Raw genomic sequence first — 57671 nt, forward strand, 5'->3', positions numbered from 1 at the left:
CGGATGAGTTTGATATGGTGCGCTGTAACCCTGGTATTTATTACCGCAAGCGTAGATAAGATATTAAATTTAATGGTTTTTTAAAATGGGCTGATATAAATATCGGCCCATTTTTTTATTTTCTCCTCTCAAATTACTTAAATTGGCACACCCTTTGCCATCTTATTGTCATCACAATCAGCACAGGTCGATAATGCGACCGGCAAGGAGTGGCGATGGCATTGAGTTTTGATAAGGCATTAGGGATCCACCAATTCACCCTTGGTATCAGAGCCAAACGGGCGGAAGTGATCTCCAGCAATATTGCCAATGCTGACACTCCCCAATACCGCGCCCGCGATGTGGATTTTTCCCGGGCACTGGACAATGCCAGACATCAGCAACAGGGCATGAAAATGCACCGCACCGATGGGCAGCACTTTGATACCCGCATGCTGGCGGCTGAGCAGGTGAAATTTCGTATTCCCCACCAGCCAGATACTGGCGATGCAAATACGGTGGATATTCAGCAAGAGCAGGCCGCATTTATGGAAAATGCGCTGGAATATCAGATGTCGCTGGGGTTTCTGGACGGTAAATTCGCCGGGTTGAAAAAAGCATTAAAAGGAAATTAAGCCATGAGTCTGTTTAATATTTTCAATGTGTCTGGCAGCGGTATGTCTGCCCAGTCGGTCCGGCTCAATACCACCGCCAGTAATATTGCCAACGCTGGTGCGGTTTCCAGTAGTACCAATGACACTTACCGCGCCCGTTACCCCGTATTTGAAACGGAGCTGGCCCGCGCCGGGCTGCAGCAAAGTGCAAGTCAAGGCGTTAAGGTGAAAGGCATTGTGGCCAGTGATTCGCCGCTGACAAAGGAATATTCCCCCCAGCATCCGTTAGCGGATGAGCAAGGGTTTATTTATAAGCCTAATGTCAATGTGATGGAGCAGATGGCAGATATGATTTCAGCATCACGCTCATATCAGATGAATGTGCAGGTGACTGAAGCGGCAAAATCTATGCTGCAGCAGACCCTGAGGATCGGCAAATAATGGCCCTGTGCGGGAGGTAACCTTTGAGCCTCATTAATCCATTAACTGGTGCCGGCGCTTTGCTAAGTCGTTCAGCCAGTCAAGCGATATCTGAATCATCGTCCGGCTCGCCTTATCTTGATAGCTTGCGTGGCAGTCCCGAGGTTGCGACAGGCGCTGATCAAAATAAAGAGCTATCGCAAGAAGATTTTTTTGCTCTGCTTAGTCAGCAGCTGTCGATGCAGGATCCGTTTAAGCCGGTGGGAAATGACCAGATGATTGCCCAGATGGCATCGTTTTCCACTGTGGATGGCATTGCATCGCTCAATGATGAAATTGTTAACCTCAATAGTGTGATGACCTCAAGTCAGGCGCTACAGGCATCGGGGTTAGTGGGACAAAAAGTGTTGATCCCCTCCGGCAGTGCCAATTTGGCAGCAGAAGAGCCTTCAGTGCGAGCCGTCGTCACCACCCCTGTGCCCGCTGAGGCTATCCGGGTGCGGGTTGAGGATGAAAATGGCCAGTTGATCACGACTTTTGATGTTAATGGGCAAGCTGGCGGCAATATTGATTTCAGTTGGGATGGATTAAATAGCCGGGGGGAAGCGATGCCGCCGGGCAATTATAGTTTTAGGGCCTCGGCCCGGGTTGATGGCGAAGTACAGGAGTTACCTGTGTCCACTTATGCCCATGTCACCAGTGTGTCATTGGGGACGGCCACCAGCGGCGCGGTATTAAATCTGCGCGGTATCGGTGGGGTCAAGCTGGCTGATGTTCTGGCCGTGGCAGAGAGTTAACAGTCCCGCTTGCACCGGGAAGGGAATCGAGAGGTGAGTTATGTCGTTTAATATTGCACTCAGTGGTATTGCAGCAGCCCAGAAGGATTTGAATACCACGGCCAATAATATCGCCAATGTGAATACCGCCGGGTTTAAGGAGTCCCGGGCAGAGTTTTCTGATGTTTACGCCAATTCCATTTTTTCTAACAGCCGCACCGCTGTCGGTGGCGGGGTTACCACTAACCGGGTCGCGCAGCAGTTTCATCAGGGCAGTTTGCAATTTACCAATAATGCTTTGGATCTCGCCATTAGCGGTGGCGCATTTTTTGTCACCTCATCCGGGGTGGGCTCACAGGATTATACCTACACCCGTGCCGGTGCATTTAAAGTGGACTCTGACAGCTTGTTGGTGGACTCTTCCGGTAACTATCTACAGACTTTTCCCGTTGATCGGGATGGTAATTCCACGTCGGTTAGTTTAACGACCACAGCACCGGTTGAAGTACCGGGAACGGCAGGCAGCCCGGTGAAAACATCGGATGTGGGCATTCGCATGAATGTTAATGCGGGTGATGGCAGTAAGGTGCTGGCGGATTTTGATCCCAATAATTCTGAAACCTTTAATAACTCCACCTCAGTGACCTTTTATGATTCGTTGGGGGAACCCCATATTCTGACCACCTATTTTGTTCGTCCTCAAGATGCAGCTTATACCGGAGAAAGTAACTGGGTCGCATTTTATGCCATAGACGGGAAACAGGTGGATTTGGCCGGGCCTGCCGGCACTTATCAAACCGATACTGATGCCGATGGCACGCCGGATACCCCGGCAACCGCGACTAATGCTGGCGGTTGGACAGGCGCCGTGCTGAAATTTAATGATACCGGCGTTTATGTTGGCTCTGATCCGATAGCCATAACCACTGAGCAGTTGGGGGTGGCTGGTGCCAATGTGCTGAATCTCGGCGCAGATGGTACCCAAGAACTGACCATTAATTTTGAAAATCCCACGCAGTATTCAGCCCCATTTGAAGTGACGGTGTTATCACAAAATGGCACGACAGTGGGGCGATTGACTAATGTGGAGGTGGCACCAGATGGCTTGATTGTGGCGTCATACAGTAATGGCACTACGGCACCCTTGGCTCGGGTGGCACTGGCGATGTTTGCTAATGAACAGGGCTTGGTACAAAACGGTAATACTTCTTGGCAACCTAGCTTGGAATCGGGCCCTGCTTTAGCTGGGGAAGCGGGAACAGGCACTTTTGGTGATATCCGTTCCTCTGCATTGGAACTCTCTAACGTTGATCTCACCACTGAATTGGTGGATTTGATTTCTGCACAGCGTAATTTCCAGGCCAACTCTCGGGCGCTGGAAGTGAACAATACTTTGCAACAGACCATATTACAGATCCGTTAAGCCGGTATGGCAAAGGGCTGCAGCCAACTGGCAGCCTTTTGCCGCAGTATTCACTCTCACTTCCTCCTTTTCCCTTCCTACATACTGCTCTGACGCCTTATTGGCGCTATTTCGTGGCACAAAGCTTGCTTTTTAACCACAGGAATAAAGTTTGACGGAGTAGCTGATGGACAAGTTTCTCTATATCGCCATGTCTGGTGCTAAGCAAAATATGCATTCGCTGGCGGTGCGGGCCAATAATCTGGCCAATGCCAATACCGATGGTTTTAAAGCTGATTTAGCCCAAGCGCGCAGTATGCAGGCCTTCGGCGAAGGATTGCCTACCCGGGTCTTTGCCATGACGGAGCAACCAGGAGCCGATTTTACTCCCGGGGCGCTGAAAACCACTGGCCGGGATTTAGATATCGCCATTGATGGTAACGGGTGGCTGGCAGTGGAGGCCGCTGATGGGCAAGAGGCGTATACCCGCTCTGGCAGTTTACATCTGGATGCGGCCGGGGTGCTGCGTAATGACAGAGGCAATGCTGTTATCGGCGAGGGGGGCCCGGTGGTCCTGCCATTACCGATTCAGAAAATTGAGATTGGTCAAGATGGCACTATCTCTATCCGCCCACAAGGGGCACCTGCGGAGGTGATTGAAGTGGTCGGTCAGCTGAAACTGGTTGATCCGGGAAATGCTGAACTGATGCGGGGAGAAGATGGCCTGTTTCGGCAACTTTCCGGTCAAGATGCTGAATTTAGCGAGACGGTACGCTTGGTATCTGGGGCAGTGGAAGGCAGTAATGTTAACCCCGTGCATGAAATGGTGGCCATGATTGATTTGCAACGCCAGTTTGAAATGCAGGTCAAGATGATCAAAACCGCGGAAGAAAATGACCGCGCATCAGCATCCTTGATGCGTATCAGTTAGGAGGACAGCTCATGCATCCTGCATTATGGATAAGTAAAACCGGCCTTGATGCTCAGCAGACGGATATTTCCGTTATTTCGAATAATGTCGCTAATGCCAGTACTGTGGGGTACAAGAAAACCCGCGCGGTATTTGAAGATTTGCTGTATCAAACCGTCAATCAGGCTGGTGGCATCAGTGCTGCCAATACCAAGTTACCCAATGGTCTAAATATTGGCGCGGGGACCAAAGTGGTGGCCACCCAGAAGATGTTTACTCAAGGCAATATGGTAACCACGGATAATGCGCTGGATTTGATGATTGAAGGGAGTGGCTTTTTTGAGTTGCAGCTGCCCGATGGCAGTGCGGCTTATACCCGCAATGGTCAGTTTACGTTAGATGATACCGGCCAGATGGTGACACCGGGGGCCGGTTATGTGTTACAGCCGCCGGTGAATATTCCGGCCGATGCTGTATCCATTACCGTGTCGGCAGAAGGACAGGTGTCGGTAAAAACGGCCGGTGCGGCGGAAAATCAGGTTGTGGGTCAGTTGAGTATTGCCGACTTTATCAATCCCTCTGGTTTGGAGCCCATGGGCCAGAACCTGTATCTGGAGACGGGGGCCAGCGGTGCACCTATCCAGGGCACAGCATCATTAGATGGGTTGGGGGCTATCCGACAAGGCGCGCTGGAAACCTCTAATGTCAATGTGACTGAAGAGCTGGTTAATTTGATTGAAAGTCAGCGCATCTATGAAATGAATTCCAAAGTCATCTCAGCTGTGGATCAGATGCTGGCTTATGTGAATCAGAACCTATAAGGCGGTCATTATGGTTTCCATGTTGGTGTTTTGGCGGCGAGTTTGGCAACCTCGATGTGAGAGACGTGCAGAGCTGCGCGATTGCCTGGTTTCAGGGCATAGATTTATATCTTGGGTGTGCATCGGGCGGCATCTCTTAAAGCATTGTTGTTTGGTCGCGGGGGGGGTATTGCTGGCGGGTTGCAGCAGTACGCCGTCAAAACCTTTTGCTGATGACCCTTATTATGCCCCTGTGGTGCCCTCGCCACCTGTCACCCAGATGGATGTGACCGGCTCTATGTATCAGGCCAGTCAAGCGGGCAGTTTGTATTCCGATATCCGCGCCCATAAGGTGGGTGACATTATTACCGTGGTACTGAGTGAGTCGACTCAGGCATCCAAAAGTGCCAATAACGATATCACTAAGTCGGCTAATCTGACGCTGGACCCTATCAATGCCGGTGGGCGTAATGTCACCATCAAAGGGGTGCCGTTGGATTTGCAATATAAGGACAGTTTTAATAGCAACCGTGCTGCGGATGCGGATCAAAGTAATAGCTTGTCTGGCAGTATTTCGGCCAATGTTATGCAGGTATTGGATAACGGTAATTTGGTTATTCGCGGAGAAAAGTGGATAACCATTAACCATGGGGAGGAGTTTATTCGTCTTACCGGCATTGTACGCTCGGAAGATATCAGCCCGGATAACCGTATTCAGTCCGTTAGGGTGGCCAATGCCCGTATTCAATACAGTGGGACTGGTACCTTTGCCGATGCTCAGCAGGTGGGATGGCTAAGCCAGTTTTTCCTTGGTGATTGGTGGCCGTTTTAGGGGGCGGAGATGAAAATACTGTTACTGTCTTTGCTGGGAGCTGTGCTGTCATTAGCTTCGTTTGAGTCTCAAGCTCAGCGGATAAAAGATATTGCTGATGTCGCCGGGATCCGCGCCAATCAATTGATTGGCTATGGGCTCGTCGTGGGGCTGCCCGGCACCGGGGAAAAAACGCGTTATACCGAGCAGACCTTTAAAACCATGTTGAAAAATTTCGGTATTAATTTGCCAGAAAATTTTCGGCCGAAAATTAAAAATGTCGCTGTGGTGGCGGTGAGTAGTGAGATGCCAGCGTTTGCTAAGCCCGGACAGAGCCTGGATGTGACAGTATCCAGTCTGGGAGAAGCGAAAAGTTTGCGGGGCGGTACCCTATTACAGACTTTTTTAAAAGGGGTTGATGGCCGAGTATATGCCATTGCGCAGGGCAGTCTGGTGGTCAGTGGTTTCAGTGCCGGTGGTCTGGATGGCTCCAAGGTTATCCAAAATACGCCCACCGTGGGGCGGATCCCGAATGGCGCGCTGGTGGAGCGGGCAGTGGCAACGCCATTTTCTCGCGGCGATTATTTGACTTTCAATCTGCACCGGGCTGATTTCACCACCGCCCGTAATTTGGCCCGCAGTATTAATGATCTGCTTGGACCGGGGATCGCCAAGCCTTTGGATGCCACATCGGTTCAGGTCACTGCGCCCCGAGATGTCTCCCAGCGGGTCTCTTTTCTCGCGACCTTGGAAAACCTTGAGGTAGAGCAGGCAACGCAAGCGGCGAAGGTGATCGTTAATTCCCGCACCGGCACGATAGTGGTTGGCCAAAACGTCAAATTATTGCCAGCGGCAGTCACCCATGGTGGCTTGACAGTCACTATCGCTGAATCCATTAATGTTTCCCAGCCAAACCCCCTTGCTGGTGGGGATACCGTCGTTACGCCACAAACAGAGATCGGTGTGACGGAAGAAAATTTACGGATGTTTTTATTTAACCCTGGCACCACGCTGGATGAGTTGGTACGGGCGGTTAACCTGGTTGGTGCCGCGCCTTCTGATGTGTTGGCTATTTTAGAAGCATTAAAAGTGGCAGGCGCTTTGCACGGTGAGCTTATCATTATTTAATTGATAACAACCCGGCATGGATAAACTTTCTCATTCATCCCCGTATCTGGATTTGGCGGGGTTGGATCAACTCAGAACCAAAGCAAGACAGCAGGATGATGAAGGGTTAAGGCAAGTCGCCCAGCAATTTGAAGGCATTTTTGTGCAGATGCTGATGAGCAGTATGCGCGATGCCAATGCTGCCTTTACCGCTGACAGTCCATTTAACAGCCAATATACCCGTTTTTATGAGCAAATGCGGGATCAGCAGCTTTCTGTTGAGCTTGGCGCTAAAGGGGCATTGGGGCTGGCAGAATTGATGGTGCAGCAGTTGTCACCCAGTAGCCAAGGTATTACCCCGGCCTCTGTTTTGCGCAGCGGACTGGATAGTCAGCCATCACCATTACTGCCTGGGGGGGCGAGCAAAGCTATCCCATTAGCTACCGCTGCAACGTTAGCCCCTCAAACTGCGGGGCCATCTATTGAGATGACTGCGCTGCCAGCGGAACAGGCGGTTGTTGGGATAACGCCAACAGTTAAAACATTATCCCCCACTTTTTCAGCAGCTAAAGATCAAAGTGACCTTGTAACCTCAACTTCACCCTGGCCAGAACGGGATATAACGCTGCCGCAAGCCCCGGATGTGCGCGAGCTGAATGCCGCTGGGCAGCTTGTTGTCACTGAAAGCCAACCAATGGGTAGTGTTGCGACGTTTTCTTCCCAAGCAGAATTTGTCCTGCGGCTATATCCATTGGCACAAAAAGCGGCTCGCTCACTAGGTACCCAACCTGAAGTTTTGCTGGCGCAATCGGCGTTGGAAACCGGTTGGGGCCAGAAAATGGTGCGGCGCATCAATGGTGAGCCAAGTAATAACCTTTTCAATATCAAGGCTGATTCCCGTTGGCAGGGAGATAGAGCCAGTGTGCAAACACTGGAGTTTCAGCAAGGGGTTGCTGTGCGTCAGCGGGCAGATTTTCGGGTTTATGACTCGTTGGATCAGAGCTTTGATGACTTTGTCCGCTTTATCAGCAGTGACAGATATCAGTCCGCCCGGGAAGCGGCGCACAATCCGGAGGGATTTATCCGCGGGTTGCAGGATGCCGGTTATGCGACCGATCCCGCTTATACCGACAAGGTGATGCAGGTACTTAAATCTGTGTTGGCAACCCGGCAGCAGGAGCGCGGTGATGAATAAACCGCAGCTGATAAGTTCAGGGAGGAAGTATGGGAGTTGATCTGCTCAATATTGCCCGCAGCGGTGTAATGTCATCTCAGTCTCAGTTGGGGGTGACCGGGCACAATATTGCCAATGTGAATACCGAGGGGTATCACCGCCAAGTGGCACAGCAAAGTGCTCAGCAGTCCCAGCGCATTGCCGGCAATTTTTATGGCACTGGCACATATGTGAGTGAAGTAAAGCGAATTTACAACGATTATGCCGCCCGCGAATTGCAAATCGGCCAATCGGCCATGAGTCAGGCGCAATTGCGGCAAAATAAACTCTCAGAGCTGGATCAACTCTATGCTACCGCGGGGCAGGCAATACCAGCGGCATTGGCCGATATGTATGCGGATTTGGCCGGGCTAGCAGATCAACCCGATGATACCGGCTTGCGGACGAGTGTACTGAATGCGGCAGGACAACTGGCGGATTCGGTTAATCAGATGTATGCCGGTCTGGACGGGCATTTAGGGCAGATTAACAGTCAAATCAGCAGCATTACCGGACGCATTAATGATATTGGTGCTGAGCTAGCCAATCTTAATCGGGCGTTGAGTCAGTCCGGCGGTGAGGATATGGCATTGCTGGATGAGCAGTCGATGCTGATCCAAGAGTTAAGCCAGTATGCTGTGGTTAACGTGATTGCTGAAGCTGGTGGCAGTAAAAGTATTATGCTCGGTGGCTCGGCGATGTTGGTCTCAGCCCAGAGTGCGCAACAATTAACCGTTGCAGATGGTGAGATTTTCCCAAACCAAACTCAATTGGCTATTTCCCTTGGTGATACTCGTCAGCAAATCAATGGCCTGCATATGGGCGGCGAGTTAGGGGCATTATTTGAGCTGCGAGATCAATCCTTGCTGCCCGCTATGGCAGAGCTTGATTTATTGGCATTGGGATTAGCGGATACGTTTAACCGGCAACAGGCCCAAGGACTGGATTTAACCGGCCAGGTGGGGCAAAACCTGTTCCATGATCTCAATGATGCGGTAATGAGTGCTGGGCGCATTGCACCAATGCCACAAAATGGCGGTAATGGCGCAATATCGGTGCAGGTAAGTGATAGTCATCAACTGACCGGTGATGAGTTTATGTTGGCCTACACCGCGCCGAGCAGTTATAGCCTGACAAACAATAATACCGGGGCGGTCACACCGTTAACCCTTACCGGCTCGCGTTTAATTGGCGCTGGAGGCTTTGAGCTTAGTATTGATGCCGGTACTGTGGCTGATGGCGACCGCTTTATCATTCGTCCCAGTGCTGGCGCCGCTGCGGGGCTTGGGGTCGCACTGCAGCAGGCCAGTGGACTTGCCGCTGCCAGCGCGGTGCTCACACCCGATCCGGCCAATGGTGGGGATATCAGCCTATCACTTGCTGCCATATTGGATCGTAATGCCCCCAACTTTCCTCATCAGGGCGCGCCGTTGACCTTTGCGATTGATACCGCTGCTAACCAATACCAGGTGTTTGATGCCACAGGAACCCCTCTTGGTGGCGTTACCGGGTTTACGCCGCCTGCTATCAATGCCTATGGCATGCAGCTTGAAGTGTCTTCCGTTGCCGGGGTGACAGAGCGTTTTACGCTGGATTTAACCTTGGCAAGTGGTGATAACACCAATGCCTTAGCGATGGCCCGGCTAAATGAAGCGCGTCCCATGCTTAATGGTCGCGTGGGGTTTACCGCACTGTTTGAGCAAAGTAAGCAAGATCTCGGTAGTCAGGCCCGTGGGGCACAAATCCAAGCTGAAGCGGCAGAGGCTATTTTTCAGCAGGTCCAGACTCGATCGGACAGTTTATCCGGGGTGAACCTGGATGAAGAGGCTGCCAATCTAATGCGTTTTCAGCAGGCATATCAGGCATCTGCACGAATTATGACCACGTCGCAGCAGATTTTTGATGCGTTGATAAGCTCGCTGCGATAGGAGGCTGAATGCGGATTTCAACATCTCAGTTATTTGATCAGGGTGTCAGTGGTGTGTTGCGCAAACAAAGCAGTACAGCACAGATGCTTGAGAAACTTTCCAGTGGTAAGCAGGTGGAGACGGCGGCAGATGATCCGGTCGCGGCAATTGGGATTGATCGGCTAAAACAACAAAATGCATTGGCCGATCAGTTTTTAAAAAACATTGATTACGCTACCACTCGCCTTGGATTAGCCGAGTCAAAACTGGGGCTGGCTGAAACGGCGGCCATGGCGTTTCGGGACAAAATTTTGCAGGCAGTCAATGGCACCTTAGGGGATGCCCAGCGGCAAATGCTTGCCGATGATATGCAGGGAACTTTGGATGAGCTTACCAGTATTGCCAATAGCCAAGATGAGGCTGGTCATTTTATCTTTGCTGGGTTTAATAATGAAAATCAACCATTTGAAACTAATGCTGCTGGCACAGTGACATATCTTGGTGACAGTGGTGAACGGCAGGCAGCCATCGCGGGCGCCGTGGTACTCAGTACCAATATTCCTGGCGATAAAGCTTTTATGCTGGCACCGAATGGTCAGGGCGAATATGCCGCGACATATCATGCTGGGCAACAAGGGGATTTTTATTTACAGCGAACCGAAATTATGAATCCGGCTTTGGCTACCGGCAGTGATTACCGGTTGGATTTTCTCGATGACGGCGGCGGTGGGATTACCCTAGAAGTGCGTGATGCGAGCAATACGCTGATCAGTACTGTAACCAACTTTGACAGTGTTAACCCCATCAATTTTGCCGGTCTGGAGCTGCAGCTTAGCGGCTCTGTCGCTGCTGGTGATAGTGTGGATATCACTCCTCGCAGCCATGTCAGTATTTTTGACACCTTCTCTCAAGCCATTGCGCTGCTATCTAGCGATAACGTGAATACGGCTGCTGGTCAGGCTGAATTGGCACAGATCTTGGTTAATACCGATGCAGGGCTGAACCAACTCAGTATTGCCAGGGGGGAGGCCGGCAACAGTTTAAAGCGGCTGGAAAACTATTCTGCCCGGCATGAAGAAGAGCAGGTGGTGAACAGTGGGGCGCTGTCGATGCTGGAAGATTTGGATTATGCCGCTGCGATTTCTGAGTTTGAGAAACAGCAGCTGGCACTGAATGCCGTTGCCAATGTCTTTGGCCAAGTTGGATCGGTGTCTTTGTTTGATTATCTTCGTTAGTTGCTCGCCAACTGATAGATGCCATATGAGCCAAGTGTGATCTGGCCCGGGCAAGCAGAAAAAGGAGTTCAATATGGCGATTACCGTCAATACCAATGTGACCTCAATGAAGGCGCAGAAAAATTTGGCGCAGTCCAACAGTAATCTGGCGGTGTCGATGGAACGACTCTCCAGCGGGCTGCGGATTAACAGTGCCAAAGATGATGCTGCCGGTCTGGCCATTTCTAATCGCTTGAATAGTCAGGTACGAGGCTTAGAGGTCGGTATGCGCAATGCCAATGATGCGATATCTATTGCGCAAATTGCTGAAGGGGCGATGCAGGAGCAGACCAATATGCTGCAACGCATGCGGGATCTGTCAGTGCAAGCGAACAATGGCGCTAACAGCACTGCAGATTGGCAAGCATTGCAAAATGAGTTAGATGAATTAAAAGCAGAAATTACGGCAATTGGCCAAAGTACGGCTTTTGGTAATACCCATTTAATGCGAGGGGGTTTCTCTGCGGGTAAGGCCTTCCAAGTAGGGCATCAGGAAGGGGAAGATGTCAATATTGTGATTAATACCAATAATGCCAGTTCTCTGGCCGTTAGTGCCTTATCTGTGACCACAGTATCAGGACGGGATGCGGCCATTGGGTTAGTGGATGCGGCAATTAACAATATTGATGGGCAGCGAGCAAAGCTCGGGGCGGTACAGAATCGCTTGGCACACAATATCAGTAACAGTGCCAATACTCAGGCAAATGTTGCCGATGCTAAAAGCCGAATTGTGGATGTGGACTTTGCCAAAGCTACGGCTGAAATGACCAAACAACAGGTATTATCCCAAACTGGCTCAGCGATGTTAGCACAGGCCAATCAGTTACCCCAGATAGCCCTTTCATTGCTGGGGTAGGGATAAAATTAGTGTTTATTGAGTTGGTTTTTGTTTGCTATTTAATGTTTATAGTATTGATTTCATGTGCTTTTTGTTTTTGAAGGCCGCAGTTTAAAAAAGCGCTAAAGTTCATTGTGATAAGGCCGTTAAAGTTACTGTAACGAGAAAGACCCGCCTGGCTTACCCGAAAGACAGGCAAGTGTTTAAGCCAGGTTTGTAATGAGGACATAATTATGGCGATTACAGTAAATACTAACGTGACGTCACTGAAGGCGCAGAAGAATCTGACCATGTCGAATAATCATTTGGCAACCTCTATGGAGCGTCTGTCCAGTGGTTTAAGAATTAACAGTGCTAAGGATGATGTTGCTGGTCTGTCAATTTCTAACCGTCTTAACAGTCAGGTGCGGGGGTTGGAAGTTGGCATGCGAAATGCCAATGATGCGATCTCTATCGCGCAGATTTCTGAAGGGGCGATGCAGGAACAGACCAGTATGTTGCAGCGGATGCGGGATTTGGCGGTGCAGGCCGAAAATGGCTCTAATAGCAGCGCGGATCTCTCAGCATTGAAAGCTGAGATGGATCAGTTGGCGCTAGAGATTACTGCTATTGGGAATACCACCGCATTTGGTAACACCAAATTGCTTAATGGTGATTTTGCCTCCGGTAAACAATTTCAGGTGGGGCACCAGGAAGGTGAAGATGTCACCATTACCGTTGCAAAAACTGACTCAAGTGCATTAGCCGTGAATACGCTAGATATTACTGGAGCATCAGGCCGTAACACAGCTATTGCTGCCATTGATAACGCGATTAAGACAATTGATACCCAGCGAGCAGCGCTTGGTGCCATGCAGAATCGTCTTGGTCACAACATCAGCAATAGTGCTAATACCCAAGCTAATGTTGCTGATGCTAAGAGCCGGATTGTGGATGTGGACTTTGCCAAAGAGACCTCGGCAATGACTAAGATGCAGGTACTGCAACAGACGGGTTCAGCCATGTTAGCCCAGGCTAATCAGTTGCCTCAGATTGCTTTGTCACTGCTGTAATGGTTCATACCGGAATATTGCCGGCTGATGGACGCTGACATGTTATGTCACACAATCAGCATGGCAATCTGGTGATGAGTACAATCATAACCGGTTGAGGTGAAAAACAGTTATGGATATGAATGTGACGGCATCTTCCGCAGTGGTGAAACTGGACTTGAATAACGCCAGTCATAAAAGTGGCGCGGAACGAAACAGTGAGCTAGCAAAAAATCAGTTGATTAACGCACCTGAAGAGGCAAAAGAAGCCCCTGAAACAGAGCGGCAGCCAACACCAGAGAAAATGCAGGAGTTGGCTTCCAAGATGTCAGATATGATGTCGATGATGCGCAAGGGATTGGCTTTTCGGGTGGATGATACATCAGGAAAATCCGTTGTTAGCGTGATGGATGTCGAGTCTGGTGAGCTTATTCGTCAGATCCCCAGTGAAGAGGCGCTTGAGTTAGCGACCAAGCTAACCGAAGTCACTGGGCTGCTGATGAAAACAGAAGCCTGACAATTACTGAGGTTGATATGGCACTAACGGCAACAGGCATTGGCTCCGGTCTTGATATTACCAACATTGTGAATGTGTTGGTGGATGCTGAAAAACTGCCTAAAGAGGCGGCGTTTAATAAGGCCGAAGACAGTATTAAGGCCAAAGTCTCTGCCATTGGCTCGTTAAAAAGTGACCTATCAGCTTTTCAGACTGCACTGGCTAAGCTGGCTGATGGTACTGGATTGGAATCCCGTAAAGTGGAAACGGGGGATAGTCAGTATTTCACCGCTACGGCAGATAAAAAAGCGCAGTCGGGTACCTACAATATCCAAGTGACACAGTTGGCCCAAGCTCATAAAGTGGCCGGCAGTGCTGTTGCGGATCAGACGCTGGCGGTAGGGGAAGGGACACTGGCATTTACCGTGACAGGAAGCAGCTTTAATGTCGCAGTGGCTGGCACTGATAATCTCGTTGATATTGCAGCCAAAATTAATGAGGCACCTGATAATAGTGGCGTTACAGCTACTGTGATTACTAGTGATGCCGGCAGCCGTTTGGTATTCAGTGCGGATAATACTGGGGTGGATAACCAGATTAGTGTGACCGCGACAGATACGACAGGTGCCGGACTTGGCAATATGTTCAATGGGGGGGCGTTAACCCAGTTAACTGCACCGGCCAATGCCATTGTGTCTATCGATAATCAGCAGGTGACGTCTCAGAGCAATCGGGTCTCTGGTGCGATTACCGGGGTGACATTGGATTTAACACAAGCGGGTAGTAATCAGACCGGGATGCTGAAGATTAGCCGGGATACTGAGACGGTTAAAAACAATCTTACCGAGTTTGTTGATGCCTATAACAAGCTGATGACCTCGGTAGAAACGTTATCAGGTTATAAACCTGACAGTGACCGGCCATTGCAGGGAGATGCCATGGTAAGGTCATTAGCATCTCAAGTGCGCAATATGGTCAGCGATCGGGTTGATCAAGCTGGTGGCGGCAGTATCGGCTTGTTTGATATTGGCATCAGCGTTGATCGCTTTGGCACTATGACGGTCAATAACAGCACCTTAGATACGGCGCTGGCAGATAATATGACTGGGGTAGAGCAGCTATTTTCTACTCCTGTGACGGGACTGGGCAATCGACTGGATGCGTTGGCTGAAGAGTATGTTAAAACCGGTGGTGTATTAGATAGCCGCGATTCTATTTTAAGCGGAGAGCAGCGACGGTTGGATGATCAAAAGTTAGTTTTTTCACGCAAAATGGAGCAGTTAGAAGCAAGATTGCTTAAACAATTCAATGCGATGGACTTGGTGGTGGCGAGCCTAAATCAACAAAGTACCGGCCTTGCTGAGCGGCTCAATTCTTTGCCTGGCGTATTGGGCCGGTGAGTTATCGGTATTGGCAGGCAACAGTTTGGCATATTTTTAAAGGATTATTCCGATTTATCTTTGTGTGGAGGCCATCAATATGTCTGCGATGACTGAGCTTACTGAGACTATGTTAGGAGAGACTCAGCACGTTGAAATTAAGATTGAAGGCGGTTTTGCTCAGGCAGATAAATTGCTCGAGCTTGTTAATCGATTAGCCGATTTACCGGCAGAAGATCCTTGTGCTGATGGTTTAGTTGAGGAGATTGCTGAGCTGATTGTACAGCGGCAAATGTTTATTGATTCCATTCTGGCAGATGATTGCGCCGGACAAAATGCTGAGCTTATTCGCGCATTATTGGATGAAACCCAGGCATTAACGTATCAGTGTCAACCATTACTGGCACACCGTCAGGCATTACTCCATCTCGGTCACAGGCATAAACAACAAGTCTCCATTTATAAAACCATAGATGCTAACAGGTAGGTACAATATGAGAGGATCACTGCGTTCATACCGCAAAGTATCACTGGACAGTGAAATTGCAATTGCTTCCCCCCATCGGATTATCCAGTTGATGTTTTCCGGTGCATTAGAACGATTGGCACAAAGCCGCTATGCCATTGAGCAGGGCGATGTTGTTAACAAGGGCATTTTTATCGGCAAGGCTATCGGCATAATCAACGGTTTGAATAATAGTTTAAACATGGAAGATGGCGGGGAAATCGCTATAAATCTCAATGCACTATATGATTTTTTGCTGCGTCGTATTTCAGAGGCGAATATGAATAATGATGCACGTGCCATTGATGATGTGATGGATATTTTACGAACCTTAAAAGAAGGATGGGATGCCATTCCTGCCGATAAACATTATTTAACTACCCAAAATGAGGCAGTTTGATGCATCTTAGGCGCAAGGATTTAAAAGGCGCAGTTGTTGCGCCTTTTTGACATCTGACGGGTAATTGACACGGAATGTACAATAGCTTGGTTAAATTCAACTATCCTTAGTTAGGATTGCATAAAAATGCTCTGACACTTGCTTCCGGGGCCTTGATAATTCAATATGCCCACTGGTAAAAAACCAGAACAGGATGCATAACCTGACTGTCTGGGGTGACAGAGTAAATAAAGATGACAATCAATGCTTTTTTACCCGATAACAACGCTTCACGGCCTACTGAATGATGCACACAGAACAACGAATTTTACTTGTCTCCAAGGCGTCAGAGCGTATTACTCGCTTGTCATGTATTTTTGAGTTTTTGGGTGAGGATTTTGAGATTATCCCACCTGAGACCCTAACTTCACATCTTGCCCATACCCGATTTCGGGCAGTGGTACTCTCTTTGGCGTTTATTGAGATGGAGCAGGCCAAATCACTGGCGGCTCAATATCCTTGGCAACCCTTTTTAATTTTAGGGGAGCCTCACTCCGTACTCGCGGCCAATATTATTGGTCGTATTGATGAGCCATTTAATTATCCGCAATTAACCGAATTACTTCATTTTTGTCAGGTGTTTGGTCAGGCCAAACGAGCAGATATCCCAACGAGTGGTAACCAGACTAAGTTATTTCGCAGTTTGGTTGGCCGCAGTCAAGGTATTGCCAATGTTCGCCATTTAATCAGCCAGGTTGCTAGCTCAGATGCTACCGTCTTAGTGCTTGGGCAGTCTGGTACCGGCAAAGAGGTCGTCGCTCGCAATATTCATTATCTTTCTTCACGCCGGGAAGGCCCCTTTATTCCAGTTAACTGTGGCGCGATCCCCCCTGAGTTACTGGAAAGTGAGCTGTTTGGTCATGAAAAAGGTTCATTTACAGGAGCCATTAGTGCTCGTAAAGGCCGTTTTGAATTGGCTGAGGGTGGCACTTTATTTCTGGATGAAATTGGCGATATGCCATTGCAGATGCAGGTGAAATTACTGCGAGTGTTGCAGGAGCGGGTCTTCGAGCGGGTGGGCGGCACCAAAACCTTGCAGGCAGATGTCCGCGTTGTCGCTGCGACGCATCGGGATTTGGAGCAGATGATTGCGCAAAACCTGTTCCGGGAAGATCTGTATTACCGTTTGAATGTGTTTCCCATTGAAATGCCGTCATTATGTGAACGTAGTGAAGATATTCCTTTGCTGCTGCAAGAGTTGGTCAGCCGAGTCTATAACGAAGGGCGTGGCAAAGTGCGGTTTACCCAGCGTGCGATTGATTCTCTTAAAGAGCACCGTTGGACTGGCAATGTTCGTGAACTGTCTAACCTGATAGAGCGACTCAGTATTCTTTATCCGGGTGGCTTGGTCGATGTGAACGATCTGCCGATGAAATACCGACATATTGATGTACCGGAATATCAGGTGGAGATCAGTGAAGCGCAACAGGAACGAGATGCGCTGGCGGCCGTATTCAGTGATGAAAATCCGGTAGAGTTACCTGAGGGGCGCTACCCCAATGAATTGCCTCCGGAAGGATTGAACCTGAAAGATTTGCTGGCGGAAATGGAGATAGACATGATCCGTCAAGCCCTAGAGCAGCAAGATAATGTGGTGGCTAGGGCGGCAGAAATGTTGGGGATCCGACGTACAACCCTAGTGGAGAAAATGCGTAAGTACGGGATGAGTAAAGAATAAATCTGTCATAGCTAGCTTAACTAGTCATTGGCACAGTCAATGCATCACTCAGTTACAGGTATTTTTTTGACGAGGTGATGATGTTGGCAGAACCACTGCAATCACCGACCGGGGGCTATCTCCCCGGTTCGGTTTCCCATCGCGCCAATCAGGCGGCGACTCTTAGCTGCCAGGTTGATGACCTGCTTCAGGCGATGCCATCCGGTATTGTGCTTATCGATGAAACTGGCTTGGTGACCCATGCTAATCCTGTTGCCCTTGACTTGCTTGGCGAGCCTTTAACCGGTCAGCGCTGGCGCGATATTATTACCCGTGCTTTTGCGCCTCAGGATGATGATGGTCATGAGGTCTCACTGCAAAATGGGCGTCGAGTAAAATTGGCGATGACCCCATTAACGGCAAATCAAGGGCAGATGATTGTGTTAACGGATCTGACTGAGACGCGGTTACTGCAGAAAAATCTGGCCCATCTGCAACGTTTGTCAGCATTGGGAAAAATGGTGGCATCTCTAGCACACCAGGTGCGCACCCCATTGTCTGCCGCGCTATTGTACGCATCAAACCTTGCCAGTCCGGCGTTATCTCAACATGCCCGGGATAAATTTCAGCACAAATTAATTGATCGACTCAATGACCTAGAGCAACAGGTCAATGACATGCTATTGATGGCCAGAGGTCGTCAGGATGCGATGGCTGAGCCATTAACCTTAGGGGATATTTGTACCCGGGTGCAGGAAAACTGTGAAGCCATACTTAATCGCCGTAACGTCGTATTAACCCTAGATAATACCAGTCAGGGGTATTTGCTGGGCAATAGCTCTGCACTGAGCTCTGCGGTGGGCAATCTGGTGATAAATAGCCTGGAAGCCGGCGCTGATCAGATAGCGTTGGTGGGGCGGCAATCGGAAAATCAATTACAACTGTCGGTACGGGATAATGGCAGTGGTCTGTCAGCGCAATTACAGCAAAAAGTTCTCGAGCCTTTTTTTACCACGAAATCTCAAGGGACTGGATTGGGGTTAGCTGTGGTGCAGTCTGTGGTGCACCAGCATGGCGGCAGTTTGACACTGAACTGTGAGGCTGATGTTGGTTGTGTTGTTACGGTAGCACTGCCGTGTCAGGGCGCCTATATGCCCTCTGAGGTGCAACACAGTGATTTGATGGAGGATGCATGATGGCTGAAGCACGGATTTTATTAGTAGAAGACGATAATGCTCTACGGGAAGCACTGCTTGATACGCTGCAATTGGCTCAGTATGAATGTATGCAGGTCAGCTGCGCTGAAGATGCGGTGGTGGCGCTGAAAAATGCCGCATTTGATATGGTGATAAGTGATGTGCAGATGCCGGGTATTGGTGGCATCGCGCTGCTGGAGCATATGCAACAGTATTACCCCAAAATCCCAGTATTGCTGATGACCGCCTATGCCACGGTACATAAAGCGGTTAGTGCCATTAAACTCGGCGCGGTGGATTATCTTGCCAAACCCTTTGCTCCTGAAGTGCTGCTGAATCAGGTGAGCCGTTACCTGTTGCCGGTACAGGATACCTGTCAGCCTGTGGTGGCTGATGAAAAAAGTCAGGCTTTATTGACGCTGGCTCAACGGGTTGCCAACTCGGACGCCTCTGTGATGATCACAGGTCCCAGTGGCAGTGGTAAAGAGGTACTGGCTCGTTTTATCCATCAGCACAGTTGTCGAAATCAGGCTCCGTTTGTAGCCATTAATTGTGCTGCTATTCCGGAAAATATGCTCGAAGCAACCTTGTTTGGTTATGAAAAAGGAGCATTTACCGGTGCTTACCAAGCCTGTCCGGGAAAATTTGAACAAGCTCAGGGGGGGACGCTGCTGCTAGATGAAATCTCGGAAATGGATTTAGCGTTACAGGCAAAATTATTGCGGGTACTGCAGGAGCGTGAAGTCGAGCGGCTGGGTGGGCGTAAAACCATCAAATTGGATGTGCGGGTTTTGGCTACCTCTAACAGGGACTTAAAAGCCATGGCGGAGGCGGGTAAATTCCGTGAGGATCTTTATTACCGTATCAATGTGTTTCCGTTGGCTTGGCCTGCATTACATCAGCGGCCTAAGGATATTTTACCTCTGGCAGAGTTTTTACTGCAGCGTCATGGTCATCATTCCGGCGTGACACCAGTACCACAGCTTGATGATACAGCCCGGCGCCGTTTACTGAGTCACAGGTGGCCGGGTAATGTGCGTGAGCTAGATAATGTGATGCATCGCGCCATGATTTTAGCTACAGCTGGGGTCATTACTGCTGATGATATTATCCTTGACTCAACTGCCGCGGGCATACCTAATGAACCAGAACAAAGCCAGATAATGGATGAGCCTGAAGGGCTGGGACGAGAGTTACAAGCTCAGGAGCATGTGATTATTTTGGAAACTCTGGCTCAGTGTCAGGGGAGCCGTAAACTGGTGGCAGAAAAACTGGGAATAAGCGCTCGAACCCTGAGATATAAGATGGCTAAAATGCGGGATATGGGGATTGCTATTCCCGGTTGAAGCTTGCTGGCGGGTATATCCTGCGAGATGGTTCGGGCTAATTAGCTTCTCTTCTCTGGTCTGAATATTACTTCAACCAAACAGCAGCTTAGGGCTGCTGTTTTACTGTTAACTCAAGTAGCCCGGTTTCTGCTCTGTTCGCTGTACTGTCACTAATTACGTGATAAATCTTATTTTTATTCCTTCTGTTTATCTCTCTTCATTCGTCTTCATCTGCTATTTCCTCTGTCGGTGGCCGGGAGTGGCAGACTCTTTGCATTGTTAAGCTTAAATGGCCTGTTATAGGTCAAGATTCTGACTACAGGAGGTTGCAATGCAATTGGGAACGAATCCATTGCTGGCAGAGATGCAGGTGTTGAAAGGAGAAGTGGCTCCCAGTGCCGGTATTGCCGCGAATCCCATACAGCAGATCAATAATCACAGTGGTGAAGATTTCGGTGCCCTGTTAGCCCAAGCCGTTGGCCAAGTCAGCCAGTTGCAGTCTCACTCCGCGCAAATGGCGACTGCATTAGAGCTGGGGGATCCTACCGTGACATTATCCGATACCGTGATTGCGCGGGAAAAAGCCAGTGTTGCTTTTGAAGCCACAGTGCAGGTCCGCAATAAGCTGGTGGAAGCCTACAAAGAAATTATGAGTATGCCGGTATAACTGGCTGTCATAACTGAGTTAACGGAGTAGCACGGTGAGCACAGAGATGGTAGTGGGCGAAAGTGGTGTGGTCACCACTGATGAGGGTGGGACTGTCCAGGAAAATAAATCCGGTTTGGCAGGGCTTGGCAGTGTGGATGTTTTGCGCCAGCTCGCAATGGTTCTGGCGTTAGCAATCTGTCTGGCGGTGGCGGTATTTATTATGTTTTGGGCTCAGGAGCCGGATTATCGGCCACTGGGGAAAATGAATACCGAGCAGATGGTGTCGGTGCTCGATGTGCTGGATAAACACCGTATTGATTATCAGCTGGATCTTGATGTGGTGAAGGTGCCGGATGATAAATATCAGGATGTGAAAATGTTGCTATCCCGTGAGGGAGTCGAAGCAACTGATAATCAGGAAGATTACCTTAGTAAAGATTCTGGGTTTGGGGTTAGCCAGCGGATGGAGCAGGCCCGGCTGAAAGCCAGTCAGGAGATGAATCTTGCCCGGGCGATTGCCGAGCTGAACAGTGTTAACCGGGCCAAGGTGATTTTAGCACTACCAAAAGAAAATGTGTTTTCCCGTCACCGTTCTAAACCCAGTGCCACCGTGGTGTTGACGACCCGTCGAGCCGGGTTAGAGCAGGGGGAAGTGGATGCTGTGGTCGACATTGTCGCTTCTGCTGTTGATGGTATGGAACCCAGTCGAGTGACGGTGACTGATGCCCATGGTCGGCTGTTAAATTCCGGTTCCCAAAGTGGGGTCTCTGCCCGCGCTCGGCGAGAGCAGGAACTCGTTCAGCAAAAAGAAGCGGAATATCGCGCCAAGATTGAATCGATTTTGATCCCGATTCTGGGCCCAGAAAATTTTACCTCCCAAGTGGATGTTAATCTGGATTTTACTGCGGTTGAGCAAACGGCCAAACGTTATAACCCAGATTTGCCAGCACTGCGCAGTGAGATGACGGTGGAAAACAGCTCCAGTACCGGCTCAGCGGGGGGCATTCCCGGTGCATTAACCAATCAACCGCCAATGGCGTCCACTATACCTGAACAGGTCGACGAAAAGGAAACCGCTGCGAATAGCAGTGGCTCGCGCCATAAAGAAGCCACGCGCAATTATGAATTGGATACGGTTATTAGTCATACCCGACAGCAGGTTGGCACATTACGCCGGGTTAGTGTGTCTGTTGCTGTGGATTTTAAACCTGGACCAGAAGGTGAAAATGGTGAAATTACCCGGGTACCACGTACTGCAGAAGAGATGGCAAATATCCGCCGTTTGCTGGAAGGGGCGATTGGTTTTAGTGCGGAGCGGGGGGATGCCATTGAGGTGGTAACAGTGCCTTTTATGGATCAACTGATCGAAGCCGCCCCTGAGCCACCATTATGGGAGCAACCCTGGTTTTGGCGCACAGTAAAATTAGCGATAGGCACATTAGTTATTTTGGTCCTGATCCTGACGGTGATCCGTCCTATGTTGCGTCGATTGATGAGTCCTCAGTCAGCCGAATTGCCGCCAGAGCCGGCTTTGGGTAATGAGTTGGCGGAGATAGAAGATCAATATGCTGCGGATACGCTTGGTATGCTGAAACAGGCTGAGGCGGAATACTCTTACGCTGATGATGGCTCGATTCAAATTCCAGATTTGCATAAAGATGATGACATGATCAAATCCATCAGAGCTTTGGTGGCGAATGAACCCGAACTGTCCACTCAGGTGGTAAAAGGATGGCTGGCAGAAAATGGCTGAGGCAAATAAAGATGGGGGCAACCCCAAAGAGAAATTTAAGGTTAGTGATCTATCCGGGGTGGAAAAAACGGCCATTTTGCTGCTGAGTCTCAGTGAGTCTGATGCTGCATCCATAATGAAATATCTGGAGCCTAAGCAGGTGCAGAAAGTTGGGATGGCCATGGCCGGAATGAAGGACTTTGGGCAGGAAAAGCTGATTGCTGTTCATCGTTTGTTTCTGGATGAAATTCAAAAATATTCCAATATCGGGTTTAACAGTGAGGAGTTTGTCCGCAAGGCGCTGACGGTGGCGCTGGGTGAGGATAAAGCCGGAAACTTAATCGAGCAGATTGTGATGGGCGGTGGAGCTAGAGGGTTAGAGTCATTGAAGTGGATGGATGCCCGGCAGGTTACCACCATTATTCAAAATGAACACCCTCAGATCCAAACTATTGTGCTGTCATATTTAGAGCCAGATCAGGCCGCGGAGATTTTCTCTCAGTTCCCGGAAAACACTCGCTTGGATTTGCTGATGCGGATTGCCAATCTGGAAGAGGTACAACCGGCGGCGCTGCAGGAGCTGAACGATATTATGGAGAAACAGTTTGCCGGTCAGGGAGGCGCGCAGGCCGCTAAGATGGGCGGCATGCAGTCGGCCGCCAGCATTATGAATTATCTTGATACGGCATTGGAAAATCAGCTGATGGAAAATATGCGTGAAGCTGATGAGGATATGGCGCAGCAAATCCAGGATTTGATGTTTGTATTTGATAATTTGATTGATGTAGATGACAGAGGCATTCAAGCGCTACTGCGGGATGTGCAGCAAGAAGTATTGATGAAGGCTCTGAAAGGGGCTGATGATGCGCTGCAGGATAAGATCCTCAGTAATATGTCGAAACGAGCGGCTGATATGTTGCGTGACGATTTGGCGGCGATGGGGCCTATCCGGATCAGCGATGTGGAGGTGGCACAAAAAGATATTCTGGCGGTTGCCCGGCGTCTGTCTGAGTCCGGCGAAATCATGTTAGGTGGAGGCGGCGGTGACAAGTTCTTGTGATCAAACCTCTGATAGTGAAAATGGTGTGGAACATGATGTCAACACAGCGATAGCGGCAACTGACACGTCAAGTGAAACTACTGATTTCAGCCATTGGCAATTACCGGATATTTCTGCTGAGAGGCCACATAGTAGCAGTGATGTTTTTGGTCGCCGGGGAGAGGATTGTAGCGTAAATCGAGATGGCGGACAGGTGATGCCGCCGACCTTAGCCGAGATTGAGCAGATCCGTCAGGCCGCGGAGCAGGAAGGTTTTAGCCAGGGGCAAGAACAAGGCTACCAAGCGGGCTTTGCTCAGGGGCAAGAAACTGGTCAGTCAGAAGGTTTTAATGTTGGTCAAGCGCAGGGACAACAGGCCGGTTATGACGCGGGGTTTGCCCAAGGCCAGGCAGCTGCTCAGACGTTGTCAGCAATAGCGGCGCAGTTAGCTGAGCCGTTGGCACTTTTGGATAGTGAAATCGAGGTTGAGCTACTACAGCTGACCCAAGCATTGACTCGCGCTGTGGTTGGTCATGAGTTGACCACTCATCCTAAGCATATATTAGCTGTATTGCGCCAAGGTATCGCAGCTTTGCCATTGCAACGGCGGGACATTCATTTGCGATTACATCCGGATGACGCGGCATTAGTGCGCGGTGCATATTCTGCCGAGCAGTTATCTCGCTTGCAGTGGGATATTGAGCCAGCGCCTGAGTTAACCCGTGGTGGCTGTGAAATCAGGGCTCAGCGCGCTTGCGTTGATGTCACCCTGCAGACGCGATTAAGTCAGGCCCTTGCTGATGTTACGGCAAAAACGGACGTTTTAAACCAACAGGCACCATTAGCTGAGGAAGATGACACGGCCTCTGAAACAGGTGATAGCGCTGCTGAAAATCATGGTTCTGATGATTCGGTTGTGGGCGATATCAGCAGTGCACCTGAAACAACTGATAAACGACAAGACAATATCACTATGTCTGATAGTGATGAAAATGTGTCAATGACTGCAGAAGCAGAAGCAGAAGCAGAAGCAGAAGCAGAAGCAGAAGCAGAAGCAGAAGCAGAAGCAGAAGACATGGGGCATGGGGCTGATGAGTCTACTGAAGATGACAATTCAGCGAAGCCGGAGGGCGGCGATGAGTGAGCATCAGGCCCCGAATCATGATGCTGTTACGGCGGCACTGGTGACAGATATCTCAGATTCAGCAGATAGCGAGCAGCAACCTACAGCAGCATCAGTATTACCACAGTCGTCAGATGGCACATTATGTCTGGATATCGAGCAGAGGCGGCAACAGCTAAAACAACTGTTACACCGATTATATCCAGATAGCGCAGCTATGCGGCCAGTTGCCAGTGGGCAACTGCTGCGGGTGGTTGGGTTAACGCTGGAAGCCAGTGGTTGCCGCGCGGCGGTAGGCACTTTGTGCGCGATTGAAACCGATCATGGCGAGTTGATTGCTGAGGTGGTTGGTTTTGATGATGAACTGTTATATCTGATGCCGGTTGAGGAGTTGCGTGGCGTACAGCCCGGTGCAAGAGTAACGCCGCTTGGTGAACGAAATGGGCTTGCAGTTGGTGATGCGTTGCTTGGGCGGGTGTTGGATGGCAATGGTCAACCATTGGATGGTCTTGGCCCTTTATTGACCCGTGAAACGGTGGCGCGTCAGGTTGAGGCGATTAATCCGCTAGCCAGACGGGCAATTTGCCAACCGCTGGATGTCGGGGTGCGGGCAATCAATACCATGCTGACGGTTGGTCAGGGTCAGCGTATGGGGCTGTTTGCCGGCTCCGGGGTGGGTAAAAGTGTGCTGCTAGGCATGATGACTCGGGGAACCCAGGCTGACATTGTTGTGGTGGGGCTCGTGGGTGAACGGGGGCGGGAAGTAAAAGAATTCATCGATGAAATCTTAGGTGAGCAGGGGCGAAGTCGCGCTGTCGTTGTGGCGGCTCCTGCCGATACCTCCCCTCTGATGCGGCTGCGCGCCTGTGAAACGGCTACTCGGATTGCGGAATACTTTCGTGACTGTGGTTACAGCGTGCTGTTATTGATGGATAGTTTGACCCGTTATGCTCAAGCACAGCGGGAAATTGCGTTAGCTGTTGGGGAGCCGCCAGCAACCAAAGGCTACCCACCCTCAGTATTTGCCCGGCTTCCAAAACTCGTGGAGCGTGCCGGTAATGGCAGTAATACTCAGGGGGCCATTACCGCTTTTTATACAGTGCTGACAGAGGGGGATGATTTACAGGACCCTATTGCCGATGCTGCGCGGGCCATTTTAGATGGTCATATTGTCTTGTCTCGCGCTTTGGCCGATGCCGGGCATTATCCAGCGATTGATATTGAGGCTTCAATAAGCCGGGTTGCCCCTATGGTGGTACCGGCTGGTCATCTTGAGGCGATGCGACAGGTTAAGCAGCTCTATTCTCGCTATCAACAGAATCGTGAATTAATTGCCATTGGTGCTTATGCCCAGGGCAGTGATCCTCGGTTAGATAATGCCATCAGATTACAACCGGCTATGGAGGCATTTTTATGTCAGCAGTTTGGGGAGTCGGTTTCTTTTGAACTCAGTCAGCAGATGTTACTGCAGCTGGCGGCACAATGTGCCAGTTAGGCGAACTTACTAAAGAAAACGACAGAGCGTTATGTAACCACGACATAGAGTGGAAAATCGACAATCGAATAAGACAGGATTTTGTCTATGGGGTACGAGAATGAAAGATCCCCTTAACACTGTGCTCAATCTGATAAATGATGCTGAGCAACAAGCCGCATTGCAATTGCAGGCGGTGCGATTGCGTCATCAGCAAGCGGAGCAGCAACTGGCATCATTGAATCAATATCGGCTTGATTACCTTAAGCAATTAGATGCACGCAGTCAGCAACAGATAAGTGCAACCTTTTACCATCAGCTGCATAAATTTATTCGTCAACTAGACGAGGCAATCGCTCGCCAGTGTCAGGCATTACAGCAGACAGCGCAGCAGGTTGAACAGGCTCGGCAGCATTGGCTAGCCCAGCAACAAAAACGTCAGGCAATCGAAACGCTACTTGAACAAAAAGCGCTAAAACGGTCGCAACAGGTGCAGCGTCAAGAGCAGCGCTTAGCGGATGAACTGGCGCTGCGACAGCGTTATCTGCGCCGTTGATAATGGTACTGAGCATGCTAATGCGTTGATGCCTTGTTTTTTCCCTGTCCGCATAATTTCTGGGGTAACAGTTCTGGTAACTATGTGTCAACTTCCCACTTATCAATCAAGCTGCAGTATTGGATTGCGGCTTTAAATACGGACGGTCATTACAACTGGCAATATCTGCCTGCAGGGGAAAAGTCTTGCCGTATTTGTCCGGTAACATACAGAAGATGAAGAGCCGCTAAGTCTGCTTTTTGATGAGCGTCTATTTAAACTGCATATTTTTAGCGCTCACTAGCACGTTTGCTGTACCCCCCTATCGTAGCGGCATAAGTGAACAGCCTACAGCGGATACTGCGTTGCTCAATGCTTTATTCCTACCCTCCTTGAATCATCAGTTAATCAGCTTTCTTATGTTTGGCACTGTTATTGCTGTCTGTTATTGCCGTGGAGTGCTGCAATCTTGCGGTAATGCAAATGTTAATTGGTGGAGAGTGACTGTGTGCTAGCGCTCGGTCTGTGTTTTAGCTCCCGGCGATCAGCACTAAGTTGTGATAGGCAATAACACAGTCGTTTTTCATCTGCATTGGATGTCATCCAGAGATCGCAATAGTCATTGATTGCAGGTCATTAAAGCAATTTTTCTGATTAAATTATCAGCGCAGGGAGAGCCGCGAATGCAACAAGTGGGGCCGCTTCTATCCGGAGCTAAACCGGAGCCAGCACAGGATATTCAGGCCGGAATGCTAACCGGTCAGCATGCAGCTGAAGGGGATGATTTTGCCCAGACCCTATCAGCGCAGCATGATGAGCAAATGCTGACATCAACGCCGCAGCAAAAGGTGCGGGAGCAACATCATCGTGGGCCGCAAGGAGAGGACAGTCATTCCGTTGCTCAACAGGACGATGATATGGCTGCCGATGACGAGCACTTAACGGTTTTGGAGCAGATCCAGTATTCACGTTATCTCGATGGGCCGGATAAGGGAGAGCGTTTGCCCCAAGGAGTCATGCTCAGTGATGAGGCGTTATCAGCGCAATTACTCGCGGGCCAAGAGCGAGCTGCCCAGTCAGGTAACGAATTGGGGGCGGGCGAAAACATCACTGTGGATGAAGCCTTGTTAGCTTACCACGCGTTGCGTGGTATGGAAGGCAATGCCACTGACAGTAATGACGTAAATAGCCGTAATGTGGCGGGGGGGCTGCAGGTGGATCATGTGCTGTTGACCGATACCAATATGGAAAAACTCATCATACTGCCGGGCAATGGGCAGCTTAACGGCGGTGATCAGGTCGCCCAGATAGATGGGGTGCAGGCTTTGCCAGCGGGCACTGTGCAGCGTAATGGCCGTTGGTATGATGCTTTACCGGTTAAAGGCGAACAGTCTGTTAATACAGATGAATTAGCTCCACTAGACCAAAAGCTGAGTGCGCAGACGGAAATCGTTTTAGGAGAGATTGAGACTGACGAGAGACTTGCTGAGAAGGGGAATAAATTGAATCCACCATCGGCAGAGTTACAGCAGTTACTCGCAGGATTACCGGGCAGGCAGTTGGCTGGAAAGGGACAAGATAATGCCAATGCTCTGCATTTGGGAGCTCGACAGGGTGAATTATCAGGCGTTGATGAATCAGGATTGCTATCAACTTTTGATGGTGAAGATGCACCATTAGCTAAAGGCTTGTTTCCGACATTAGGGGCAAAACCTCATATTTTGGCCTCTGAGCTAACAAATGGCCGATTAACGTCAGTTGATGGGCTGAAAACCGAGCAATTTACCTCAGAGTCCGCTTCCCTTGATATGGCGTTTAAGTTGAATGCGATTGATGGGGTGAAAACTGAAAAAGTGCTGTTGTCTGAGGCTGCATTAACCTTGCAGGATGCCAAATTCACCATCAGTGATATAGCCCCAGCAGGCAGTGATAGCGGGGTAAAAGAGTCGATAGGAGTGTCGCCATTACTGACAGCTAATCAGATGGGGAAAGCTGACACGCCGCAATTACAACTCTCTGTGCGTCAAGGGAATGAAGTAATTTCTGCTCAGGAATTGGTACAGCGGTTTGCCCCTGTGATGAAGCAACAACTGGTCACCATGGTTAGTCAGAATATGACCCAAGCTGAGATTCAGCTTGACCCTCCAGAGTTAGGGCAGATGTTGGTCCGGATCCAAGTTCAGGGTGAGCAGACTCAGGTGCAGTTCCATGTGGCGCAAAATAATACTAAGGAACTATTGGAACAGGCTGTGCCCAGGTTGCGGGAACTGTTGCAAGAACAGGGGATGGATCTGGCGCGTAGTAGTGTCTCATCACAGCATTCTGGTGAACAAGGGCAGGGTTCTGGGACGAATACATCATCTGCAGATAGAGGCCAAGCAATGGAGTCGTCTGATGATGGTGCTACGCAGGAGTCCGGGGCCGAATTTCAGCGCAGTGATGATGGTAGCATAGATTATTACGCTTGAAGTTAATTTTCATCACCTATACTCAATCTGGATGCTTTTGATAACGCTGACTTTCTTAGCTGGGTTTGGCTTGGAAAGTTAGCCGAGTGATGGCTGAGATGTCCGATTAATGGTGGCAGGGGCAAAAATATGGCAGATGAGCCTGACAGCGGGGAAAAGCCCAAAGGTAAAGGCAAACTTATCATCATTATTGCTGCGGTTGTGGTGTTGGTATTGGGCGGCGCGGGTGCATTTTTGATGATGGGCGGTGATCCGCCCCCGGAAGCTGAGATGGCGGAAGGGGAGATGGAAGAAGCGATTAATCCGGATGAGTTGGAAGAGGCGGTTTATGTGGCGCTACCAAGACCATTTTTATTTAACCTGACCGGGCCACAACGGACCCGATTGGTGGAAATAAAAGTGCAGCTTTTGGTTCGGGGCAGTGATGCCCAAGTGATGACGCAAAAACATATTCCGCTGATTGAGGATGCGTTGTTGACGACATTTAGTGGCGCGGATGTGAATAAGTTGAAAACCCAAGAAGGTAAAGATGATTTGCGGCTTAAGGCCTTGGCGAATGTGCAGAGTACGTTAAAGCAGGTACTTGGTCAGAAAACCGTGGAAAAAGTTTTATTTACCGGATTTGTGATGCAGTGATCCGGTCTGATTTAAGGCAGCAATGTGACTGATTTACTGAGCCAAGATGAAATTGATGCGCTATTGCATGGCGCTGATGAGGTAGAAGAAGAAACCGTTGATGAGGCGGCTAGCTCTGATGCCCGTAGTTTTGATTTCTCCTCCCAGGACAGAATTGTACGTGGGCGGATGCCCACTCTGGAAATGGTTAATGAACGTTTTGCTCGCCATTTACGCATCAGTATGTTCAACATGATGCGCCGGGCGGCGGAGGTCTCCATCAATGGCGTACAGATGATGAAGTTTGGCGAGTATATTCATACGCTGTTTGTGCCGACGAGTTTGAATATGGTGCGTTTTAGTCCACTTAAAGGGACAGCGTTGATTACCATGGAAGCTCGATTGGTGTTTATTTTGGTGGATAATTTTTTCGGTGGGGATGGGCGTTTTCACGCCAAAATTGAGGGGCGGGAGTTTACCCCGACAGAACGCCGGATTGTGCAGCTGCTACTGAAAATTATTTTCGAAGATTATAAAAATGCTTGGGCACCAGTGATGGATACTGAGTTTGAATACTTGGATTCAGAGGTGAATCCGGCTATGGCTAATATTGTCAGCCCGACAGAAGTTGCCGTGATCAGTTCTTTTCATATTGAAGTGGACGGCGGCGGGGGCGATTTCCATATCACTATGCCTTATTCCATGATTGAACCTATCCGTGAATTGCTGGATGCCGGGGTGCAGAGCGATAAACAGGATACCGATGTGCGTTGGTATAAAGCCCTGAAAGAAGAAATTATGGGTATAGATGTGGGATTTGAGTCTAAACTTGTTGAAAAACAAATGTCTTTGCAGCAAGTCTTGGGCCTCAAGCCCGGGGATATTATTCCCGTGGAGATCCCTGAATATATCACCATGGATGTGGAAGAGTTACCCAGTTTCCGCTGTAAGTTGGGTAAGTCGCGGGATAATTTGGCTCTGAAGGTTTATGAAAAAATTCCCCGACCAGAGACTATGAAATCAGAATTACAGTTGATTACTCGTAAAGGGAAATCACGTGATATCAGCGAGCTATAGGATGATGGCATGAGTGAAGAAGATGTCGGTGATGATTGGGCTGCGGCCATGGCCGAGCAGGCAGAGGAAGAAGCCAAAACGGTGGAGTTGGATGAACTGCAGGATGAAACATCAGCACTTTCTGATGAAGAGCAGTCAAAACTGGATGGAATTTTGGATATTCCGGTTACTATCTCCATGGAAGTGGGGCGTAGCTTTATTTCCATCCGTAATCTGCTGCAGCTTAACCAAGGCTCTGTGGTGGAGTTAGACAGAGTTGCAGGTGAGCCTTTAGATGTAATGGTTAATGGCACCTTAATTGCCCACGGTGAGGTCGTGGTGGTAAACGATAAATTTGGGATCAGACTGACGGATGTCATCAGTCAGACAGAACGTATTAAACAATTGAAATAAGAGAATGTAATGAGTATTGCAATGTCGTCACTTGCACCGAGCCAGGCTGTTGCCGCCACCCCGTCAAATCTTGGCTCTGTTGCCAGTATGGCAGGTGGCTTGGTGTTAGTGTTATTGCTGATTTTTGTATTGGCCTATGTGGTGAGGCGCTTTAATCTGGTGCCTGCTAGTCACGGTACGTTGAAAACAGTGGCGGTAGCATCATTGGGGCAAAAAGAAAAATTGGTGCTGGTTCAAGTAGGAGAGCAACAGTATTTGCTGGGTGTTACTCCTAATCAGGTTAATTTGATTGATAAGTTAGCTGAACCTGTGACGGTGGAGACGGCTTCATTTGCTGATCGTCTGAAGCAAGTCAGGAAGCAACAACCATGAAGTGGCTGGCCGGTGTGCTGACTGGGCTCCTATTATGTGGGAGTCCATTGGCGCTGGCGGATGCTGGCATTTTACCGGCCGTTACTGTCACCCAAACACCGGAAGGTGGCACACAGTATTCGGTGACACTGCAGATCTTACTTTTAATGACTGCGCTGAGTTTCCTACCGGCCGCAGTCATTATGTTAACCTCCTTTACCCGTATCATTGTGGTGTTATCCATTTTGCGGCAGGCCATTGGCCTGCAGCAAACCCCATCTAACCAAGTCTTAATCGGTCTGAGTTTATTTTTAACCCTGTTTATTATGGCGCCGGTATTTGAACGAATTTATGCTGCCGGAGTAAAGCCCTATATGGATGAACAAGTGACTCTGCAGCAGGGGTATGAGCAAGGGAAAGTACCACTGAAAGATTTTATGCTGGCGCAGACTCGGTTGACTGATTTGAGTACTTTTATTGATATTGCGGGTTATCAGGATATTGCCGAGCCAGCAGATACACCTATGTCTGTTCTGGTGCCAGCATTCGTGACCAGTGAGCTAAAAACAGCATTCCAAATTGGCTTTATGTTGTTTATTCCTTTTTTGGTGATTGATTTAGTGGTGGCCAGTATTTTGATGGCCATGGGGATGATGATGTTGTCTCCGATGATAGTGTCGCTGCCATTTAAAATTATGCTGTTTGTACTGGTTGATGGCTGGTCGCTGGTGATGGGCACGCTGGCCAATAGTTTCGGCATTTAGGAGGTGAGGTGACCCCGGAGGCCTTGGTTGATATTTTCCGTGAAGCCTTATCGGTGATCGTGCTGATTGTTTCTGTGATCATTGTTCCCGGTCTGTTGGTGGGGTTAGTAGTCGCTGTGTTCCAAGCGGCGACATCCATCAATGAACAGACCCTGAGTTTTCTCCCCCGCCTATTGGTTACCCTGTTTGCCTTGATGTTTATGGGCCATTGGATGGTACAGACGTTGATGGATTTTTTTATGCTGATGATCCAGCAAATTCCCCAGATAATTGGATAACCGATGCAACTGTTGATGGAGACCTTGAATGGGGCTATCAGCGGTTATCTTTGGCCTTTGTGCAGGGTCGCGGCTTTGCTGATGGTGATGGCCGTATTCGGTGCAACCACGACGCCGATGCGGGTAAGGTTATTGCTGTCTTTGGCTCTGACAGTTGCGATAGCGCCCGTGCTTCCCCCCATGCCAGATATTGCCCCTTTCTCTCTGCAAGCTGTATTTGTGATTGCTCAGCAAATTCTGATTGGCGCTGCAATGGGATTAGTGACTGTACTGTTGGTGCAAACATTTGTGCTGACAGGGCAGATTATTGGTATGCAGACCAGTTTAGGTTTTGCATCTATGGTGGATCCTGCCTCTGGGCAACAGACACCTGTGGTGGGAAACCTGTTTTTATTGCTAACAACCATGATTTTTTTGGCCGTAGATGGGCATTTGGTTATGATCCGCATGCTGGTGGCCAGTTTTGATACCTTGCCTGTTTCAACGTCCGGCATTGTGGTTGGGCGATATCGAGAGTTGGCTGACTGGGGCAGTTATCTGTTTGGTGCCGCATTAACTATGTCTATGTCAGCAATTGTGGCACTGCTGCTGATTAACCTCGCATTCGGTGTGATGACGCGGGCAGCCCCACAGTTGAATATTTTTGCCATCGGTTTTCCTATTACGATGCTGAGTGGGTTATTTGTGCTTTGGCTGACGCTATCCCCGGTTATGGCACATTTTTTTGAAGTATGGCGCTCAGCTCAGTTGTTGCTGTGCGATTTGGTTAATTTGCAGTGTCGTACTGATGGGCGGTTTTAATGGCAGAGCATGATTCTGGTCAGGAGCGGACTGAAGAAGCCACACCCAAACGCAGACAGGAGGCGAGGGATAAAGGTCAGATAGCCCGCTCAAAAGAGTTAGGCACTGCAGCGGTATTGCTGGCGGCAGCTGGCGGCTTTATGTTGACCGGCCCGTCATTGGCGCAGGCTTTGGACAATATTATGAGCCGGGTTTTTACCTTGTCCAGAGAACAGGTTTTTGACGTTAATCAGATGTTTCTGGTCTGGCATTGGATTGGCGAGGTGCTTGCTTGGCCATTGTTGTCTTTTATTGTGTTACTGGCTTTATTGGCATTTGCCGGCAATGTCCTGTTGGGCGGCATGAATTTTTCCGCTCAAGCCATGCTTCCCAAAGGTAATCGAATGGATCCGCTGAAAGGATTTAAGCGCATGTTTGGGGTGCAGGCATTGGTTGAGCTGGGTAAAGGGCTGGCGAAATTCTCTGTAGTGGCATTAGCCGCTTTTTTCCTACTCCGACTGTATTTTGACGAGATTTTATCTTTGTCTCAAGAGCATCTGCCTGGGAATATTTATCATGCATTGGATTTATTGATGTGGCTATTTTTGCTGCTCTGTAGTTCGGTAATTGTCATTGTGGTGATCGATGTGCCTTTTCAGTTATGGAACCACAATAAGCAGTTACGGATGACACAGCAGGAAGTGAAAGATGAATTTAAAGATACTGAGGGAAAACCAGAAGTCAAAAGTCGGGTTCGACAATTACAGCGAGAATTAGCTCAGCGGCGCATGATGTCAGATGTGCCTAGCGCGGATGTGATTGTGGTGAATCCGGAACATTATGCTGTAGCGATTAAATACGACCCGGTTAAATCTCCAGCGCCATATGTTGTTGCAAAAGGGATTGATTCAGTTGCATTTCAAATTCGGGCCATTGGCCGGGATTATAATATTGCCATTGTGTCAGCCCCGCCGTTGGCGCGCGCTATTTACCATACCACTAAGTTATCCCAGCAGATCCCGGATGGCCTTTTTACTGCTGTTGCTCAAGTGTTGGCCTATGTGTTTCAGCTTAAGCAATATCAGCAAGGTCGGGGAGCTAAACCCAAGCCAATCCCCCTGAAGCAGCCCATACCTGATGAGCTGCAATATTAACCTCGTCACAAGAAACTCACCAATCGCTTCAGTCCTGCGGTTTTGGGTCGTCTTTATTAGTAAAGCTAGGTGAATTGAGAGCGGTGAATATCCTGCCATTGGTATGGGATTTGCTTTTGTCATCAGGTCTGTCAAATATCGGACCGAGGCATCAATTTGAAACTGTCACTGACACAAATTCGGCAATTAGCACCGGTTAATATTACCGGGTTGGGGACGCCAGCGTTGGTGCTGGCCGCACTGGCGATGGTTGTACTGCCAATGCCCGCTTTTTTGTTGGATATTTTATTTTCCTTCAATATCGCGCTGGCATTAGTGGTGTTGTTGGTGGCGATTTATACCAATCGACCGTTGGATTTTGCCGCGTTCCCAACGGTATTGCTGGTTGCAACTCTGCTGCGGTTAGCGCTGAACGTGGCGTCAACGCGGGTGGTGTTGCTTGATGGACACAATGGCAGTGATGCTGCCGGTAATGTGATTGAAGCATTTGGCTCTGTGGTGATCGGGGGTAATTACGCGGTTGGCCTAGTGGTTTTTTTGATCCTGATCATCATTAATTTTGCCGTCGTGACTAAAGGCGCCGGGCGCATTTCTGAGGTAAGTGCCAGATTTACCTTAGATGCGATGCCGGGGAAACAGATGGCGATTGATGCCGATCTGAATGCTGGATTGATTAATCAGGAGCAGGCTAGAACCCGGCGGGATGAAGTGACCCGTGAAGCAGACTTTTATGGTGCGATGGATGGTGCGTCAAAGTTTGTTAAAGGGGATGCCGTTGCAGGCATTATGATCCTGATTATCAATATGCTGGGTGGCTTTATTATTGGCATGGCACAGCATGATCTTGATTTTGGCAGTGCGGCAGAAATTTATACCTTGCTGACTATAGGTGATGGTTTGGTGGCACAAATTCCCGGATTGCTGCTGTCTATTGCCGCGGCATTAATGGTCACGCGGCAAAATGAATCCGGTGATATGGGACAAATGGTGATTGGTCAGATGTTTGACAGTCCCAAAGCATTAGGTATTGCCGCCGCGGTATTGTTTGTGATGGGCATTGTTCCTGGTATGCCGCATTTAGCGTTTTTGTTATTTGCTTTACTGGCCGCAGCGGGAGCTTATTGGATTGTCAGACGTAATAAGGCTGAAGTCGATGCGGCTAATCAGGCTCAGTTACAACCGTTAGGGGCTGGCGATGCGCAACCTAAAGAGCTGTCTTGGGATGATGTGCAACATGTTGACACCATAGGATTAGAAGTCGGATATCGGTTGATCCCTTTGGTAGATAAAGGTCAGGGTGGAGAGTTACTTAGCCGGATAAAAGGGGTGCGAAAAAAGTTATCCCAAGAGCTTGGTTTCTTAGTCCCTGCTGTGCATATCCGGGATAATTTGGATTTAGCACCGAGTGCTTACCGGATTGCTTTGATGGGGGTGGTTGTTGGTGAGGCTGAAATTACCCCTGATTGTGAATTAGCGATTAATCCTGGACAGGTATACGGCAAGCTTGAAGGTGTCGAGACCCGGGATCCGGCATTTGGTTTGGAGGCGGTGTGGATTACCCCAAATTTGCGTGAGCATGCTCAGACGCTGGGGTATACGGTTGTGGATACGGCTACGGTAATTGCTACCCATATTAGCCAGTTATTGACAAATAATGCCGCTAAATTGCTGGGCTATGAAGAGGTGCAACAGCTACTGGATATTTTGGCTAAGCAGGCACCGAAATTAGTTGATGGCTTTATTCCTGATGTGATGACACTCGGCACTGTGGTGAAGGTGATGCAAAACCTGCTCAATGAAGGTGTCTCTATTCGGGATCAGCGCACGATTGTGCAGACATTACTGGAATATGGCCCTAAGAGTACCGACACCGAAGTGTTAACCGCCGCGGTGCGTATAGCATTGAAACGTATGATCGTTCAAGAGATTGCGGGGCCAGAGTTAGAAATTCCCGTCATAACCTTGGCGCCAGAGTTGGAACAGGTATTGCATCAGTCTATGCAGGCATCTGCTGGGGAAGGGCCAAATATTGAGCCTGGCTTGGCAGAGCGAATGCAACAGTCACTGGTTGATGCAACACAGCGGCAAGAAATGATAGGTCAGCCGGCGATTTTACTGACATCCGGTATGCTACGGGCAACATTGTCACGTTTTGTCAAATACACCATACCGAATATGCGGGTTATCTCTTATCAAGAGGTCCCGGATGAGAAGCAGATAAGGATTGTGTCTGCTGTGGGTCAATAGGAGGTTAATAAATGAAGATAAAACGTTTTTTAGCCAAAGATATGCGTGGTGCTCTTGCTCAGGTAAAAGAGTGCTTGGGTGATGATGCCGTCATTATGTCTAATAAAACGGTTGCAGGTGGCATTGAAATTGTCGCAGCAGTGGATTTCGACGCGGATGCTGTCAGTCATAGTGATGCTGGTGGGGTGAAAACCAAGCGGACAATTGCAACTAACAATGTTGCGCAAGCATCCCATAAACGGCAGACAAACAATACTGAAGCCGATTCGTTAGAGGCGTTATTGGCAAGGCAGCAAAAGCAGCTCGATAAACAGTTACAACAAAATAGTCGCTCAGGTAATAAAGTGCCGGACTGGGCGCAACCACAACCGGAACATAACGCTGCATCACAACGAAGAGCACCTAGTTATGCTGGCGTCGGGAAAGTGGATAAAGATAGCCAAAAACAGATAGGTAAAATCCAATCGGAATTGGCGGCACTGCGTAATTTATTGACTCATCAAGTTGCTGGATTAATGTCAGCACAGAAGCAACAACGAGATCCTGTTGGTGCCATGTTGGAGCAGTCATTATCTGCGGCAGGTTTTGCTTCAAATGTTGCAATTAAGTTGGGATATGGTCTTAAAGGGATAACCGAGACGGAAATTAAGTCAGCTTTGCAGCACAGATTAGCCGGTATGTTACACAGTCATGGTGATGAAATAATCGTCAACGGTGGAGTAGTTGCACTGGTCGGACCGACCGGAGTGGGTAAAACTACAACGATTGCGAAATTAGCTGCACGTTTTATCGCCCGTCATGGGGCGCAACAGGTTGCGCTGGTTACAACAGATCATTATCGTATCGGGGCTTATGAACAGCTGGCCACATACGGCAAAATTATGGGCTGTCCGGTAAAGCAAGCGAATGATTTATTTGAGTTAGAACGAGTATTAAAACAGTTAAGTAATCGTAAGCTAGTGTTAATTGATACGGCTGGTATGGGACAGCGAGATACACGTTTGTATCAACAGTTAGAAAACTTGGCTGTGAATCATGCTTTGCCGATACAAAGCTATTTGGTTATGTCTACAACTTCTCAACGCAGTGTTTTGGAAGATGCATTAAGCCATTTCCAGCAGATCCCGTTATCGGGGGTGATTTTGACCAAAATAGATGAGTCGGTTTCCCTTGCTGCTGCGTTGAGCGTTGTGATTGAAACCGAGTTGCCGCTAAGTTATGTGACCCATGGTCAGCGGGTACCGGAAGATTTAGCGCTGGCAGATGAAGCATGGTTGGCAGAGTCGGCATTATCTTGTCTGCACAGGGAAGAATTTAAATTTGCACCTGATTTAACCGGGTTAAATGACGTGTCCTATGCTTTTGAGTAGTGCTTATAAAAGGGATCAAGCAAGCGGCTTACGAATGATGAATCATATATATAACGAAAAAGTAAAAGTCATGGCTGTCACCGGGGGTAAAGGTGGCGTAGGTAAAACCAGTGTTTCGATTAATACTGCCGCAGCATTAGCAGAAAAAGGCCAGCGAGTGTTGGTATTGGATGCTGATTTGGGATTGGCAAATGTCGATGTCATGTTGGGGTTGCGGGCAGAACGTAACTTGTCCCATGTGTTGTCCGGGGAAGCTGAATTGGACGATATTATCGTCCGAGGCCCAAATGGGATTGGCATTGTGCCAGCCACATCTGGAACCCAAGGCATGGTGGAGTTGTCTTCTGCTCAGCATGCGGGACTCATTCGGGCGTTCAGTGAAATGAAAACCCAATTTGATGTGCTAATTGTGGATACCGCTGCTGGTATCTCCGATATGGTACTGAGTTTTGCGCGGGCCTCTCAGGATGTTGTCGTGGTGGTGTGTGATGAACCTACATCTATTACGGATGCGTATGCTCTCATCAAGATCCTCAGTCGTGAGCATGGTGTTTTTCGTTTTAAAATAGTCGCTAACATGGTTCGCAGCCTCCGTGAAGGAATGGAGTTGTTTGCTAAACTTAGCAAGGTTACGGATCGATTCTTAGATGTCGCGCTGGAATTGGTGGCGACGATTCCCTTTGATGAAAACCTGAGGAAATCGGTGCGTAAACAAAAATTGATTGTTGAAGCATTCCCCAAATCACCTGCATCAATCGCTTATCAGGGATTAGCGAATAAGGTGAATAGTTGGCCTGTCCCCCAACAGCCTGGTGGACACCTTGAGTTTTTTGTGGAGCGTTTGATTCAGCGTCCGGAATATAAAAAGGATGAAGTGAGTGAATAAAGCCGCAGCGTATACTCGTTTAGACCCTAAAGCTTCAATCGTCGAACAGTATGCTCCGTTGGTTAAAAGGATCGCACACCATTTACTGGCTAGGCTACCAGCTTCAGTTCAGTTAGATGATTTGTTGCAAGCAGGGATGATTGGATTATTGGAAGCTGCGGCTAAATTTGATGGCAGTAAAGGGGCTAAATTTGAAACCTTTGCTGGTATCAGGATCCGTGGTGCCATGCTGGATGAAATCCGGCGCGGGGATTGGGTGCCCCGTTCGGTACATAAAAATCAGCGTCGTGTTGCTCAAGCAATTGATGAACTTGAGCAAGAGCTAGGCAGAGATGCAAAGGATGCAGAAATTGCCTGTCATCTGGACATGACGCTGGATGAGTACCATCAAGTTCTCAACGATGTGTCGGTTGGGAAAGTTATAGGGATTGAGGATTTAAGTGGTTCTGTTGAAGCATTTTCAAATAGCCAGAGTCATTATGATTCACCTTTTGAAACTCTTTCAGATTCACAGTTTCAGTTGGCATTAACAGAAGCTATTAATCAGTTGCAGGAGCGAGACGCATTGGTTTTATCGCTTTATTACAGTGAAGCGCTGAACCTGAAAGAAATCGGAGCCATTCTTGAAGTAAGCGAGTCCAGAGTCAGCCAGATATTAAGTCAGGCGATGCTGCGACTGAAAGCGAAACTCAGACACTGGACCCAAGTATAAAATGATAATCGAGCGTAATTAACTGAGCTCACCGGAGGATACCTTGGACAAGAATATGAAAATTCTCATCGTTGATGACTTCTCAACTATGAGACGAATCATTAAGAACTTGTTACGAGATCTTGGGTTTAATAATACCCAAGAAGCAGATGACGGCTCAACTGCACTGCCTATGCTGCAAAAGGGCGATTTTGATTTCGTAGTAACAGATTGGAATATGCCTGGTATGCAGGGTATCGATCTGTTGAAAGCGATTCGTGCAGATGAAAAATTGAAGAATATTCCAGTGCTGATGGTAACTGCTGAAGCTAAGCGTGAGCAGATTATTGCTGCAGCACAAGCAGGTGTTAATGGCTATGTGGTTAAGCCATTTACTGCTGCAACGTTGAAAGAAAAACTGGATAAGATTTTCGAAAGACTCGGCTAATTAAATGGTGGCAGCGATGCAACAAGCAGAGATGTCAGGATTGATTAGTCTTGAAGATGCGACGCAATTGGTTGAATTATTGCGTGCAGGCCAACAGGAGTTGGCTGATGAGCTTTTTAAAAATATGGCTATTCCACTTCAAAAAGATCTTTTTGATGAGGTTGGTCGATTAACACGTCAATTACATAGTGCGCTGGTTGATTTTCAATTTGACAGCCGGCTACAGGAACTGACCGAAACAGAACTGCCTGATGCTCAGGAACGACTGAATTTTGTCATTGATATGACAGAGCAGGCTGCCAACAAGACCATGGATGCCGTCGAGGAGTGCCTGCCATTAGCGCAGGCGCTTACCGATAATGTCAAAGAGGTTCAGCCCAAGTGGGATAAATTAATGCGTCGTAATATTGAGCTCGGTGAATTTAAGAGCTTGTGTCACGAAGTACACTTGTTTATGAACCGCAGTGAAATGGATACCAATCGTGTTAAAGAGTTACTGAATGAAGTGCTGATGGCGCAGGACTTTCAGGATTTAACCGGGCAGATGATTCGCAGAGTGATTCAGTTAGTTCAACAGGTCGAATCGAATTTAGTGTCGATGTTAACCGTGTTTGGTGATCAGCCATTGGTTGATATTCCGGTTGAAGCACTTAAAGGCATTGAAGCAGAAGGACCGATACTGCATGCAGAACAGCGGCAGGATGTGGTTGCCGGGCAAGATGAAGTAGACGATTTGTTATCTAGTCTGGGTTTCTGATGAGGAGTTATACAAATGGCTTTTGATGTTGATGAAGAGATTTTGCAGGACTTCTTAATTGAAGCCGGCGAGATCTTGGAATTGTTACAGGAGCAATTAGTTTCGCTGGAGAATAATCCGGATGATACTGAATTACTCAATGCCATTTTCCGTGGGTTTCATACCGTCAAAGGTGGTGCTGGTTTTCTTGGGTTAGAGCCCATGGTTGCTGTCTGTCATCAATCAGAGAATACCTTTGATTTGTTAAGAAATGGTAAGCGTCAGGTCAATCCTGAACTGATGGATATTATTCTGCAGGCGATTGATGCAATTAATACCATGTACGAACAGACTCAGGCCGGTGAGGAGCAGCAGCCAGCATCTCCTGAACTATTGGAAAAGCTGAAGATGCTAGCCAGTGGTGCACCTTTGCCATCAGAATCCGAAAATACCGCTGCTCCGGCAGTTGTATCCTCGAATACTGATACTCCAGCGGAACAAGCTGTAGTGGCTGAAGAGCCGGCTCATGATCATGTTGAAGCAGCTACCGATGGTAGTATCGATGATATTGATGAGGGTGAGTTTGAAGCCCTGCTTGATGCTTTACATGGTAACGGCAAGGGACCTGGGAATAAAGATAACGCTGATGCTAGTGTTGTCGCTGTTTCTTCTCCTACAGCTGTGGCCAGAGAAAGCGGTGATGATATCACTGATGATGAGTTTGAAGCCTTGTTGGATGAGCTGCATGGCAGTGGCAAATTCAGTAAGGAAACTGCTGAGCCTAAAGCGGATTCTGAAGATATTACCGATGACGAATTCGAAGCTCTGTTGGATGAATTACACAGTAAAGGCACTGGGCCAGGAATTGATACTTCAATTTCAACACCAACGAGTGCTGTAGCCAGTCCTGTGACATTATCGGCGGCAACAACTCAGCCTGAAGTGGCTAAGCAACCTGTTGCTGCGCCAGTTGCTAAGAAGACAGAGCCAGCCACTCAAGCACCGGCTAAATCTGTCACCGCGAAAGATAAAACGCCATCAAAAGCGGTGACGCAAGGTGAAACAACTGTTCGGGTTGATACCGCCAGACTTGACCAGATCATGAATATGGTTGGTGAGTTAGTATTAGTGCGCAATCGTCTTGTTAGTCTTGGTATCACTCGAGAAGATGAGGAAATGAGTAAGGCCCTGGCAAATTTAGATTTAGTTACCGGGGATTTACAAGGCGCAGTAATGAAAACCCGGATGCAGCCAATTAAGAAAGTGTTTGGCCGTTTCCCTCGTGTGGTACGAGATCTTGCTCGGAGCCTGAAAAAAGAGATTGAATTGGTCATGGTCGGGGAGGAAACTGACCTAGACAAAAATTTGGTTGAGGCATTAGCCGATCCTTTGGTTCACTTAGTGCGTAACTCTGTAGACCATGGTATTGAAATGCCAGATGTGCGTGAATCCATTGGTAAGCCGAGAACCGGTATTATCACCCTATCTGCCAGTCAGGAAGGTGACCATATTCTGCTGAAAATCGAAGATGATGGCGGCGGGATGGATCCGGAAAAACTGAAGGAAATTGCAATTGGGCGTGGGGTCTTGGATCAAGATGCAGCGTCGAGAATGTCCGACAGTGAAGCTTATAATCTGATTTTTGCCCCGGGCTTTTCAACTAAAACTGAAATTTCAGATATTTCTGGTCGAGGCGTGGGTATGGATGTGGTTAAAACCCGCATTACCCAGCTTAATGGTACGGTCAATATTGATTCAGCCAAGGGAAAAGGTACGACGCTTGAGATTAAAGTACCTTTGACGTTGGCGATTATGCCAACCTTGATGGTTGAAGTATCTGATCAGGTATTTGCGCTGCCTCTGTCCAATGTGAATGAGATTTTCCATCTGGACTTGACCAAAACAAATATTGTTGATGGTCAATTGACCGTTGTGGTTAGAAATAAAGCAATTCCATTGTTTTATTTAGAAAACTGGTTGTGCCGCAACAGTAAATTTAAGCATGGCGATAAGAAATTTGGGCATGTTGTCATTGTGCAGCTGGCTAATATTGTCATTGGTTTTGTCGTGGACTCATTAATTGGTCAGGAAGAAGTGGTAATTAAACCTTTGGGGAAATTACTACAAGGAACGCCTGGTATGGCAGGTGCAACGATTACTTCTGATGGTGGTATTGCGCTGATCCTTGATGTGCCTAGTCTGTTAAAGCATTACGCAAAAAGAAATTAAAATTCCAGCTTAAGGATTTAAATGGCTATTAAAGTCTTAGTTGTCGATGACTCTAGCTTTTTTCGGCGCAGAGTCAGTGAGATAGTCAATCAGGATCCGGAGTTGGAAGTTATAGGTACTGCTGTCAATGGGGCTGAAGCTGTGCAGCTTGCTAAAGAGCTTCGCCCTAATGTCATTACCATGGATGTAGAGATGCCGGTTATGGACGGCATCTCTGCTGTCCGGGAGATTATGGCGAAAACACCGGTGCCTATTCTAATGTTCTCCTCCCTGACCCATGATGGTGCCAGAGCTACCTTATCAGCCCTCGAAGCTGGTGCGGTGGATTTTCTTCCTAAACGTTTTGAAGATATTGCAACAAATAAAGAACAGGCGATTGCGCTGTTGCAAAATCGGATTAAAACTATCGGTAGAAAAGGGGTGAGTCGACCAGCTGTTCGGAGTTATTCCCACCAACATGAATCGGCAGTAAAGCCGATGACGCAGATAAAGCCGATGACGCAGATAAAGCCGATATCGTCTTCTACTCAGCCAGTGACCAGAACTGCTGGTATACCGGCAAAGGCTTCCGGAAAACGTTATAAAGTATTGCTTATTGGCACTTCTACCGGAGGGCCGGTTGCATTACAGAAAATTCTGACAGAGTTCCCGGCCAATTATCCTCATCCGATCTTATTAATTCAGCATATGCCTGCTGCTTTTACCCCCGCTTTTGCCACAAGGCTCAATGGGTTGTGTAAAATTAAGGTTAAGGAAGCGGAAAATGGTGATCTGTTACAACCTGGTTGTGCTTATCTTGCACCGGGTGGATTACAGATGATGCTGGAACGTGCTGGAGCATCAGCCCGGATCAAAATTTTGGCTGGGACGGCAGAGGTAAATTATAAGCCCTGCGTCGATATTACATTCGCTTCAGCTTCTAAGGTATATGGTGGCGATGTATTAGCTGTGGTGCTTACCGGTATGGGGGCTGATGGCAGAGATGGTGCCCGTATGTTGAAGCTGGTTGGGGCAACCATTTGGGCGCAAGATGAAGCCAGTTGTGTTGTGTATGGCATGCCTCAAGCCGTAACGGCTGCCGGTATTTCTAGTCGTTCTATCGGTCTTGACCATATGGCCGAGGCTATTTTAAAAGAGTCATGTCCTGTTTAATTTCGGTTTATTGGGAATAGGACGGATATACAGCCATAACACCGGCTTTGGTCGGTTAGCGGGGGGGATGTGAACGTTTGGGCTGTGGCGAATCAGAAAGGGGGCGTTGGTAAGACGACTTCTGTGGTGACATTAGCCGGACTTATGGCCAAAGAGGGGTTACGGGTATTGGTTGTGGATACCGACCCTCATGCCTCATTGGGATACTATCTTGGGATTGACTCCGAAGAAGTACCGTCCTCTTTGTATGACATTTTTATGGCTAAAGATGCGCTTAACCGGGAGTTGGTTTTGCAGACGGTGATCCCGACATCGGTTGTTGGCTTGGATTTATTACCAGCAACCATGTCGTTAGCGACGTTGGATCAGGTGCTTGGACACCAGGATGGCATGGGATTAATCCTGAGAAAAGCCTTAGTATGTGTTGAACATGACTATGACTATGTGTTGATTGATTGTTCGCCGGTATTAGGTGTTTTGATGGTGAATGCGTTAGCCGCCAGTCAACATATCATTGTGCCGGTACAAACAGAGTCGCTGGCCATAAAAGGGTTAACCCGCATGCTTAAGACGATGGAGCTGATGGGACGGGCAAATGGCATTCAGTACAGTTTTAGTATTTTGCCAACCATGTTTGATAAACGGGTTAAAGCATCGCCATTGGCGCTGAAGTTGCTTGAGCAGCAGTACAGTCAGCATTTATGGTCAGGTGTGATCCCTGTTGATACTAAATTTCGTGATTCAAGCTTGCAAAATATCCCGGCTCCGCAGCTCTCACCATCTTGTCGGGGAGTAAAAGCTTATGACAAGTTTTTATCCTACATAATGGAAAAGGAATATAGGCATGAGAAAGTCTGTTGATGAGACTGTGACTGATTATTTTTCATCGTTGTTGACGGAATCATCAACGGCTCTGCCGTATAAAGAGTTATTGCCAAGACAAGGTAATTCAAAAGACGTATTGGCGTTTGCTGAGCCTAATCAGTCCGTAGCTGAACCAAAGCCATCTCCTGTTGAAAAGGAAGCGCTGACCCGTTTATTGTCACCGTTATTGGGTGCGCAAGAAACAGTACAGCAACCAGTGCCTAGTGTGGCAGAAACATCTTCAGTTGATGCGATACCTGTACCTCAGATAACCGAAGTAAAGGCTACTGAGCTTGAAGGGATAAACAGTGACAGTACTGATGAGTTGCCTAAATTACAGTCATTGCTGCCCGCAGAGTTTCAAAGTCTATGTTTTGATATAGCAGGATTAACTCTAGCGGTGCCATTACAAAGTCTAAGTGGCATAGTTCGACTGGGAATGTTGAATAAGATAGTTGGCCGGCCGTCATGGTATTTGGGCATGCAGGAACATAGAGGAAAACAGCTAAATATCGTGGATCCCGAAGCATGGATGCAGTCAGAACATATTGGTGTTAATGAGGGGAAGGCCAAAAACTATCAATATGTCTTACAATTGGGAGACAGTCAGTGGGGATTGGCATGTGAATCCCTGGTCGAGACAGTAAGGATGGATCAGTCTCAAGTTTCGTGGCGCATACAGCCACAAAAACGTCCCTGGCTTGCGGGCGTTGTGAAAGAAAAAATGTGTGGCATGTTAAATGTGCAGGTATTGGTTGCAATGCTTGATGCAGGTTTAGGATGTCAGGATCAGATTGGTTGAGGTAACTATGAATGACTCTAGAAACGTCGCTGCCGTAGCAGCTAAAGATGATGCAGTACTGCAATGGGTGACGTTCCGATTGGATAATGAAACCTATGGCATTAATGTAATGCAGGTTCAGGAGGTATTGCGTTATACCGAAATCGCCCCTGTACCGGGAGCACCACATTATGTACTGGGGATTATTAACCTGCGTGGTAACGTGGTCACTGTAATTGATACTCGTTCACGATTTGGTCTGCCATCAGCTGAAATTGATGATTCTACTCGAATTGTGATTATTGAAGCGGAAAAACAGGTCATTGGTATTCTGGTCGACAGTGTGGCTGAAGTGGTATATCTGCGTCGCAGCGAAATAGATAATGCCCCTAATGTCGGCACTGAAGAAAGTGCTAAGTTTATCCAAGGTGTCAGTAATCGTGACGGCGAGTTACTCATTCTGGTTGATTTGGATAAGTTGCTGTCTGACGAAGAATGGGCTGAATTGCAGGATATGTAATTTGAGATAAAGTGTCCTGATGACAGATTGAAATACCACATTGATGCAATGTGGTATTTTTTTTGCCTATCGATCATTACGCCAGTTTTTCGGCGCTTAGCCTAGGAGTAATGACGACATATGACCAATGACATCATACTATTTATTGCACTGGTACTGTGCTCAGTCGCTATCGCTAGCACAATGGGATTTAGTTTGTATCGTATGTGGCAACAGCTTAGAGCATTGAAAGTATTAATCAGGGAATTTGATCGTCAACGGGAATTATTGCAGCAGGAGTTGACAGAGTTGCGTAGTGGAACAGTCGGTATCGGTCGCAGAGTATTAACGATGGAGAAATCATTGCAGCAACAACAGGAGAGAATTGAAGAGCAAGTGGAGCAAGATAGTGGTTCAAAACTCTATTCACGGGCTAATAAAATGATTGAGCTAGGCGCAGATATGGAAGAGCTGATACGAGAGTGCGAGTTGCCTCGCGCTGAAGCTGAATTATTGATGCGATTGCGACAAAAAGGATAATTGTGACCTTGTATTTGTCGTGACTTAAGATTGTTATAAAAAAATTTGTCAGATAACCAAATTAATTTCTAATGTCAGTCACTCTACATCCAATATTGGCATCACTGTTAATATATTTTATTTTTTACAGTTTACGTAAAGGTAAGATTCAAACGTTTGTTTAAATGGACGTTGTGACCAATCAACTCTATTACATTGATTTTATATATTTTATTTTAATTGCGCTCATGTTGTAATTAAACGTTTCCGTAATGCTAGCATTTTGCCTATTAATATTTTTCTTGTAAATGAAACCGTACACAATGAATTAAATTTACGTAAATAACATCCACAATCATGCATTGGTCAAGTTGTTAGACAAATTGTAAATACCCGATATTTCTCAATTTAAACGTTCGTTTAAATCTATATAAAACAGATGTATATCATTATATCTTTAGGTTGGTATGACCAATTTCATCACCAATTTCCCCTCCTGTTCTTATGCTCTCACTTGGTTGCTTTAACAAAATTTTACCAGTAGGTTCGAACTCATGGATGAACACATAGGTGTTTTTAATCTATCGCCTTATAAGTTGACAAATTACGTCTGTCGATTTTGCAGACAGCTGACGACTTGTAGTCGAAATGCTATTTGGTCAGTGCCCAGCAGTGCCCAGCAAAGTTTTCAAGTGAGGGAGAGACATTATGGTAACACTTGAGGTAGCGCCTTCAGTTGCGAGTACGGTAAAGGGGCTCACAATCACAGGGCCTTCAGTTGCCGGTCAGTCAGATATTTTGACACCTGGGGCGGTTAATCTTTTGGCATCGCTGTGTGAGCAGTTTATGTCACCATTGCAGTCGTTACTGAAAGCAAGGCAGCAAAAGCAGGTTCAGATTGATGCTGGTCAATTACCAGGATTTTTACCTCATACGGCAAAAGTTCGACAAAGCGAATGGCAGATTAGAGGGATCCCACAGGATCTGCAAAATCGGCGGGTCGAAATTACCGGTCCGGTAGATCGGAAAATGATCATTAATGCTCTGAATGCCAATGTGAATGTTTTTATGGCAGATTTCGAGGATTCATTGGCTCCGGCATGGGATAAGGTCATTCAAGGGCAAGTGAATCTACGAGATGCTGTGCAGGGAAATATCAGTTTTTCGCAACCTGAAAGTGGTAAGCAATACCAGTTGAATGATGATCCTGCGGTACTTATTTGTCGGGTGCGAGGCTTACATCTGCAAGAGAAGCATATTGCATTTAATAGTGAGCCTATTCCTGGCGCTCTGTGCGATTTTGCCCTGTATTTTTACCATAACTACCGACAGTTATTAGAAAAAGGTTCTGGTCCTTATTTTTATATTCCCAAATTAGAGAGTCATGAAGAGGCGAGATGGTGGGCCGAGGTTTTTCGAACGGTCGAAGAAAGGTTTTGTTTGGCTCCTGGCACCATCAAGTGCACTTGCCTGATTGAAACTCTGCCTGCTGTATTTGAGATGGATGAAATTCTCTATGAGCTGAGAAGTAACATTGTCGCCCTTAATTGCGGTCGTTGGGATTATATCTTCAGTTATATCAAAACATTAAAAAATCATCCGGATCGAATTTTACCCGACAGGCAGCAAGTGACGATGGATACCCCATTTCTCAGTGCCTACTCCCGGCTACTAGTTAAAACCTGTCATCGGCGTGGTGCATTGGCCATGGGGGGGATGGCGGCGTTTATTCCAGCTAAAAATGAGCAGGATAATCAAGCGGTATTGGCCAAGGTAAGGAAAGATAAAGAGCTTGAAGCCCGCAATGGTCATGATGGTACTTGGGTGGCGCATCCTGGGTTAGCAGATACAGCTATGGCCATTTTTAACCAATATATCGGCGAGGGTGAATTAAACCAATTACACATTAGCCGGGATGTGGATGCGCCGATTCAGGCGGCGGAATTACTCGCCCCTTGTGATGGTGAGCGGACCGAAGCTGGAATGCGACTGAATATTCGCATCGCCCTTCGGTACATCGAGGCATGGATCAATGGCAATGGCTGTGTGCCTATTTACGGATTGATGGAGGATGCAGCAACAGCGGAAATATCCCGCACCTCTATTTGGCAGTGGATACAGCATCAGCAGTGTCTTTCTAATGGCAAATTAGTGACTAAATCTTTGTTCAGGGACATGTTGGCTGAAGAAATGGCAACGGTGGCGCAGGAAGTCGGAGAGCAGATTTTTGAGCAGGGCAAATATGCTCAGGCGGCGCAACTGCTGGAGCAAATTACAACCAGTGATGAATTGGTGGATTTTCTTACGCTCCCTGGTTATCAACTGCTAACAGAGCAGGATTGAATAGGGCAAAGAACGGGCACAGGCCTGGCAATTGAAACAAGGAGTAACACAATGACTGATAAGATACAGACCCCTTCACGGGTAGAGCAGATTGCCGACCTGAAACGAGATTGGGCTGAAAATCCGAGATGGGCTGGCGTCACCCGACCATTTAGCGCCGAAGATGTGGTTGCACTGCGGGGCTCAGTTGTGCCGGAGAACACGTTAGCCAAACGTGGTGCAGCGAAATTATGGCAGTTGGTTAATGGCGCGGCGAAGAAAGGTTATGTCAATTCCCTTGGTGCGCTAACTGGTGGTCAGGCGGTGCAGCAGGCAAAAGCAGGTATTGAAGCCATTTATCTTTCTGGTTGGCAGGTAGCTGCTGATGCCAATTTAGCCGGGACCATGTATCCGGATCAGTCACTATACCCGGCCAATTCAGTTCCATCTGTGGTTGCCAAAATTAACAATGCATTTCGTCGGGCGGATCAGATCCAATGGGGCAATGGTGTGGATGCGGACAATGATGCTTTTACCGATTATTTTCTGCCGATTGTTGCCGATGCTGAAGCCGGGTTTGGCGGGGTACTGAATGCTTTTGAATTAATGAAAAGTATGATTGAAGCCGGCGCTGCAGGGGTGCACTTTGAAGATCAGCTTGCTTCAGTGAAAAAGTGCGGGCATATGGGCGGCAAGGTGTTAGTGCCAACCCAAGAGGCAGTTCAAAAATTGGTTGCCGCCAGACTGGCCGCAGATGTCAGCGGTGTAGATACCTTGGTGATTGCTCGAACCGATGCTAATGCGGCTGATTTGCTGACATCGGACTGCGATCCTTATGACAGAGACTTTCTGACTGGTGAGCGCACTGCTGAAGGATTTTATCGGGTGAATGCGGGCTTGGATCAAGCGATTTCCCGTGGGTTAGCTTATGCGCCTTACGCAGATCTTATCTGGTGTGAAACAGCTAAACCGGATTTGGAAGAAGCCCGCCGTTTTGCTGAGGCAATACATGCTCAGTATCCCGATCAACTATTGGCTTACAATTGTTCCCCTTCATTTAATTGGAAGAAAAACCTTGATGATGACACCATTGCGCGTTTCCAGCAGGCGCTGTCGGACATGGGATATAAATACCAATTTATTACCTTAGCTGGGATCCACAATATGTGGTTCAACATGTTTGATTTGGCTTATGACTATGCTCGTGGTGAAGGGATGAAACATTATGTGGAGAAGGTACAGCAACCTGAATTTGCCGCGGCAGAAAAAGGCTATACCTTTGTCGCCCATCAGCAGGAGGTTGGTACAGGTTATTTTGATCAGGTAACCAATGTTATTCAGGGTGGGCAATCTTCCGTGACTGCGCTGACCGGCTCTACAGAAGAGGAGCAATTTTAGTCAATTAGCAACAGAATTTGCCGTTGGGAAGGATGTGCTGTTCGATGCTTCCTGATAGCAAATAGCGGGGTATCCCTATTTCCCCGTTTTCACCGGATATTGTGTTGTTTTCCGGTGATGGACGGCCTGAGTTTGTATTATCAGGCTTTCCCTTCCAGTGATTGTATTGCTTGTGTTTGGCGGCCTTATAGGCCGTCCTTTTTTTGCCTCGTCTTAGGGCATATTCATCGTAGGATGAATGACTGCTTATTAAGAGGTTCGCGGTAACCACTTATTGTCTTATTTGGTGGTTATCTGTTTTATTGTCGCATGGGATAGCAATGAATTTCGTTTCGCATCATTTTACCTCAGTTTCACGCTGACGGCTGACTATACTCATTTGATGTTTCTCGATAAAAGGCATCATGTATGACCGCTAAGAGGCCGAGCAACAAAGGGTTGGCGTATTGGGTTAAGCGGATTAGTGATGAAGACATGCCTGCGCTGTGCTCGACTTTAGGACAGTTAGAGCAATTAGCCGCTGATGATGTGTCCTCTCTATCTCAGTTGGGGCGCAGTGTGATGCATGATAATGTGCTGACATCGCGCATACTCCGAGTTGCCAATAGTGTGACTTATAATAAGGGGCGTCATCAGATTGCCACTGTCTCACGAGCGGCGGTCGTGTTGGGTTTTGATACCCTGCGTAATATCTGTTTGACGGCCAGACTTATCAGTAGTCTATTGGAAAGTAAGCACTTATCTTCAACTGTTTATCCTATTTTAGTGAAGCGAATGGCAACATCATTTCAGGCCGCTATGTTAGCCAGAATGATGCAACATGGCCAGGACGAGCAGCTAGAGGAAGAGGTTTTTGTGGCAGCTTTGTTGCACCATTTAGGAGAAAGTGCTTTCTGGAGTATAGGGGGGGATGATGCCAATGAACTTCAATGTCGTTTACGCTGTGAACCTCAAGCAGAATCAAGGCTAATCCGGAGTGTTTTAGGGGGGAGTTTTGCACAATTGACCCAATTACTAGCCAGTCATTGGGGACTTGGAGAGTTATTGGTAAAGTCTCTGGCTCAACCTCCCGTGGCTGATATTGCCATTCGGAGTATCTGTTTGGCCAATATGCTCAGTGATGCTTTGGCTGATGGTGATATTGAGCAGATCTCTGCGCTGAGTAAGCAGGCGGCACAAATGCTAGGGATGCCAGTATCAGAGTTTCAACATCGGGTACAGCGGTGTACCAAAGCAACAGTTAAATTAGCTCAAGCCTATGATGCTCCCCAGCTATGTGATGTCCTTGTAGCACAGTCTGAGATGATTCAAGCTACCCAGCCCCAGCCCCAGCCCCAGCCCCAGCCCCAGCCCCAGCAATCTGCAGTGAAAATATCGGGCACCGAACGGGATGAGTCTATTCAATTACGGCAACTACGACTTTTAACCACTCTTGCTGAGCAACAGGCCGATTTTATTCAGGTTGTTCAGGCCACATTAGTGGGGTTAAAACAAGGGGTGGGTTTAGATCGTTGTGGGGTATTTGTGATCAGTCAAGATAGACAATCTCTTTCCGTACGTATGATGCAGGGAGATGATAACCCCTTTCCCGGTCAGTTTGAGTTACAGCACTTTCCGCTATTAGCTACGGCAATCCGGCAGCAGCAGATTATTAATATAATGCCTGGTGAAATGATGTTACCGCCATTTTCTAGGGTTGCGGCCGGAGGTTTTATGCTGGCTCCTTTGGTGGTAGAAGAGCAAGTTATTGGGTTGTTTTATGCAGATAGGCAGGATGCAGATAGGCCATTGACTGAACAGCAACAAAATGACTTTATTCATTTTGCTCGTCAGGCCAATCAGTGTTTCGCTTTAGCGGCTCGTCAGTCAATATCCTCTTGTGTGGCAAATAAATTTTAGTATCTGTGTCGGTCGTAAATAGGCCGGTTTAGGTTTCAGAAAACCACAATGCTGGATCAAGGCAATAGTAAAGGCTTAATTGCTGATAGAGTACTGGATGGTGCGTTTTAAACTCGATGGGCTGCTCAAAAAAAACTTCACTGATGACAGCGAAAAACTCTGCCGGATTGGTTGCACCGTAATAACTAAATAGGGAAGGTAGTCCTTGCTCAGCACATTGCACTAATTGTAGGTATTCCTGTCCGAGAATTTTTGACCAATGAGAATAATCTGTTCTGGCTTCGAGTAGTGGTGCACCATTAGCACTCCCGTCCTCTTGATCTAACTGGTGGGCGAACTCATGAATCACAACATTACTGCCATCATAAGGATCCGCCGCACCAGCTAAGGTGTCTTGCCAGCTGAGGATGACTTGTCCTTCCTCCCATGATTCCCCTAACAATACTGCCTTATGTTGAAAGTGTAGGCCAAGTTCATTTTGCTGCTCTTTTTCAACAATAAATGCTGCTGGATAAACTAAAATTTGCCGTAGTTTAGGGTAGTAATCAGTGTGGCGATTTAGTAGCAATAAACATGCTTGCGCTGCTATTGTGATCCTGATTTCATCAGTTATCTGTAGATTTTGGCAGCCGATAAACTGTTTTTCTGCTAGAAAAACTTTCATATGTTTTTTTAGCTGTAGTTGTAGATCAACGGGCAGTATCTGAAAATATGGGACATTGTGTTTAATAATACTTCGCCACTGATGTGCAAAGGGTTGTTTGGCGAGTTTGGCTCGCCTTAATCTGGCTCTAAAGGGAACTGTTGCTAACCAAAAGATAGCGAATATGCCCAATAAACTCACAATGAGAATCGTTGTCATTGTATCCTCCTGCTATAGCTATTAAATTTATGATGTTGAGAGTCTGACATAACAGCACGATATATCACAAGAGCTTAAATATACTGAATAACAGAGTATTATCCAAACCAACATACTTATTTAATGAGTGGGGTATTGTTAAATTAACTTGATAGCAATGGCTTTAAATTACATAAACAATAAACTAGTTGTTTTGGTTCTAGGTATTTTATTTATATTCAAATTCCTTTATTAAAATAATTTTTAGAATAAAAACTCGATATGCATTTAAATGAATGCGTTTTAATATTTTTTTTATTTACATTTATAGCGTTTTAGCTTCAAATTTGCCAATTGTGTTTTAAATGTTTTGTTGCATCTATGCTAACTAAAAACAATAAACCATCTCTATTGACCTTATCTTTGCTGACAATGGGGATCGTCTATGGTGATATTGGAACGAGTCCGTTGTATGCGTTTAGAGCTGCATTTAGTGGTGAGCATCCATTGTTAATTAATCAGGTGAATGTTTATGGTGTACTTTCACTTATTTTTTGGCTTTTTGTGTTAGTAGTCTCATTGAAATATCTTAATTTTGTGACTCACGTCAATAATAAAGGTGAGGGAGGGATATTAACGCTAACAGCAATGGCCATGCATCAACAGTCGAAAAAAATAAAAGTGTTTATTTTGATTGCAGGGTTGTTAGCGACAGGTTTTTTCTTTGGCGAGGCGATTATTACACCAGCAATGTCTGTACTTTCAGCAATTGAAGGGATCAAGGTGATTACACCAAAGCTGAATCATTTTATTGAGCCGATTACTATCACTATTATTTGTTTTTTATTTGCTATTCAATCTTATGGAACGCATAAAATTGGCCGGCTTTTTGCTCCAGTCATGGTGACTTGGTTTGTGGTTTTAATGTTGCTGGGCGGGCTCAGTATCAGTCATCACCCTCAGGTCCTTACTGCGCTCAACCCTCTGTGGGCATTGCATTTTATTGTATTGCATCAGTGGATGACAATTTTTACATTGGCAGTAGTTGTGTTAGCTGTTACTGGTGTTGAAGCATTGTACGCTGATATGGGGCATTTTGGTATTAAGCCTATTCGATATGCATGGTTTAGTTTAGTGTTTCCATCGCTTGTGATTAATTATTTTGGACAGGGAGCGCTAATTTTAGCTGATCCTAGCGCTGTGACTAATCCATTTTTTAATCTGGCTCCTACCAATATGATTATTCCTTTAGTCATTTTAGCTACCTTAGCAACGATTATTGCCTCACAGGCCGTTATTTCAAGTGTATTTTCAATTACAAGACAAGCTGTTAACTTAGGGTATTTGCCACCAGTTAGAATTACCCATACCTCTGTAGAGGAGCAAGGGCAAATCTATGTTCCGCTTGCAAATTTATTTTTATTTGTGGCGGTGATATTAGTTATTTTAGGGTTTAAACACTCTGAGAATCTGGCTGCTGCTTATGGTATTGCAGTAACTATGACTATGACTATTACTTCATTACTTTCATGTATTGTTGCATGGCGCCAATGGCACTGGTCTGGGGTTTTTACTACGCTGCTTGCAGTTATTTTACTTTCCATCGATTTACCTCTATTTATCTCAACAACGCTAAAATTTGTTCATGGTGGTTGGCTTCCTTTGACGATTGGTTTGTCAGTATTCAGTGTGATGATGGTCTGGTATACGGAGCGCAGAAAACTGGTGCAAAACAGTTCAAATAATTGTGTTGAGGCTTTGGTTAACTCATTAGAAGAGAGTGATTTACCGAGAGTTAAAGGTAATGCGATTTATCTAACGAGAGAAATTGATCATGTTCCGTTATCACTTTTGAATAATTTGAAACTTAATAAAGTATTACATGAACGGATTATTTTATTGACCTGTCAATACGAAGAAGAACCTTATGTTCATCCGCTAAAACGTGTTGAGGTTAAGCCACTATCTGATACGTTCTTTTCTGTTACGGCTAATTATGGTTATAAAGAAACGCCTGATATTGAGCAGGCTCTATACTCGTGCTCTTTAAATGGACTTTATTGTCAGCTTGAAGAAACAATATTTTTTATGTCATCAGAGCGATTGAAAGTTAAACACTCAAATATTTTACATGATGCTAAAGCGGGGGCTTTTATATTTTTAAGCCGTAATGCACTCAGAACATCTGAAAAACTAAAAATTCCAGAAGATAAATTGGTTGAGTTAGGAACGCAATTATATATTTAGAGATAAGAATGAAATTTTGATAGAGTTATACATTATCTTAATAAATAAGCACTAATTTCATTGTTAGTTTTTATTGATAATGTATAAGTAAGTTATGGTATATAAAAAAACCGACAGATTCCAAGTTGGGAGGGAGAATCTGTCGGTATTGGGAAACCGTTAAAGTTTTAATTATTAATTATTAATTATTAATTATTAATTATCCATTACATCATTATAATGAACAGCAATTAATATTCTCAGTAGCTTTGATTTTGGTAATTTCTGGTATTGAGCCAAGTTAGCTAATTTAATAATACTTGCCTCGTCCAGTGAAAATGTTGCATTACGTGTTTTTCCTTTTTTTGAGTCGGATTTAAAGGTGCTAAAAGCTTTTAGGCTAGCCTGTTTTTGTACGTGAAGTCGTTGGCTTATCTGTTTGTAGTTGCTGAAGAAAATTTGCTCTCCTTCATGGTAATTCGACTCGTCTATGTTATTTATGCCATTGGCATAATGTTGAGCTTGGTTGATGAAGGTATCTGCAGAGATGACAGTCATTACGGGCTTAGCCGACGCGGCGTTTTTCTTCAGATCGGCCATCCCCATAGGGTGCTCCTTGGTTGTTATCTTGCATTGATGATTGAAAATTATTTATCGATTGCTCTGGTTGTACTGCTAGCAGTTCGCGAGCGATGCCGCGTATTTCTGTGGCGGCTTTGCCATCTGGTTCTAATTCCAGTACAGACATTCCAGATTCTTCGCTATCATCATAGATGTTGCGGCTGTGGGTGATCGCATCCAAAACATGGATATCGTACGTGCGGCATACTTCTTTTGCTTCGAGTATGCGTTTGGCTTGATTCGGGAGATTGGGGCATTGGGTGAAGACAAATGCAGCCTTCATTGTTGGATTTATCATCATACAGGTAGCGACAACATCATCCATATGATTCACGGTTTTTAAGTCCCGTCGTTTAGGTCTCAGGGGCATAAGTACATGGGTTGCCACAGACATGCTGGCACGTAGTGCTAAATTATCCTGTCCACCGCAGTCAACTAAGATACAGTCATAATGTTGCGCTAGACTAAGCAAATCATTACGTATTTTGCCGTAGAGTTGTACGCAGTTGATCCCTTGTAGATTAGGGTTATTGTTGCGGGCTTGGATCCAGTCTGAAGTGGTCCTTTGCGGATCACAATCTACCATAATGACGGATAGCTTTTGTTCTGTCGCAAAATAGACAGCAAGATTCTGTGCCAAACAACTTTTACCGCTGCCGCCTTTTTCTCCGCCGACTAGCACTATCATCGCTTATCTCCCTGCCATACAATTTTTTGTGTTTTATCTGCTGCAAACAGAATGTAGTTGGCTTTTGTTCAGGCCGCAAAAGCCGAATTATTGGCAGATGTCGGGATATTAACGTCGAGCCGAAAATGTTATTTTCTAAAGAGTATGTAAATTTTTTGACGTTATTTAAATCACAGCTAATCGTATTAAAAATCAGGCTATTACATCTGTTGGTGTCAATAGTGTTAGCACAGAGATATAAAAGAGTCAGTTGAAGCTGATGATTTTCATATCCTACTATGAGAGGTAGGAATAAATCTTAGATTTTCATGATAAATTGTTCTTAAAAAGAACATCAATAAGATGCTGAACTAGAACTGCATAGGTGACCCAGTAAACAATAAATAGGTATTATTGTTTTATAACCATTGAGTTTTTTATTTCAATATACGTTGAGAGTGAAATTATGCACGAGCAGCAGATAGTTGCAGCAGTTAATTCCATTATGCCCTTTGGTAAATATGCTGGGCGTCCTTTATTATTATTGCCTGAGCCTTATTTAGTCTGGTTTCATAAGCAGGGGTTTCCAGATGGAAAACTGGGGGAGCAATTAGCTCTTATCTATGAGATAAAACTGAACGGTTTAGAAGCGACATTTATGCCGTTATTGCAGAGATGAAAATGACCTAATGAACGTGAGGGTTTCTAGAGCCTGTTGACCTTTCAAGTTTGTTTTTGCAGCGATTTGAGGGGTCTTTATA

General features: G+C 47.2%; 56 protein-coding genes (1 of these 56 running past the window's edge). 53 read left to right on the plus strand and 3 right to left on the minus strand.

The window, feature by feature from the left end:
- The 51 genes from NFHSH190041_RS06335 to NFHSH190041_RS06585 all read left to right on the plus strand — a co-directional run.
- Positions 1–59 carry the 3' end of a CheR family methyltransferase gene (locus tag NFHSH190041_RS06335; RefSeq protein ID WP_261924423.1) on the plus strand. 775 nt of this gene lie to the left of the window's left edge, so 59 of the gene's 834 nt are visible here — the last part of the coding sequence; its start codon lies off the left edge, out of view; the stop codon is at positions 57–59.
- A gap of 156 nt (positions 60–215) precedes the next feature.
- Entirely contained in the window at positions 216–614 is a 399-nt protein-coding gene (gene flgB / locus NFHSH190041_RS06340; RefSeq protein ID WP_261924424.1) for a flagellar basal body rod protein FlgB, read from the plus strand.
- 3 nt (positions 615–617) lie between these two features.
- A complete protein-coding gene (gene flgC / locus NFHSH190041_RS06345; protein ID WP_261924425.1) occupies positions 618–1034 on the plus strand; it encodes a flagellar basal body rod protein FlgC in 417 nt (138 codons plus the stop codon).
- 23 nt (positions 1035–1057) lie between these two features.
- Positions 1058–1810 carry a flagellar hook assembly protein FlgD gene (gene flgD, locus NFHSH190041_RS06350; RefSeq protein WP_261924426.1) on the plus strand — a complete coding sequence of 251 codons (753 nt, stop codon included), beginning with the start codon at positions 1058–1060 and terminating at the stop codon, positions 1808–1810.
- Positions 1811–1850: 40 nt separating this feature from the next.
- The gene (gene flgE, locus NFHSH190041_RS06355; RefSeq protein ID WP_261924427.1) at positions 1851–3212 is read left to right on the plus strand and encodes a flagellar hook protein FlgE; all 1362 of its coding nucleotides are present in this window, start codon (positions 1851–1853) and stop codon (positions 3210–3212) included.
- A gap of 166 nt (positions 3213–3378) precedes the next feature.
- The gene (gene flgF, locus NFHSH190041_RS06360; protein WP_261924428.1) at positions 3379–4122 is read left to right on the plus strand and encodes a flagellar basal-body rod protein FlgF; all 744 of its coding nucleotides are present in this window, start codon (positions 3379–3381) and stop codon (positions 4120–4122) included.
- A gap of 11 nt (positions 4123–4133) precedes the next feature.
- The gene (gene flgG / locus NFHSH190041_RS06365) at positions 4134–4922 is read left to right on the plus strand and encodes a flagellar basal-body rod protein FlgG (protein WP_261924429.1); all 789 of its coding nucleotides are present in this window, start codon (positions 4134–4136) and stop codon (positions 4920–4922) included.
- A gap of 151 nt (positions 4923–5073) precedes the next feature.
- Positions 5074–5733 carry a flagellar basal body L-ring protein FlgH gene (flgH, locus tag NFHSH190041_RS06370; protein ID WP_261924430.1) on the plus strand — a complete coding sequence of 220 codons (660 nt, stop codon included), beginning with the start codon at positions 5074–5076 and terminating at the stop codon, positions 5731–5733.
- A gap of 9 nt (positions 5734–5742) precedes the next feature.
- Positions 5743–6840 carry a flagellar basal body P-ring protein FlgI gene (locus NFHSH190041_RS06375; RefSeq protein WP_261924431.1) on the plus strand — a complete coding sequence of 366 codons (1098 nt, stop codon included), beginning with the start codon at positions 5743–5745 and terminating at the stop codon, positions 6838–6840.
- A gap of 16 nt (positions 6841–6856) precedes the next feature.
- On the plus strand, positions 6857–8014 hold the full coding sequence (flgJ, locus tag NFHSH190041_RS06380) for a flagellar assembly peptidoglycan hydrolase FlgJ (protein ID WP_261924432.1): 1158 nt from the start codon (positions 6857–6859) through the stop codon (positions 8012–8014).
- Between the two features lie 29 nt (positions 8015–8043).
- Positions 8044–9960 carry a flagellar hook-associated protein FlgK gene (gene flgK, locus NFHSH190041_RS06385; RefSeq protein ID WP_261924433.1) on the plus strand — a complete coding sequence of 639 codons (1917 nt, stop codon included), beginning with the start codon at positions 8044–8046 and terminating at the stop codon, positions 9958–9960.
- An 8-nt stretch (positions 9961–9968) separates the two neighbouring features.
- Positions 9969–11174, plus strand: coding sequence for a flagellar hook-associated protein FlgL (gene flgL, locus NFHSH190041_RS06390; RefSeq protein WP_261924434.1), 1206 nt, complete (start codon positions 9969–9971; stop codon positions 11172–11174).
- Positions 11175–11247: 73 nt separating this feature from the next.
- The gene (locus NFHSH190041_RS06395; RefSeq protein ID WP_261924435.1) at positions 11248–12069 is read left to right on the plus strand and encodes a flagellin; all 822 of its coding nucleotides are present in this window, start codon (positions 11248–11250) and stop codon (positions 12067–12069) included.
- Positions 12070–12284: 215 nt separating this feature from the next.
- Positions 12285–13103 (plus strand): flagellin, encoded by an 819-nt coding sequence (locus tag NFHSH190041_RS06400; RefSeq protein ID WP_261924436.1) that lies wholly within the window; start codon positions 12285–12287, stop codon positions 13101–13103.
- Positions 13104–13215: 112 nt separating this feature from the next.
- On the plus strand, positions 13216–13599 hold the full coding sequence (locus NFHSH190041_RS06405) for a flagellar protein FlaG (protein ID WP_261924437.1): 384 nt from the start codon (positions 13216–13218) through the stop codon (positions 13597–13599).
- A gap of 17 nt (positions 13600–13616) precedes the next feature.
- On the plus strand, positions 13617–14978 hold the full coding sequence (gene fliD / locus NFHSH190041_RS06410; protein WP_261924438.1) for a flagellar filament capping protein FliD: 1362 nt from the start codon (positions 13617–13619) through the stop codon (positions 14976–14978).
- Positions 14979–15057: 79 nt separating this feature from the next.
- The gene (locus NFHSH190041_RS06415) at positions 15058–15444 is read left to right on the plus strand and encodes a flagella biosynthesis chaperone for FliD, FliT (protein WP_261924439.1); all 387 of its coding nucleotides are present in this window, start codon (positions 15058–15060) and stop codon (positions 15442–15444) included.
- A gap of 7 nt (positions 15445–15451) precedes the next feature.
- Positions 15452–15862 carry a flagellar export chaperone FliS gene (gene fliS, locus NFHSH190041_RS06420; RefSeq protein ID WP_261924440.1) on the plus strand — a complete coding sequence of 137 codons (411 nt, stop codon included), beginning with the start codon at positions 15452–15454 and terminating at the stop codon, positions 15860–15862.
- Between the two features lie 283 nt (positions 15863–16145).
- On the plus strand, positions 16146–17579 hold the full coding sequence (locus tag NFHSH190041_RS06425; RefSeq protein WP_315972973.1) for a sigma-54 dependent transcriptional regulator: 1434 nt from the start codon (positions 16146–16148) through the stop codon (positions 17577–17579).
- An 80-nt stretch (positions 17580–17659) separates the two neighbouring features.
- Positions 17660–18754 (plus strand): sensor histidine kinase, encoded by a 1095-nt coding sequence (locus tag NFHSH190041_RS06430; RefSeq protein ID WP_261925064.1) that lies wholly within the window; start codon positions 17660–17662, stop codon positions 18752–18754.
- Positions 18754–20100 carry a sigma-54-dependent transcriptional regulator gene (locus NFHSH190041_RS06435; RefSeq protein WP_261925065.1) on the plus strand — a complete coding sequence of 449 codons (1347 nt, stop codon included), beginning with the start codon at positions 18754–18756 and terminating at the stop codon, positions 20098–20100. Before NFHSH190041_RS06430 ends, NFHSH190041_RS06435 begins: the two co-directional genes overlap by 1 nt.
- 313 nt (positions 20101–20413) lie before the next feature.
- On the plus strand, positions 20414–20749 hold the full coding sequence (fliE, locus tag NFHSH190041_RS06440) for a flagellar hook-basal body complex protein FliE (protein ID WP_261924441.1): 336 nt from the start codon (positions 20414–20416) through the stop codon (positions 20747–20749).
- Positions 20750–20795: 46 nt separating this feature from the next.
- On the plus strand, positions 20796–22484 hold the full coding sequence (gene fliF, locus NFHSH190041_RS06445; RefSeq protein WP_261925066.1) for a flagellar basal-body MS-ring/collar protein FliF: 1689 nt from the start codon (positions 20796–20798) through the stop codon (positions 22482–22484).
- On the plus strand, positions 22477–23523 hold the full coding sequence (fliG, locus tag NFHSH190041_RS06450; RefSeq protein WP_261924442.1) for a flagellar motor switch protein FliG: 1047 nt from the start codon (positions 22477–22479) through the stop codon (positions 23521–23523). Before fliF ends, fliG begins: the two co-directional genes overlap by 8 nt.
- Complete coding sequence (locus tag NFHSH190041_RS06455; protein WP_261924443.1) at positions 23507–24646, plus strand: flagellar assembly protein FliH; 1140 nt, start codon at positions 23507–23509, stop codon at positions 24644–24646. Before fliG ends, NFHSH190041_RS06455 begins: the two co-directional genes overlap by 17 nt.
- A gap of 196 nt (positions 24647–24842) precedes the next feature.
- Complete coding sequence (fliI, locus tag NFHSH190041_RS06460) at positions 24843–26120, plus strand: flagellar protein export ATPase FliI (RefSeq protein WP_261925067.1); 1278 nt, start codon at positions 24843–24845, stop codon at positions 26118–26120.
- A gap of 100 nt (positions 26121–26220) precedes the next feature.
- On the plus strand, positions 26221–26655 hold the full coding sequence (gene fliJ, locus NFHSH190041_RS06465; protein ID WP_261924444.1) for a flagellar export protein FliJ: 435 nt from the start codon (positions 26221–26223) through the stop codon (positions 26653–26655).
- Positions 26656–27317: 662 nt separating this feature from the next.
- Entirely contained in the window at positions 27318–29102 is a 1785-nt protein-coding gene (locus NFHSH190041_RS06470) for a flagellar hook-length control protein FliK (RefSeq protein WP_261924445.1), read from the plus strand.
- Positions 29103–29231: 129 nt separating this feature from the next.
- On the plus strand, positions 29232–29738 hold the full coding sequence (gene fliL, locus NFHSH190041_RS06475) for a flagellar basal body-associated protein FliL (protein WP_261924446.1): 507 nt from the start codon (positions 29232–29234) through the stop codon (positions 29736–29738).
- Positions 29739–29762: 24 nt separating this feature from the next.
- Positions 29763–30794, plus strand: coding sequence for a flagellar motor switch protein FliM (gene fliM, locus NFHSH190041_RS06480; protein WP_261924447.1), 1032 nt, complete (start codon positions 29763–29765; stop codon positions 30792–30794).
- A 9-nt stretch (positions 30795–30803) separates the two neighbouring features.
- The gene (gene fliN / locus NFHSH190041_RS06485; RefSeq protein ID WP_261924448.1) at positions 30804–31187 is read left to right on the plus strand and encodes a flagellar motor switch protein FliN; all 384 of its coding nucleotides are present in this window, start codon (positions 30804–30806) and stop codon (positions 31185–31187) included.
- Between the two features lie 9 nt (positions 31188–31196).
- A complete protein-coding gene (gene fliO / locus NFHSH190041_RS06490; protein WP_261924449.1) occupies positions 31197–31559 on the plus strand; it encodes a flagellar biosynthetic protein FliO in 363 nt (120 codons plus the stop codon).
- On the plus strand, positions 31556–32302 hold the full coding sequence (fliP, locus tag NFHSH190041_RS06495) for a flagellar type III secretion system pore protein FliP (RefSeq protein WP_261924450.1): 747 nt from the start codon (positions 31556–31558) through the stop codon (positions 32300–32302). Before fliO ends, fliP begins: the two co-directional genes overlap by 4 nt.
- A gap of 8 nt (positions 32303–32310) precedes the next feature.
- Positions 32311–32580: a flagellar biosynthesis protein FliQ gene (fliQ, locus tag NFHSH190041_RS06500; RefSeq protein ID WP_261924451.1), complete on the plus strand. Its 270-nt coding sequence runs from the start codon at positions 32311–32313 to the stop codon at positions 32578–32580.
- 3 nt (positions 32581–32583) lie between these two features.
- Positions 32584–33381 (plus strand): flagellar biosynthetic protein FliR, encoded by a 798-nt coding sequence (gene fliR / locus NFHSH190041_RS06505; protein WP_261924452.1) that lies wholly within the window; start codon positions 32584–32586, stop codon positions 33379–33381.
- Positions 33381–34514 carry a flagellar biosynthesis protein FlhB gene (gene flhB / locus NFHSH190041_RS06510; protein WP_261924453.1) on the plus strand — a complete coding sequence of 378 codons (1134 nt, stop codon included), beginning with the start codon at positions 33381–33383 and terminating at the stop codon, positions 34512–34514. The genes fliR and flhB overlap by 1 nt, the downstream gene beginning before the upstream one ends.
- A 150-nt stretch (positions 34515–34664) precedes the next feature.
- Positions 34665–36761, plus strand: coding sequence for a flagellar biosynthesis protein FlhA (gene flhA / locus NFHSH190041_RS06515; RefSeq protein WP_261925068.1), 2097 nt, complete (start codon positions 34665–34667; stop codon positions 36759–36761).
- A gap of 11 nt (positions 36762–36772) precedes the next feature.
- Positions 36773–38131 (plus strand): flagellar biosynthesis protein FlhF, encoded by a 1359-nt coding sequence (gene flhF, locus NFHSH190041_RS06520; protein WP_261924454.1) that lies wholly within the window; start codon positions 36773–36775, stop codon positions 38129–38131.
- Positions 38118–39017, plus strand: coding sequence for a MinD/ParA family protein (locus NFHSH190041_RS06525; RefSeq protein ID WP_315972975.1), 900 nt, complete (start codon positions 38118–38120; stop codon positions 39015–39017). Before flhF ends, NFHSH190041_RS06525 begins: the two co-directional genes overlap by 14 nt.
- Entirely contained in the window at positions 39010–39729 is a 720-nt protein-coding gene (locus NFHSH190041_RS06530) for an RNA polymerase sigma factor FliA (protein ID WP_261924456.1), read from the plus strand. The genes NFHSH190041_RS06525 and NFHSH190041_RS06530 overlap by 8 nt, the downstream gene beginning before the upstream one ends.
- A gap of 43 nt (positions 39730–39772) precedes the next feature.
- Positions 39773–40156 carry a chemotaxis response regulator CheY gene (gene cheY, locus NFHSH190041_RS06535; protein ID WP_261924457.1) on the plus strand — a complete coding sequence of 128 codons (384 nt, stop codon included), beginning with the start codon at positions 39773–39775 and terminating at the stop codon, positions 40154–40156.
- A gap of 16 nt (positions 40157–40172) precedes the next feature.
- Positions 40173–40913, plus strand: a complete 741-nt coding sequence (locus NFHSH190041_RS06540) for a protein phosphatase CheZ (RefSeq protein WP_261924458.1) — start codon at positions 40173–40175, stop codon at positions 40911–40913.
- A gap of 15 nt (positions 40914–40928) precedes the next feature.
- On the plus strand, positions 40929–43121 hold the full coding sequence (locus NFHSH190041_RS06545; RefSeq protein ID WP_261924459.1) for a chemotaxis protein CheA: 2193 nt from the start codon (positions 40929–40931) through the stop codon (positions 43119–43121).
- A 21-nt stretch (positions 43122–43142) separates the two neighbouring features.
- Positions 43143–44273: a chemotaxis response regulator protein-glutamate methylesterase gene (locus NFHSH190041_RS06550; protein ID WP_261924460.1), complete on the plus strand. Its 1131-nt coding sequence runs from the start codon at positions 43143–43145 to the stop codon at positions 44271–44273.
- 69 nt (positions 44274–44342) lie between these two features.
- Positions 44343–45134 (plus strand): ParA family protein, encoded by a 792-nt coding sequence (locus tag NFHSH190041_RS06555; protein WP_261924461.1) that lies wholly within the window; start codon positions 44343–44345, stop codon positions 45132–45134.
- Positions 45118–45939 carry a chemotaxis protein CheW gene (locus NFHSH190041_RS06560; protein WP_261924462.1) on the plus strand — a complete coding sequence of 274 codons (822 nt, stop codon included), beginning with the start codon at positions 45118–45120 and terminating at the stop codon, positions 45937–45939. The genes NFHSH190041_RS06555 and NFHSH190041_RS06560 overlap by 17 nt, the downstream gene beginning before the upstream one ends.
- A 7-nt stretch (positions 45940–45946) precedes the next feature.
- The gene (locus NFHSH190041_RS06565) at positions 45947–46438 is read left to right on the plus strand and encodes a chemotaxis protein CheW (RefSeq protein ID WP_261924463.1); all 492 of its coding nucleotides are present in this window, start codon (positions 45947–45949) and stop codon (positions 46436–46438) included.
- 183 nt (positions 46439–46621) lie between these two features.
- Entirely contained in the window at positions 46622–46957 is a 336-nt protein-coding gene (locus NFHSH190041_RS06570) for a DUF2802 domain-containing protein (RefSeq protein ID WP_410010868.1), read from the plus strand.
- 687 nt (positions 46958–47644) lie between these two features.
- Positions 47645–49279 (plus strand): malate synthase A, encoded by a 1635-nt coding sequence (gene aceB, locus NFHSH190041_RS06575; protein WP_261924465.1) that lies wholly within the window; start codon positions 47645–47647, stop codon positions 49277–49279.
- 51 nt (positions 49280–49330) lie between these two features.
- The gene (gene aceA, locus NFHSH190041_RS06580; protein ID WP_261924466.1) at positions 49331–50656 is read left to right on the plus strand and encodes an isocitrate lyase; all 1326 of its coding nucleotides are present in this window, start codon (positions 49331–49333) and stop codon (positions 50654–50656) included.
- Between the two features lie 408 nt (positions 50657–51064).
- On the plus strand, positions 51065–52555 hold the full coding sequence (locus tag NFHSH190041_RS06585) for an HDOD domain-containing protein (protein ID WP_261924467.1): 1491 nt from the start codon (positions 51065–51067) through the stop codon (positions 52553–52555).
- Positions 52556–52583: 28 nt separating this feature from the next.
- Here the strand turns inward: NFHSH190041_RS06585 and NFHSH190041_RS06590 are convergent, their stop codons facing one another.
- Positions 52584–53417 carry a zinc-dependent peptidase gene (locus tag NFHSH190041_RS06590; protein ID WP_261924468.1) on the minus strand — a complete coding sequence of 278 codons (834 nt, stop codon included), beginning with the start codon at positions 53415–53417 and terminating at the stop codon, positions 52584–52586.
- 360 nt (positions 53418–53777) lie between these two features.
- On the opposite strand from NFHSH190041_RS06590, the gene NFHSH190041_RS06595 reads away from it, so the two are divergent.
- Positions 53778–55643 carry a potassium transporter Kup gene (locus NFHSH190041_RS06595; protein WP_261924469.1) on the plus strand — a complete coding sequence of 622 codons (1866 nt, stop codon included), beginning with the start codon at positions 53778–53780 and terminating at the stop codon, positions 55641–55643.
- A gap of 195 nt (positions 55644–55838) precedes the next feature.
- Here NFHSH190041_RS06595 and NFHSH190041_RS06600 read toward each other — a convergent pair whose 3' ends face one another.
- Complete coding sequence (locus tag NFHSH190041_RS06600; protein ID WP_261924470.1) at positions 55839–56228, minus strand: hypothetical protein; 390 nt, start codon at positions 56226–56228, stop codon at positions 55839–55841.
- On the minus strand, positions 56188–56931 hold the full coding sequence (locus NFHSH190041_RS06605; protein WP_261924471.1) for an AAA family ATPase: 744 nt from the start codon (positions 56929–56931) through the stop codon (positions 56188–56190). Before NFHSH190041_RS06605 ends, NFHSH190041_RS06600 begins: the two co-directional genes overlap by 41 nt.
- Before the next feature lie 445 nt (positions 56932–57376).
- On the opposite strand from NFHSH190041_RS06605, the gene NFHSH190041_RS06610 reads away from it, so the two are divergent.
- On the plus strand, positions 57377–57589 hold the full coding sequence (locus NFHSH190041_RS06610; protein ID WP_261924472.1) for a DUF3820 family protein: 213 nt from the start codon (positions 57377–57379) through the stop codon (positions 57587–57589).
- Positions 57590–57671 lie beyond the last annotated feature (82 nt).

Origin of the sequence: Shewanella sp. NFH-SH190041 (genome assembly GCF_024363255.1) — a bacterium.
In the GTDB taxonomy this organism is placed as follows: domain Bacteria; phylum Pseudomonadota; class Gammaproteobacteria; order Enterobacterales; family Shewanellaceae; genus Shewanella.

Excerpts from the sequence above, each read along its gene's own strand:
- flgB (WP_261924424.1), top strand. The coding sequence starts at position 216 with ATGGCATTGAGTTTTGATAAGGCATTAGGGATCCACCAATTCACCCTT.
- flgC (WP_261924425.1), top strand. The coding sequence starts at position 618 with ATGAGTCTGTTTAATATTTTCAATGTGTCTGGCAGCGGTATGTCTGCC.
- flgE (WP_261924427.1), top strand. The coding sequence starts at position 1,851 with ATGTCGTTTAATATTGCACTCAGTGGTATTGCAGCAGCCCAGAAGGAT.
- flgF (WP_261924428.1), top strand. The coding sequence starts at position 3,379 with ATGGACAAGTTTCTCTATATCGCCATGTCTGGTGCTAAGCAAAATATG.
- flgG (WP_261924429.1), top strand. The coding sequence starts at position 4,134 with ATGCATCCTGCATTATGGATAAGTAAAACCGGCCTTGATGCTCAGCAG.
- NFHSH190041_RS06375 (WP_261924431.1), top strand. The coding sequence starts at position 5,743 with ATGAAAATACTGTTACTGTCTTTGCTGGGAGCTGTGCTGTCATTAGCT.
- flgJ (WP_261924432.1), top strand. The coding sequence starts at position 6,857 with ATGGATAAACTTTCTCATTCATCCCCGTATCTGGATTTGGCGGGGTTG.
- flgK (WP_261924433.1), top strand. The coding sequence starts at position 8,044 with ATGGGAGTTGATCTGCTCAATATTGCCCGCAGCGGTGTAATGTCATCT.
- flgL (WP_261924434.1), top strand. The coding sequence starts at position 9,969 with ATGCGGATTTCAACATCTCAGTTATTTGATCAGGGTGTCAGTGGTGTG.
- NFHSH190041_RS06395 (WP_261924435.1), top strand. The coding sequence starts at position 11,248 with ATGGCGATTACCGTCAATACCAATGTGACCTCAATGAAGGCGCAGAAA.
- NFHSH190041_RS06400 (WP_261924436.1), top strand. The coding sequence starts at position 12,285 with ATGGCGATTACAGTAAATACTAACGTGACGTCACTGAAGGCGCAGAAG.
- NFHSH190041_RS06405 (WP_261924437.1), top strand. The coding sequence starts at position 13,216 with ATGGATATGAATGTGACGGCATCTTCCGCAGTGGTGAAACTGGACTTG.
- fliD (WP_261924438.1), top strand. The coding sequence starts at position 13,617 with ATGGCACTAACGGCAACAGGCATTGGCTCCGGTCTTGATATTACCAAC.
- NFHSH190041_RS06415 (WP_261924439.1), top strand. The coding sequence starts at position 15,058 with ATGTCTGCGATGACTGAGCTTACTGAGACTATGTTAGGAGAGACTCAG.
- fliS (WP_261924440.1), top strand. The coding sequence starts at position 15,452 with ATGAGAGGATCACTGCGTTCATACCGCAAAGTATCACTGGACAGTGAA.
- NFHSH190041_RS06425 (WP_315972973.1), top strand. The coding sequence starts at position 16,146 with ATGATGCACACAGAACAACGAATTTTACTTGTCTCCAAGGCGTCAGAG.
- NFHSH190041_RS06430 (WP_261925064.1), top strand. The coding sequence starts at position 17,660 with ATGTTGGCAGAACCACTGCAATCACCGACCGGGGGCTATCTCCCCGGT.
- NFHSH190041_RS06435 (WP_261925065.1), top strand. The coding sequence starts at position 18,754 with ATGGCTGAAGCACGGATTTTATTAGTAGAAGACGATAATGCTCTACGG.
- fliE (WP_261924441.1), top strand. The coding sequence starts at position 20,414 with ATGCAATTGGGAACGAATCCATTGCTGGCAGAGATGCAGGTGTTGAAA.
- fliF (WP_261925066.1), top strand. The coding sequence starts at position 20,796 with ATGGTAGTGGGCGAAAGTGGTGTGGTCACCACTGATGAGGGTGGGACT.
- fliG (WP_261924442.1), top strand. The coding sequence starts at position 22,477 with ATGGCTGAGGCAAATAAAGATGGGGGCAACCCCAAAGAGAAATTTAAG.
- fliI (WP_261925067.1), top strand. The coding sequence starts at position 24,843 with ATGCGGCCAGTTGCCAGTGGGCAACTGCTGCGGGTGGTTGGGTTAACG.
- fliJ (WP_261924444.1), top strand. The coding sequence starts at position 26,221 with ATGAAAGATCCCCTTAACACTGTGCTCAATCTGATAAATGATGCTGAG.
- NFHSH190041_RS06470 (WP_261924445.1), top strand. The coding sequence starts at position 27,318 with ATGCAACAAGTGGGGCCGCTTCTATCCGGAGCTAAACCGGAGCCAGCA.
- fliL (WP_261924446.1), top strand. The coding sequence starts at position 29,232 with ATGGCAGATGAGCCTGACAGCGGGGAAAAGCCCAAAGGTAAAGGCAAA.
- fliN (WP_261924448.1), top strand. The coding sequence starts at position 30,804 with ATGAGTGAAGAAGATGTCGGTGATGATTGGGCTGCGGCCATGGCCGAG.
- fliO (WP_261924449.1), top strand. The coding sequence starts at position 31,197 with ATGAGTATTGCAATGTCGTCACTTGCACCGAGCCAGGCTGTTGCCGCC.
- fliP (WP_261924450.1), top strand. The coding sequence starts at position 31,556 with ATGAAGTGGCTGGCCGGTGTGCTGACTGGGCTCCTATTATGTGGGAGT.
- fliR (WP_261924452.1), top strand. The coding sequence starts at position 32,584 with ATGCAACTGTTGATGGAGACCTTGAATGGGGCTATCAGCGGTTATCTT.
- flhB (WP_261924453.1), top strand. The coding sequence starts at position 33,381 with ATGGCAGAGCATGATTCTGGTCAGGAGCGGACTGAAGAAGCCACACCC.
- flhF (WP_261924454.1), top strand. The coding sequence starts at position 36,773 with ATGAAGATAAAACGTTTTTTAGCCAAAGATATGCGTGGTGCTCTTGCT.
- NFHSH190041_RS06525 (WP_315972975.1), top strand. The coding sequence starts at position 38,118 with ATGCTTTTGAGTAGTGCTTATAAAAGGGATCAAGCAAGCGGCTTACGA.
- NFHSH190041_RS06540 (WP_261924458.1), top strand. The coding sequence starts at position 40,173 with ATGCAACAAGCAGAGATGTCAGGATTGATTAGTCTTGAAGATGCGACG.
- NFHSH190041_RS06545 (WP_261924459.1), top strand. The coding sequence starts at position 40,929 with ATGGCTTTTGATGTTGATGAAGAGATTTTGCAGGACTTCTTAATTGAA.
- NFHSH190041_RS06550 (WP_261924460.1), top strand. The coding sequence starts at position 43,143 with ATGGCTATTAAAGTCTTAGTTGTCGATGACTCTAGCTTTTTTCGGCGC.
- NFHSH190041_RS06560 (WP_261924462.1), top strand. The coding sequence starts at position 45,118 with ATGAGAAAGTCTGTTGATGAGACTGTGACTGATTATTTTTCATCGTTG.
- NFHSH190041_RS06565 (WP_261924463.1), top strand. The coding sequence starts at position 45,947 with ATGAATGACTCTAGAAACGTCGCTGCCGTAGCAGCTAAAGATGATGCA.
- NFHSH190041_RS06570 (WP_410010868.1), top strand. The coding sequence starts at position 46,622 with ATGGGATTTAGTTTGTATCGTATGTGGCAACAGCTTAGAGCATTGAAA.
- aceB (WP_261924465.1), top strand. The coding sequence starts at position 47,645 with ATGGTAACACTTGAGGTAGCGCCTTCAGTTGCGAGTACGGTAAAGGGG.
- aceA (WP_261924466.1), top strand. The coding sequence starts at position 49,331 with ATGACTGATAAGATACAGACCCCTTCACGGGTAGAGCAGATTGCCGAC.
- NFHSH190041_RS06585 (WP_261924467.1), top strand. The coding sequence starts at position 51,065 with ATGACCGCTAAGAGGCCGAGCAACAAAGGGTTGGCGTATTGGGTTAAG.
- NFHSH190041_RS06590 (WP_261924468.1), bottom strand. The coding sequence starts at position 53,417 with ATGACAACGATTCTCATTGTGAGTTTATTGGGCATATTCGCTATCTTT.
- NFHSH190041_RS06595 (WP_261924469.1), top strand. The coding sequence starts at position 53,778 with ATGCTAACTAAAAACAATAAACCATCTCTATTGACCTTATCTTTGCTG.
- NFHSH190041_RS06600 (WP_261924470.1), bottom strand. The coding sequence starts at position 56,228 with ATGGGGATGGCCGATCTGAAGAAAAACGCCGCGTCGGCTAAGCCCGTA.
- NFHSH190041_RS06605 (WP_261924471.1), bottom strand. The coding sequence starts at position 56,931 with ATGATAGTGCTAGTCGGCGGAGAAAAAGGCGGCAGCGGTAAAAGTTGT.
- NFHSH190041_RS06610 (WP_261924472.1), top strand. The coding sequence starts at position 57,377 with ATGCACGAGCAGCAGATAGTTGCAGCAGTTAATTCCATTATGCCCTTT.